This window comes from Gilvibacter sp. (assembly GCF_013214815.1).
Taxonomy (GTDB): Bacteria; Bacteroidota; Bacteroidia; order Flavobacteriales; family Flavobacteriaceae; genus Gilvibacter.
In genome coordinates, this window is sequence record NZ_JABSPU010000007.1 from 1 (window position 1) to 57671 (window position 57671).

A 57671-nucleotide genomic window follows, 5' to 3' on the forward strand; every position below is an offset into this window, starting at 1 on the left:
GGAGTTAGCTCCGTCATTATTTAGGCCTGAACTCGCTCCTAAAAATATAGAGGACCCATCAGTTATTCCGTCTGTGAGTTCGTTGATCTGTTGAGCGCCGCTACCAGAAATACTGTCCCAAGCAGTGGTGCCGTTGTTCCAGAAGTAGAATCCTGGAGGGTTACCACCATCTGTGGTGGTTAAGTAAACAAGCATGCCGTGTTGTGCAGCTGCTGGGTCTGTGGTTGGAAAGGTGTCGATCCGAGGAATCAATAAACCGTCTGTGTTAGCAGGTGTTGCTTGATTACTGGCAGTAATATCTAAACTGGCGCTTGGTGAAAGATTGTTGATCCCAACTTGGGCGTTAAGATTAAGAGCCAACAGGGCAAAAATCACTAGGGGTAAAATTCGTTTCATGCGATTGTGTTTTGAAATTTTTACCGAAGCAAAAGCAGGAGTAGGTAGGGCATAAAAAGGTGGGGGATGACCTTTTCTGACACCTAAAGTAGTGTGGCTTAATGCCTTGCCCAATAATTTTTAGTGAAGGCTACCGAATTTTTAGTGAAGCTAGCTTAGCAAGTTGAATTTGGTGATTTCAAGACTCGCTATAGTACCCTGAGCAGGCGCCGGACTGAAGGTTAGGTTGGCCTTGAGTTTTTTAGAAAGCGCTTTCATCAGCTTAATTCCAAAGGAACTTTCTGCCACCTCATCGGGCATACCTTGACCGTTATCTTCAAGTTCTAAAACCAAGGAATCGCCTTTTTGGTCAAAGCGCAATTGCATCTCACTGGTATCCTTGACCTCTGGAAAAGCGTGCTTGAGCACGTTGGTAATGAGTTCATTGAGGATCAATCCAATGGGAGTGATGGTTTCTATATCAAGCACCATAGGTTTGATGTCTGTAGCATATTTAATCGGCTTACTTTTAAACTGATGGGATTCAAAAATGTCACGAGTAAGATCTTCAAAATACTCCTTGGTATTAATGCCCACTAGTTGATCCTTATTGTAGAGTTTTTGATGGATCAGCACCATTGAACGCACCCGGTTTTGGGCTTCTTTTATAGCGAGTTGGGCTTCTTTGTCTTCAATATTTTCAGATTGCAAATAGAGCAAGGAAGACACAATTTGAAAGCTGTTCTTTACGCGGTGATGAATTTCTTTGAGTAAGACGTTCTTTTCATCTAAAGTGGTTTCCAAAAGAGATTTTTGACGTGCGAGTATTTTATTCTTTTGACGGTTCTTATACAAAAAATAGAGTACGAGTAACAGTACTAAGCCACCCGCCCATAGTAAGGCGGTCAAAAACTTCTTATTGGCCTCGGTGCGCTGCAGTTCAAGTTCCTTTTCTTGGGTTTGATATTTGACCTCGTAGTCGGCAATCTTAGCGAGAACCTCAGAGTTTCTCAGACTGTCCTCCATCGCTTTTTGGTCCAAAAGGATGTTGTAAGCACCTTCATAATTGTTCATCGCTAAATAAACGCGTTGCAACATTTGTCGCTCACTGGTATTCCCGTATAAATAGTTGGCAGCGGTAAGCTTTTCAATAGTGTTGTTTAGATGGGGTAGGGCTCTTTCTGGTTGGCCTGATTTTAAAAATGCTCTGGATATGGCGATGGTACATACAGAAAGTGCATTGTAGTTGGACAGACTGTCGGAGACTCTAATAATATTCTCTAAGTTGGCTATAGCCTCCTCAGAAGAATCATCGAGCAGGACTTGATCTATTGGTAAATGATAATCTGGAGTGTTCAGGGTCTTCTCCTTGTAATAGGCTGAGAGTTGTTCTGTAAAATAGGTCAAACGATCTAATTGATCCACCTGCTTGTAGAAGTCTACTATTAGAAATAACAAAAACCCTCGCCTTCTGTGGTTGGGAATATCAGCAATGGCGCTCCAAGCTTTTTCTAAATACACTCCTTGGGCTTCGTAATTGCCCAAAATATGCTCAATATCCGAACGCATACGGTAAACGATCTCATACAGATCCCTAGGAATATCCTGATACTGCGCCAAGATGTTTTCCGCTTGATTGTTGTAAAGCGAAGCAGAATCGACCTTAGCAACGTTGATATAATGCGCAGTTAAGGAAGATAAACAGTCAAAGGTCAACGTGGGATCCCCATAGGATTCAGACATCGCTAGACTTTGCTTGCGTAACTTTAAAGAGGCTGCTACATCTCCTTTACGCAAATAGAAGGGCGCAAAATTCAAGTTGGTGTTGATCATGACCTCTGGTAGATCTGAGATTGAATCCATGATTTGATGCACGCGTATTGGGTCTTTACTGCGGATGTAGGATCGGGATAAATCATAGGAGGCATCAATGATCTGATCCTTAGGAAGCTCAAGAATACTATCTATTTGTTGTTTTATAGTTTCTGGACTTATTGATTGTGCAATTACTTGCCCGGTAAAAAGCGTTAGAATAATAATCAGGCTTGTGAGTGCCTTGGTGGGGGTTTTCATAAATTTCATTTAACGTCGGCTCATCAAAGTTTCAACTTCAGATCGGTTTTTAGTACTCATAGGTAAATCTTCTTCACCCAAAAACACACTGTCTTTGGTCACGGCAGTGACCTGATCAATATTCACTACATAAGATCGGTGAATGCGTACAAATCGATCATCGGTAAGACCTTGCATTTGTTTTTTTAAAGTGTGCGGTAATAAATAGGTCTGTTTTTCAGTTACGATATAGCAGTAATTGTCGTAGGCTTTTAAGTACTTGATACTTTCTTTGGCGAGTTTATGCGTGCGTCCATTAACCCGAATGATCAAGGGTGATGGTGGGGTTTGTTTTTTAAGCTGATGCCAAGCCAATTCTATATTGCTCCTCAAACCGGACTCCGTAAACGGTTTGGCAATAAATCCTGAGGGATGTACCTCTTTGATTCGATCAATAGTATTCGGATCGGCCTGCGAGGTGAGAAATAAATAGGGAATCCTTTGTCGGTCTAAATGAGCTGCCAGATCGATACCGTCTTTCTCACCGTCCAGTTGAATGTCCAAAAGTACCAGATCAACCGAATTTTGAGCTAATACTTTTTGAGCACTCTCATAACTGTCGGCGTCACCAATGACCCGATAACCCTGTTTTTCAAGTGCGGTTTCAATGGTCACTGCGATCAGTGGTTCGTCCTCTACGATTAGAATTTTAATTGACATTGTTGCTAAAACTCGTGTTAAGCTACTGAATCTAATTCGTTTGGGCCTAATTTTTTAGTTAGCGCGGCTGATTTTTTAGTGAATGAAGAACAAAAGTCAAGGGCAAAAATGCAGAAAATAGAAAAGCTGCCATAAATGACAGCTTTTCGCCCCAAATTTGATCGATTACCCGAAGGCATCAACCTACTTATGTAACTCAAAGATAATAAATTATTACGGCTAAACCGTAATAATGTTTGGACTTCTTATTGAAAAACAGGGTTTTACCTCTGGGAAAAGTAGGAAGACACTGTAGCTGATTTTCTGAGTTTGTATTAAAGTCTGGTCTTAGGCTTCCTTGTTAAAGTAGTCAGACTCAAAGTTTTTATTTTCTGCAGCATTATGCTGAGTAGTCCAAAATCCTTTGTGAATGGCAAAATAGCCCGTTTCCCCTTTTTTATTCATGGCGATATAGCCCACTTGGAAGTCTTTATAGTTGCTTCCAGGTTTTGAAACGATACGCTTAATAGCCTCTTCACAAGCCTCTTGAGGGGATTTGCCTTGTCGCATAAGCTCTACAATAAGAAAACTACCTACTGTTTTGACCACTTCTTCACCTAAACCGGTAGCTACTGCAGCTCCCACCTCATTGTCCACAAAGAGTCCAGAGCCAATAATAGGACTGTCTCCCACACGGCCTTGCATTTTATAGGCTAAGCCACTGGTGGTGCAGCCCCCGGCAAGGGTTCCATCTTTATCCATGACTAACATTCCAATAGTGTCGTGGTTCTCAATATTGATAATGGGTTTGTACTTAGAGGTTTCTTTCCATTTTTCCCAGGCTGCGCGAGATTCTGGGGTAAGCAGATCCTCCGCTTCCAAACCAATAGCTCTGGCGTGCATTTCTGCTCCTTGTCCGGCCAGCATTACGTGCGGGGTGTCTTCCATCACGGAACGTGCTACTGTAATGGCATGAGTTGTGTTTTTAAGATAAACCACAGATCCGCAGTTGCCCGTATGATCCATGATACAGGCGTCTAAGGTCACATTACCATCACGATCTGGCAAGCCCCCTTTACCCACAGAGGAGTTTTTTACATCAGCTTCTTCTATTTTGCAACCGGCTTCAACGGCATCCAATGCGGAGTTACCCGCAGCTAGACTTTCCCAAGCGGCCTTGGTTGCATTGTTAACATTCCAAGTGGCTAAAACTAGTGGTCCTCCAGGACCAGTCTCATCGGTTGGGGCTTCTTGTGAGTTCTCAGCACAGCTCATTGCAGCTGCTGGAATACCGAGAGCCAAACTGCCCAAAGAAGTATTCTTTAAAAAGGTTCTGCGTTTCATGGTTGTGGTTTAATCAATTACTATTTCGTCTACAAAGATCCAAGCCTTGCCGTCGTAAGGCGCCCCGAGGTGCCATGAGGGCAAATCTCCAAGGTTTTTGGCCACGATCTTTACGTATCGCGCGCTATATCCGTTCATACTAAAGGCTGCGGAAGCGATCTCGCTTTCATCGTCTCGAGTTGCTGAATCAAATTTTACGGCCGGAAGGTTTTTATTAAAGCTGTTGGGGTTATCAGAGATATAACATTCCACCTCTGTGGGTAGAAAGATCCAACTGCCTTGGTCTTGTAAAAAGCCTACTTTGATAGAATCTATCGCCTTAACGCTGCCCAAATCGACAATGGCAATAACATCTTGATCTTGATAGCCTTGCCATGCTCCAGTGCGGAAGTCTTCGCTGCCTCTAATTCCGTCAATTAAAGCATCATTACCACCGGCATTGTATTGATTGGCAAATTCAGATTCCAACTTAATGCTTCGGCTAGGATCTACCTTGTAGAAGGGTGTTCTCAACACAGGGCTTTCTTGTCCGTTGAGGTTTGCATAGGTTTCTAAAACGGCATCTTCACTAAGGCTAAAAGGAGCGGTGTACTCGGCGAAATCCGCGTCATTGAGTCGATAGTAAATCACCGCCTCTTGGTTGATGTTCTGCAAGCTTACTTCCGTCTGATTTTTAAAGGCGATCTCTCCTGCGGAGATGAACGGTGGTGTAACCACCAATTGATCGTCAATTCTCGCTGTCGGGAGCTGCTCAGCAGCGGTGCCCCAAGTTCCCGGTTGTGGGCCCATATCAAATTCGATCCAACCGCCGTCAATTAACTCCTCATGCCATAGATAGGATCGATCCAATGGTTTTTCATTCAGACGAACCGCTTGAATGTATGGGTTTTCCATAGAAAAATCGTTGACAATGACCGTAAAGCTTTTGCCACTTTCCAAGTTGATGGTCGCTTTTTCCATAAGAGGAGTCCCAATAATGTACTGATTACTCGCCGGGGTGACGGGATAGAATCCTAAAGCGCTAAATACATACCAAGCGCTCATCTGTCCGCAGTCTTCATTACCCGAAATTCCATCTGGCGTGTTGGTGTAAAGGGTAGTACCTATCTCTTGGACGTACTTCTGAGTCTTCTCTGGTTTGCCCACAAAGTTGTACAGGTAGGCCATATGATGACTCGGTTCATTTCCGTGTGCATATTGACCAATAAGACCTGTAATGTCTGCCTGATCACGCCCTGAAGTTTCCGTTTTGGCCGTGAATAGCTGATCCAAATGCTCTTCAAAAGCCTGCGGGCCACCCATAAGGTCAATCAAGCCATTGATGTCTTGCGGAACATACAAGCTGTACTGCCACGCATTGGCCTCGGTATAATTGAAATTGACCTCATAAGGATCAAAAGGAGTAAACCATTGGTTTCTGAATCGGCCTTGCATAAATCCAGTCTCCGGGTTGAAAACATTTTTGTAATTCTGAGCTCTGCGGATGTAATTATTGTAGTCCTCTCTTTCGCCCATTTCTTGAGCCATTTGTGCAATGGTCCAGTCATCATAAGCGTATTCTAGCGTTTTGGACACAGATTCACTCTCTTGCTCCATAGGGACATAGCCAAACTCTTTGTATCCTTCAAGACCCAAATGATCACGTGTAGCACTGTGTTTCATAGCTTCCAATGCCAGATCAGTATCGTAATCACGCAAACCTTTCATATAGGCGTCTGCAATCACAGGAATGCCGTGATAGCCGATCATACAACCTGTATAATTGGCGCTGAGATCCCAAATTGGAATTATCCCCCCTTCTTGGTATTTGGCGAGCATAGTCTTGACAAAATCGTTGGTGCGCTCTTGTTCAAATATCGTATAAAGTGGATGTGCAGCTCGGTAGGTATCCCACAATGAGAAAACCGTGTAATAATTGAAATCGGCTTGATGAATCTCTAAATCCATTCCGCGATAACGGCCGTCCACATCTTGATACAAATTAGGTGCGAGCATGCTGTGATAAAGGGAAGTGTAAAAGTTGAAAAGCGCTTCTTCATTTTGGTTTTCAACCACGATCTTTTGTAATTGGGCTTCCCATTTTTCCTCGGCACGAGCGCGGAGTTGATCAAAGGTCAGTTCACCTACTTCCGCCTCGGCGTTGGCTTTTGCACCTTCCTCATCAACGGCAGATATTCCCACGGTCACATAAAGCGGTTCTTCATCATTCTTGTCAAACTCTAAGGCCGCTTTGCGCTTTTTCAATCCATTTCTCAAAAAAGTCGATTGCTTGACCGGCTTGGAGAATTTAATGTAGAAGAATAGGCGCTGATCTGTAGCCCAGGCCTCAGAGAATCGATACCCACTGAACTCTGTAGTGGAGATTTGCTCCATATCAAATTCCAAGAGTTTGTCTCGGTGGTCCAGATCAATGACAATAAACTGGCGTACGTCTTTGTCAAACTCATATTTATGCATTCCGGCGCGTTCACTGGTGGTGAGGCTCACAGTGACCTTAGTGTCGTCCAGTCTGACTTGATAAAACCCTGGCGAGGCGATCTCATTCTCATGAGAGAATTTAGAACCATAACCGGCCAAACCGTTAGCACCATTATTGAAGTTCAATGAATTGGTAGGAGACAAAAGGAGGTCTCCATAGTCACTTACCCCGGTCCCACTGAGGTGGGTATGGGAGAAGCCGTAGATATAATCATCAGAATAGTGGTAGCCACTACAACCGTCCCAGCCATCTAAGCGCGTGTCTGGGCTGAGCTGCATCATTCCAAAAGGTAGGGTGGCACCAGGATACGTATGTCCATGGCCGCCTGTTCCAATAAATGGATTGACGTAGGAAATTAATTTTTTCTCTTGTTTAGCAGGGGCTGGACCTTGAGGTGAGCAGCCAATAATAAAGGCTAGCAGGAAGTATCCAAGCAGTGATCGGTACATGCGGTAGTTTTGCACGTGAAGTTACGAAAACCGTTAAAAAAAAGTGAAGCCTTTTAACAAGGGCCTCAAAGCCAGTATCTTTGTTTTTATGAATATAGGATGGATCATCTTTATCGCCATTTATGTGGCGGTTGACGTATATACTTTTCAAGCCATTAAAACCATAACCAGCAACCGCTGGATTCATATTGCTTACTTTGGTGTTTCTCTCATCATCTTAGGACTTTTCATTTATCAGATCTCCGCCATGTCTGGCAATCGGGTTATGACACCGCTAAGAATGTACAGCTTTGGAACCTTCATTGCGGTCTTTATGCCCAAGCTCTTTGTATTGGTGATTGTTTTACTAGGAGAAGACTTGGTGCGGATTGCTGTGGGCTTGTATTCTAAATTCGGAAGTCATGAAGGCAGTTTCTATATGCCTTCTAGGCGGAAGTTTATCAGTACGATTGCTTTAGGTGCAGCTGCTATTCCTTTTGGGGCTTTGCTCTACGGAATGTTTAAAGGGCGCTATAACTATCAGGTACTAAAATATGAAATGACCTTTGAAGACCTGCCTGATGCTTTTGATGGCTATACCATTACTCAGATCAGTGATATTCATTCGGGTAGTTTTAGTAATGCAGAAAAAGTGCAATACGCCGTAGACCTGGTCAATGAACAGAAGAGTGATGTCATTCTATTTACTGGAGATTTGGTCAATGATCTCGCGGCAGAGATGCGTCCATGGAAAAAAGTATTCAGTACACTAACAGCTAAAGATGGTGTCTATTCCGTTTTGGGTAATCACGATTATGGAGATTACTACAACTGGCCCAATGCAGAGGATAAAAAGAAGAACTTGGAAGAGCTCAAAAACATCCAAGCAGAAATGGGCTGGGACCTACTATTGAACGAACACCGTTTCTTGGAGCGCGACGGTCAACGCTTGGCGCTTATTGGTGTGGAGAACTGGGGTAAAGGCGGATTCAAAAAGGCTGGAGATCTACAAAAGGCAGTATCTGCGGTTGGCGCTGACGATTTTAAGATCTTGATGAGTCACGATCCTTCGCATTGGCGCGCAGAGGTTATACCGCATGAGAATCACTTCCACCTAACCCTGAGCGGGCATACCCACGGAATGCAGTTTGGTATTGAGATCCCTGGATGGGTACGCTGGTCTCCGGTCAAGTGGCGTTATGACGAATGGGCGGGCATCTATGAAGAGGCCGGGCAGTTCATCAATGTGAACCGCGGATTTGGATATATTGGCTATCCTGGGCGGGTTGGAATCTGGCCAGAAGTCTCTGTGATAACCCTTAAAAAAGGGCCTAAAACAGCATAGTTGCCCTAAAACACTATATTTGTAGTATTGATCACCAATCTCATACGGGAATCATATGTCAAAATTTGGAGAATTAATAGAAGCCGACATTCCTGTACTCCTCGATTTTTATACCGAATGGAACGAGCCCTCTACGGCTATGCATCCGGTGCTGCGTGATGTTGCAGCTGCTTTAGGCGATAAGGCCAGAGTGATCAAGATCGACGTGGACAAGAACAAGGAATTGGCTGACGCCCTGCGCGTTAAAGGCCTCCCAACCTTGATGATTTACAAGAACGGCGAAATGAAATGGCGTCAAAGCGGTGAGCAAGACGCAAATACCTTGATCGGACTGGTTAAGGAATACATTTAAACGCAAATCCCCGCTCACTAAACTCTTTTAAAACCGCTGGTAGGGCCACTTGGAGCCTCGGTGCCGCTTTTAGGCTGTCGTGAAAGACAACGATACTGCCTTCTTTTGCGTGTTTGATAACATTTTCCGAGCACTTTTCTGGGGAAAGCTGAAGGTCAAAATCCGCAGAGAGAATATCCCACATCACAATTTTGTAACCCTTTTTTTGTAGTGCCTTGGATTGATTGGAACGCAGCTGCCCGTAGGGAGGTCTGAACAGTTTGCTTATTTCAGTACCATCGCTCCCTGCTTCCATGAGATTTTGGCAGCTTTCAGTTTCCCTTAGGTAATCGAGCAATGGTGTTTTCCAACCTTTCACGTGATGCATGGTGTGATTGGCCACTCGGTGTCCTTCTTGAATAAGTTCCCGATAAATCTCGGGATGCTTACGCACATTGTCTCCAATACAAAAGAAGGTTGCTTTGGCGTCAAATCGCTTCAAGGTTTCTAATACCCAAGGAGTGATCTCAGGAATGGGACCGTCATCAAAGGTCAAATAAATGACTTTCTCTGTGCTGTCTAAACGCCAAAGGCGCTTCGGATAAAGCATCTGAAGCACCTTTGGAGATTTGACTGTATATTTCATGTACTTATTCTACGCCGTCTAAGCCTGTGCTGTCCAGACCTGTAGTATCTGCTGGCATCAGCAATGGATCTTCATCATTATTGAAATCAAGATCGTCTGTGTCATCATCAAACAAACCTTGACGCATATAAAGCGCTTTGAATTTCTCCAGATAGGAGTTGAAGGTGATGAATTCCTGTTCGATAAAGTCTTCATCCTCGCCCGGAACATTCAATTGATACACCAAGGCGCGGTAACGTTCTACATCCGTGAGAATTTCAGAAACCAATCGGTCTTGCTCTCTAGGGCTGAATTGATCAAAGAAGATCAGTTTTTCCTGATACTTCTGAGAAACTTCTTTAAAGATCTTACGGGCCTTTTCATTCTCACCAATCGCGTAATAGGCTCTGATATACGGATCCAACATGGTGTAGAATCCAAACTTCTCTACAGGCATTTTTTCCATGGCAAGATCAAGAACGGTCTTGGCCATATCGTTCTTGCCTTCCACAATAAGGCTGTCTGCCAAACGCGAAATGTTTGAACGATACGTCAATGCATTTCTGCGGGTTTCAGGATCGTGATAGATGTCTTCACTTCCGCTGTTACCCCAATCCCACTTGGTGACGATATCATACATCTTATCAGTATCTATACGTCCCATTTCATAAGGATTCTCTGGGTCACGTGGAGTTTTGATAGGAACCAATTTGTAGGTCACCCCATCCAACTGTAGATAGTCTTTCATCCACAGATAATCGTCATCACCAAAACTACCACCGGTAAAGTAAATAGGACGTTCCCAGTTGTTATTGGCAATAATATCTAGCATCAACAAACGGTTTTTATAAAGGACATCGCCGTTGAGTTTAATGTCGATATAAGGAACGATCAGATCGGCATCCTTAGGGTCTACAATACCGTTGCGCAATACCGTTTCTTTATCCACAGGAATACGGATTGTCTTAGATGGGAAGGTGCTTATCTTTTGATTGTTGTCTGGCAGTGTCACCATGGTTCGTGGATCGTCAGAAACAATCCAATTCAACCATTCTTTGATATTGACAGGTTCATCGGTTACTTCTTGCGCAAAGACAAAATCACGAGTTCCTGTGCGGTATTGAGCGTGCGTCATTTGTGAAGGAATCGGCGCACTGGTGTAGGCGGCCTTCTTCATATCGTCTATATACCAATCCGTCTGGAAAAGACTCGTATTTACCGTTCGTATATCCTGCCTGTAACCCTCTATCCCTTGGGCGTACCAAAGGGCAAAGGTGTCATTATCACCGATGGTGAACAGTATGGCATTCTCATCACAGGAATCCAGATACATCTTAGCCATAGAGTTGGCCGTATAACGGTTTGAGCGGTCGTGATCATCCCAGTTTTGAGAGATCAGAAGGGCAGGAGCGGCCAACATTCCAATGACCACCACCAGTGGAGCCACCACGCGTGGTGTGCTGTATTCTTTGATGAGGTCAAATAAGGCATAAACTCCAAATCCAATCCAAATGGCGAACATATAGAAGGAACCAACCAAGGCGTAATCGCGTTCACGAGGTTCAAAAGGTCTTTCGTTTAGATACACTTTAAGGGCGATTCCTGTAAAGAGGAAGAACACCAAAAGCACCCAAAAATACTTCGGATTTTTGCTAGCAATAAAGAAGATTCCTAAGAGTCCAAGCAATAGCGGAAGGAAGAAATACGTGTTTCTGCCTTTGTTGTTCACAGCATCACTGGGTAAATTGTCTTGTGGCCCTAAACGCCATTCGTCCAAGAACTTTATACCGCTGATCCAGTTTCCGTTCAAGACGGTTCCTTGGCCTTGAATGTCGTTTTGTCGGCCGGCAAAATTCCACATGAAATAGCGGCCATACATATAACCGAATTGGTAGGAGAACATGAATTTTATGTTGTCACTAAAACTCGGTTTTTCAATATCTATAACACTAGCAAACTCTTTGAGGAAGCGGTGGTAACCTTCTGCATCTACATAACCCAAACGGTAGGCTTCTTTAAACTGAGCTACTTCTTGACGGATCACCTCTTCACTGAGGTATTCGCGTTTAATGCTAAAATCAAGTCCATCCGTGTAGGCCAAATAGTTGGCGCTATGTTCTATACTCCACATACGCGGGAAGATCGCTTTTTGACGATCATCCGTATTTTGCTTGGCGAGTTTGTAGTTGTTTGCAATCTCGTAGCGGCCCAATTCCTCGTTCTTTTCGTATTTGGGTTTGTCGTCTACATAAGGGGTAATAGGATCTAAGCCCACATAATCTTCAGAGAATTGCGGTCCATAGAACAGGTGTGTTTCCGGGTATTGCTCACGGTTGTAATAAGCGAGTAGCTCGCGGGCGTTGTTCGGATTGTTTTCGTTAATTACCGTCCCAGCATTGGCGCGGATGGGCAGCATTAGCCAGCTGGAGAATCCAACAAAAATAAAGAGCACACAAAGCGCCAAAGTATTGAGCTTGGCATAGCCTTTTTTGCGCGTGAACTTAAGAACGTAGTAAAAGATGCCGATATAAAGTAGGCCTGCAATGATGGTTCCGGAGTTGAATGGCAATCCAATTTGATTGACAAAGAAGATCTCAAAACCACTAAAGAGTTTCATACTCAAAGGCAGGAGCAACTTAAAAATAAATAGTAGAATAGCCACTACCACCACATTGGCCACAATGAAATTCTTAACCGTGATCTTTTTGGTGTTTTTAAAGTAGTATAAGAAACCAATGGCAGGAATCGTCAGTAATCCCATAAAGTGAACTCCAAAGGAAAGCCCCACAATGAGCGATATGAGTATGACCCATCGGTCTCCGCCGGGAGTGTTCATTTCACGTTCCCAACGCAATCCGCAGTAAAACAGCACGGCTAGAATCATATTGGCCATGGCGTAAACCTCGGCTTCCACTGCATTGAACCAAAAGCTATCGGTAAAGGCAAAGGCTAGTGAACCCACTGCAGCACTACCTAAAACAGCGATGGAAGTTGCGCTATCACTTAGTTTTTCTTTCCCAATAACGTTGACCAATAACATGGTCAAAGACCAGAACATAAAACCAATGGTAAAGGCGCTTGCAAAGGCAGACATCAGGTTGATGGTGTAGGCAATATTGGCCGGTTCCATGGCAAACCAAGAAAAGAAGGCCCCTAACATTTGATAAAGCGGTGCCCCAGGAGGGTGTCCGATCTCTAAATTAGAAGCTGTAGTAATGTATTCTCCGGCATCCCAGAAACTGGCAGTGGGTTCTAAGGTCAAGATGTAAACGATAAGCGAAACGCCAAAAACGCCCCAGCCCAACAATAGATTCCATTTTTTAAAAGCTGCCTCTTGCATAAACCTGTGGTTTTAAACTCCCAGCGAAGGTAATAATATTTATACTCTTGGGAATATTTACCCTAAGGTTTCACACCAACTTTAGCGTATCTTTAAGAGGCTAAATTTTCTAGATTTTGTTTGTAGAAGACAAAAGTTGTCTTAAATTTGCGCACTCATTATGGAATTGGCCCATGGTGTAACTGGCAACACGTCTGATTTTGGTTCAGAAGAGTCTAGGTTCGAGCCCTAGTGGGCCAACTTGTTACGAAAGCCTTCAAGTTTTTACTTGAAGGCTTTTTTCATTTTCGGTACTAGGGCTCTCACTCCGGCGCGGCAGTCACGCTGCCTTCTTTTGCATAAAGTGTTCACCATATTTCAATTTAGTTCAAATTACTTCCCGCGCCTCAGCGCCTATCTGTCACTAAATTTGTCCACTGGACAAATTCTTAACGTTCCAGAACCCAGTGGGCCAACTTGATTAACCCGAGCATTCGCTCGGGTTTTTTGTTTTTATATCTAGGGCTCGAACAGCCCGCCCCTCAACGCCCGCCGGTCGCTAAATTTGTCCACTTGACAAATTCTAAACGCTTCAGCGCCTATATGGATGATGAGTCTTATTGAAAATATTTCTTTATTATCTTAATCGTGAAATATAAGTTCGATAACTGTTGCTGTATTTTTTCGCTCAATTTGTTAATAGAGAACTCTCTGTTCTAATCATATTAATGTGCTTTTGTGCTTGCTGGGGACAGAGCGACACTCTTTTTGTTAATTTCAATTATCGCGTTACGGATGATGTTGGTTACTTTTCTCAAACTCGAGAATACGATAAGAACTTCATCTGTCAGGATTCAACCTATACTACAACCTATTTTTACAAATACGATTTCAATCGAATCTTGCCAGATTCCTCAGCTACTGCGGAAGAGCGAATAATGGCGAGAGCAGATTATTTATACAAGCATATTTTCAAGTTTTCTTATCTATCAAGAAATTGCCCAGATAGCAAGTCGGAATTTATGGCCTCTTTGAGACGGATGTCTGAATTGGAGCAGTACGAAAAGTTCAAACTGGATCAAGTTGTATCTGTAGATTTACTAATCAACGGTGATCTTGAAGAACTCTACAACACTGTGGAGAAACTTTTTGAGCAATATGATAGTGAAGAAAAATGGCAAATGGATTACCGTGTTTTGTGGGTAGAAAGCCTAAAATATAAATACAATAAGTACTATAAAGAATTTAAGACCATAGAAAAGGATAGTTCAATTTACGAGGATCCTAGATATATCGATTTAAGCAAGAAAATTGAATCTCGCGCTGACTATTTGGAGTTATTTGACCGCCTTGATCAAGCTAGGACCATTTTTCTCTCAACATCTCCAACAAGTTGTGATACAATTGAATTTCAAGAAGTCTATTTTGACAAGGCTAGAAAGAAATATTGATTAGGTTTTATAGTTAGAATGATCATTCCTTCATATCAAAACACCCGCTTCGCAATCTGCCGAATGTTATCGCTTTTACCCATGGAGTAATAATGAAGCACGGGGACTCCGTGATCGAGTAGCTCTTTACTTTGAGCGCTGCACCATTCAATCCCCAATTGCCGCACGGCGGCGTTGTCTTTGCATTTTATGGCTTCTTTGATCAGTGCTTCAGGCAGGTCCACATGAAAACGGTGCGGGATTAGGTTGAGTTGTTTTTTAGTGGCTAAGGGTTTTAATCCTGGAATGATAGGCACCTCAATTCCCGCTGCACGGCAGCGTTTTACAAAATCAAAATACTTCTCATTGTCAAAAAACATTTGAGTCACTATGTACTGGGCTCCGGCTTCTACCTTTTTCTTTAAAAAGTGCAGGTCGCTTTCCAAATTCGGAGCCTCCATATGCTTTTCCGGATAACCGGCTACTCCGATACAAAAATCAGTACAGGCAGAATTTTGGAGTTCCACGTCCAAATAAGACCCGTGATTGAGCTGATCAATTTGTTTTACCAAATCCACCGCATAGGTATGTCCGTCTTTTTCTGGAGAGAAGTAGGTCTCATTTTTTACAGCATCGCCGCGCAAAGCCACTACATTGTCAATTTCTAAAAAGTCCAGATCTATCAAAAAGTTCTCCGTGTCTTCTTTGGTAAAGCCGCCGCAGAGAATGTGCGGAATAGCATCTACCTGATATTTGTTCTGAATTGCAGCACAAATACCCACGGTTCCAGGGCGCTTCTTCACCACCTGCCGCTTGAGAAGTCCATCTTCCAATGGAATATAAATGTATTCTTCCCTGTGGTAGGTCACGTCAATAAACGGAGGTTTAAACTCCATCAAAGGGTCAATACTCTCAAAGATCGCATCAATACTTTGCCCTTTCAATGGCGGTAAAATTTCAAAGGTAAACTGTGGGTTCCCTTGTGCTTTAGCTATATGGTCAGTTACTTTCATGATCTATTTTTTGTTTTGGCGTTCCCTTGCCGTTGGCAGGTCGCGCTTTTCGCTGCAAGTCCTCGCAAGCTGCGGGCTTTCCGCTGCAATCGCTAACGCGATCCAATGGCGAGGTTAGGATGCAACCATTTTTCTGCTTTTTCTAGAGTTATTCCTTTGCGTTGGGCGTAATTGATCAGTTGATCTTCTGTGATCTTACCCAACCCAAAGTACTTGGACTCTGGATGCGCAAAATAATAGCCAGACACCGAAGCCGCAGGCCACATGGCCAAACTCTCTGTTAAGCTCACCCCTATATTCTCTTCAACTTTTAAAAGCGACCAAAGTGTCTCTTTTTCCAAATGGTCCGGACAGGCTGGATAACCTGGCGCAGGCCTTATACCTCGATACGCCTCCTGGATGAGCCCTTGGTTGTCTAAATCTTCCCCTGCGGCATATCCCCAGTGCTTCATGCGCACTTCTCGGTGCAAATATTCTGAATAGGCTTCTGCAAAACGATCGGCCAAGGCTTGAACCATGATCGCGTTGTAATCGTCATGCTCACTCTTGTAGCGGTCTGCTAAATCCTGTGCACCAAAGATGCTCACGCAGAATGCGCCAATATGATCGGTGATTCCGCAGTCTTGCGGAGCAATAAAATCAGCGAGCGCCAAATTGGGAACACCATCACGTTTTTTGAGTTGCTGTCTCAAGGTTCTGAATCGTGCCAATTCTTGCTTTTGGTCACTCACTATAATGTCGTCGTGATCTATTGAATTGGCCTGAAAAATTCCAAAGATCGCCCGAGCTTTCAAGCTTTGGTCTGCTAGCAATTGAGAGATCATTTCCTGAGCATCTGCATAGAGTTGTTGGGCTTCTTGTCCAACTATATCATCCTCCAAGATCTCTGGAAACTTGCCGTGTAGATCCCAACTTCTAAAAAAGGGACTCCAGTCAATAAATGGAAGCAGATCAGTTAGGGTAGTGGAGGTGGTTTTTTTGATCCCAACAAAGTTTGGAGCCTCAGGCTTAAAAGTGCTCCAATCAATCTCGTATTTTTTGTCGCGTGCCTCGTCCAAGGAAATATAGCTCTTCTGTTTACCGCGGTTTAAAAACTTGGTTCGGAAGCTTTCGTATTCCTCCTTGAGATTGGCCGTATAACTTTCAGCCGATCTTTTATTGAGCAAATCGCCAACAACAGTAACTGCCCTTGAAGCATCATTGACGTGCACAACAGCGTGTTTGTATTGGGTGTCTATTTTAACGGCCGTATGCGCTTTAGAGGTTGTAGCACCTCCAATCAATAGGGGAATTGCCAAATTATGACGCTCCATTTCTTTGGCTAAAAAGACCATTTCATCCAAGGAGGGTGTGATTAAACCAGAAAGGCCAATGGCGTCAACCTGTTGCTCAATAGCGGTTTCAATGATCTTCTCTGGAGGTACCATAACGCCCAGATCAATGATCTCGTAATTATTGCATCCCAAGACCACAGAGACAATGTTTTTACCAATATCGTGCACATCGCCTTTTACCGTAGCCATTAAAATCTTACCAAGCGACTGCTGTTTATCACTTTTCTCTTCTTCTATAAATGGATTCAGATAAGCCACTGCTTTTTTCATGACTCGGGCAGATTTGACCACCTGAGGCAGGAACATCTTTCCAGAACCGAACAGATCGCCAACCACACCCATCCCGGTCATTAATTGTCCTTCTATCACATCTAAAGGGCGCTCACTGAGCAGGCGGGCTTCTTCTACATCTTCCACAATAAAGGCATCAATCCCTTTGACCACAGCATGGGTTATGCGCTCCTGAAGTTCTTGTTTGCGCCACTGCAGATCGACCGTTTTGGCCTTTTTTGTACCCTGAACGGTCTCCGCAAAAGCCAACAATCGCTCTGTGGCATCGTCTCGTCGATCCAGAATGACGTCCTCTACATGTTCCAAAAGATCTTTGGGAATACTGTCATACACCTCTAACAAGGCTGGGTTTACAATTCCCATATTCATTCCCGCTTTGATGGCGTGATACAGAAATACGGAATGCATGGCTTCTCTCACGGTATTGTTCCCTCTAAAAGAGAAAGAGACGTTACTCACTCCACCACTAACACTGGCATGAGGTAAATGCGCTTTTACCCAACGAGTACCTTCAATAAAGTCTACCGCGTTTTTACGATGCTCTTCCATCCCCGTGGCCACCGGGAAGATGTTCAGGTCAAAGATGATGTCTTGGGGAGCAAAGTTTACTTCATCCACAAGAATAGTATAGGAGCGTTCGGCAATTTCTATCCGACGTTGATAGTTGTCTGCCTGTCCAACTTCGTCAAAAGCCATAACCACCACAGCGGCGCCATAGCGTTTGATCTTTTTTGCCTGAGCAATAAACTCTTCTTTGCCTTCCTTGAGACTTATGGAATTTACCACGCCCTTTCCCTGAATCACTTGAAGCCCAGCCTCAATGATCTCCCATTTAGAGCTGTCTATCATGATCGGTACGCGCGCTATGTCGGGCTCTGCAGCAATCAGGTTTAAAAACTTGACCATGGCTTTTTTTCCGTCAATAAGACCATCGTCCATATTGATGTCAATGATCTGAGCTCCTCCTTCAACCTGGTGTCGAGCTACAGCAACAGCTTCTTCAAATTGCTCCTCTTTTATCAGTCTTAAGAATTTTCTGGAACCGGCTACGTTGGTTCGTTCTCCAATATTGATGAAGTTACTCTCGGGAGTGATCACCAAAGGTTCAAGGCCGGATAACTTTAAATATTTTGGGGTATCGCTCATTTATAGTGTAATTGGTCTAGGAGTCACTTGTTCTGCTACCTTGGCAATGGCTTTGATGTGCTCCGGAGTAGTACCACAACAGCCTCCAACTATATTCACAATACCATTGTCCAAATAACTTTTAACCTGTACGGACATTTTATCGGGAGTTTCATCGTATTCTCCAAAAGCGTTGGGTAAGCCTGCGTTGGGATAGGCAGAAATTCCAATGTTGGTTTTGCTCGATATGGCTTCCAAATAGGGTTGCAACTTTGAAGCCCCTAAAGAGCAGTTGAAGCCAACGGTGATCAGATCGGTATGTGATATGGAGATCAGAAAGGCCTCCGCAGTTTGCCCCGATAGTGTTCTCCCAGAAGCATCTGTAATAGTTCCACTAACCATAACGGGGGTGTTGTTATTGCGCTCTTCTTTGACCTCTTCTATAGCAAATAATGCAGCCTTAGCATTTAAGGTGTCAAACACGGTCTCTACCAGCAGAATATCAACGCCGCCATCTAATAAAGCCTCTGCTTGTTGCTTATATGCCACACGCAATTCGTCAAAGGTTATGGCTCTGAACCCCGGGTCATTCACGTCTGGAGACATGCTGGCGGTCTTATTAGTAGGGCCTATAGATCCCGCAACAAAGCGTGGCTTGTTCGGTTGTTTTTTAGAGAATTCTTCTGCCTTTGCCTTAGCGATTTTTGCAGATTCAAAGTTGAGTTCATAAACCAAGTCCTCCATTTGGTAATCGGCCATAGCTACTGTGGTGCCAGAAAAGGTATTGGTCTGTATGATGTCCGCACCGGCATCAAGGAATTTATGGTGGACTTCGGCTATTGCCTCCGGTTGGGTAATGGACAAGAGATCATTGTTGCCCTTAAGGGGAATCGAGTAGTCTTTAAATCGCTCTCCCCGGAAGTCTTCTTCTGAGAAATTGTAGCGTTGCAACATGGTACCCATGGCTCCATCGAGCACAAGTACACGCTTTTGCAGTTCATTATATAAGTTCGGCATTCCTGATGATTAGGTTTTACTATTATCAGGAAAGAGGAAGAGTATTCTCCGTTATCTGTTCTGCTTCTCGCAGTAGAATTTAGCACCTTCTTTGCTTGTCAAAGGGTTGCTAAGGTTTCATAGGGTCTATTCCCTCCACCTTTCGTGATAACACAATTTGTTTTAGAACGTCAGAGCAAATATAGTTAAAAAAGTTTCTGATCAAATCAAAAGCCAACAGATGTCCGCAGCTTAGCAGATCTACTAGCGTTTGTATTTTAAATCCTGAGCTTTTATCTCTCGAGTCCATAAAGGCTGACCGTCCTTGTCTCGAATAGTAATGGTCAACACCCGATCAGTTCTGGGACCGCTAACATTGAGCAGTCCAAAATTGTGTTGGCCTACAAAGGTTTCTTCTATGCCGTTTGTGTTCAGGACTTCTTTGCTGTTGTTTGCGCCTGCGGTAAGCGAGGAGCAAGTTAAATCGTAAAGCGGATAAACACTTTGGTTCTCTTGTTGCTTGCTGAGGATGGTATGATGCCTGTCCCCATCCAAAAAGACTACTCCTTCAATACGGGCATCGCGAATTTTCTTGATCAGATAGTGTCTTTCATCTGCAAAAGTAGCATGGTTCTCAAACCAAGCTTCTGTGCTTAATACTTGTCCACCAATCACTATAAACTTAAATGGAGCGCGGCTCGAAGCTAAGGCATTAATAAGCCAATCGATTTGCTCTTTCCCAAGCATCTGCCGATCCTCGGTATAGTTCCTGTTTGATGTTCTGTGATAGCGGTTGTCCAACAAGAAAAACTCCAGATCTGCCCATTGAAAAGTACCGGTAATTCCACCTTCTCCTGTTACATCGTAGTTTGGGTTTGCCCAAAACAGTTTGAAAACTTCAGTGGCTGTTTCTTTCAGGGAATAGCTTCCGTCTGAATTATTGGGTCCAAAATCGTGATCGTCCCAAGTTGCATAATGGTGAGTGGAAGCCAATAAGGGTTGCATTTCTGCAAGCGAACGAGTATGGGTATAACGGTGCAGAAATCCGGTGCGAGAATTCCAATCAGCTTCTCGTAAATACGTATTGTCTCCCAACCAGATCATAAAATCTGGTTTTTGCTCGTGGATTGCGGTAAATATTTCATACTCGCTGCCGTATGGTTTCCCTGGACGATCAAATCGAGCTTCATTGACATAATTACAACTACCAATGGCAAAATTCACTTCCGGTGGGTCCGTGCGCCACTGCCATAATTCTTGACTTTGGAAAGTCATCGGGTAGTCTCGCTTTACGCGTTTGTTGTTTATGTATAATTCATACGTATACGTGTTACCAGGAAGCACTTGGTCTGCAATTATTTGAGCGACATAAGCAGTGCTTTTTTGGGTTTCAACCTGCTCGGTTTTGAATCTGACTTTAGGATTTCCTTGCTCGTAATATTCAAAATGAACTTCTGCTTCCTCTGTAGTTTGTGCCCAAAGCATCACCTCGCGCATGGTAGAATAGCCAACCATTGGCCCAGATTGCAATAGATCTTGCGCTAGTGGTGCAGGAGAAAAAACAAAAAATACAGTCAGAAATAGTATGAATCGCATAGCGTTGGTTGGTTTTAATGATATCCAAAAGGAGAAACAAAGGTAGTTTATCTGTAGTATTTTGCGTTTGAAAACCTTTAAGGGCTTATTAAATTTTAGGTTGGCGTATTGGTTTATGGGGGATTGTTAAATTTTAGCGGTAACAATTAGTACCTTTAAGCAATTGAAAAACCACAGATAATGAAACGATATCTTCCACTTCTGCTCTTAGCCGCTATGATGACGGCCGTCTCCTGTAAAGAGAACAAACAGACCGACTCAGAAGCGACAACTGCTTCAGAAAATCTGCAACCTAGCATCAAAGGAGAGGCAGTGAGTTACGCCTCAGATTCTACAAACCTAAAAGGCTATATCGCCTATGATGAGAACCTAAAAGGGAAGCGCCCTGGAATTTTGATCATTCATGAGTGGTGGGGTCACAATGACTACGTGCGAGAACGCGCAGATATGTTGGCTAAGCTTGGCTATACGGCCATTGCTGTTGATATGTACGGTGATGGTAAGCAAGCCAGTCATCCCGATGATGCTGGTAAGTTCGCCATGAGTGTGATGAGCAATCTGCCTGAGGCTAAGGCGCGATTCAATGCAGCTGTTGCCTTGCTTCAAGCTCATGAAACAGTGGATGCCGATAAACTTGCTGCCATTGGATATTGTTTTGGAGGAAGTGTAGCCTTAACCATGGCAAATTCTGGTGCTGACCTGGATGCTGTTGCGGCATTTCATTCTGGAGTCACTTTGCCTGTAATGCCTAATGAGCAGCTCAAAGCTCGTGTTTTAGTCTGTAATGGAGGCGCCGATTCCTTTGTGAGTGAAGAATCTGTTGGAGTTTTTAAAAGTGCCATGGATTCTATAGGAGCGACTTATGAATACATCTCATATCCTGGGGTGGTGCATAGTTTTACCTCCAAAGAAGCAGATGCCAACGGAGAGAAATTTGGTCTTCCTTTAGCTTATGACGCAGATGCAGATCAAAAATCATGGAACAGTTTACAAGAAATGCTCAACGAAGTATTTAAATAGAGTCCCAACCGAAAGTCAATGAAATTGAAAATTTATGGAGTGCTTTTGATCCTTTGTATTCAAGGGGTTTTTGCACAAGACAGAATTACAGGAGAAGCCTTTGCCACACGTTCTGTGGTTTTGGGCCAAAACGGGATGGTAGCTACCAGTCATCCTTTAGCTACTCAGATTGGTTTACAAATTTTGAAAGATGGTGGGAACGCCATTGATGCCGCAATAGCTGCCAATGCGGCTTTAGGGCTTATGGAACCCACGGGCTGTGGTGTTGGGGGTGATCTATTCGCCATAGTTTGGGATCCAAAAACACAAAAGTTATACGGCTTGAATGCTAGTGGAAGATCGCCAATGGACCTTTCTCTGGAGTACTTTAAGCAGAATGATATGAGTAAAATCCCGTCTCACGGTCCTTTGCCAGTGAGCGTACCCGGAGCGGTTGATGGCTGGTTTGAACTACACAATAGATTTGGTTCTAAACCTATGACTGATATTTTGGCCCCAGCCATTAGTTATGCAGAAAAAGGTTTTCCACTTACCGAACTGATCGCTTGGTATCTGCAACGTAGCGTTCCGTTTTATGAATCAAAGGGATTCCCCAATATTGCCGATACGTATAAAGTACAGAACGGAGGGCAATTGCCAATGGAAGGTCAGATCTATAAGAATCCGTATTTGGCGGAGACCTACAGAAAGATCGCAGCTGGTGGACGCGATGCCTTCTACAAAGGTGAGATTGCCCAAGTGATTGGTGAATTCATTCAGCAGCAGGGCGGATTTTTATCTGCTGAGGATTTGGCGGCACACAAATCAGAATGGGTTGAACCTGTATCTGTGAATTACCGCGGTTATGATGTATGGGAGTTACCGCCAAACGGTCAAGGTATCGCCGCTTTGCAGATGTTGCAAATTTTAGAAGGCTATGATTTTTCTCAGATTGAGTTTGGGAGTGAAGAGCATTTGCATTTATTCACGGAAGCTAAAAAATTAGCCTTTGAAGACCGGGCGAAGTATTATGCCGATATGGACTTTTTTGATGTTCCAGTGGAACAGTTACTCTCTGACGCCTACGCAGAAGAGCGCCGTGCCCAAATAGGTCAAAGAGCAGGTACCTACAATGCAGGGGAGATCTCTGCGGGTGAGACCATTTATATGACTGTTGCTGACAAAGACGGAACCATGATCTCCCTTATACAAAGTAATTATCGTGGAATGGGCTCTGGAATGGTGCCGCCCAAATTGGGCTTTATGCTCCAGGATCGTGGCGAACTTTTTAGTTTGGTTCCCGGGCAGGCCAATACCTTTGAACCTGGTAAAAGACCTTTCCATACAATTATTCCTGCTTTCATTACCAAAGATGGAAAACCTTATGTGAGTTTTGGTGTTATGGGTGGAGATTTTCAGCCTATGGGGCATACCCAAATTGTGATGAATCTTATTGATTTTGGCATGAATATTCAAGAAGCCGGAGATGCTCCACGATGGGATCACACCGGTGGTGCAAGTCCTATGGGAGCTACCACCACTAATACGGGGACCATTAGAACGGAATCTGGAATTCCGTATTCCACTATCCGTGGTCTGATGGACCGAGGACATCGAATTGGTGCGGCCAGAGGTGTCTACGGAGGATATCAAGCTATTCTTTGGGATGATGAGAACAAGGTGTATCACGGAGCTTCTGAGAGTCGAAAGGACGGCCAAGCGGCTGGCTATTAATTCTGCCGGATAATTATGTCAAAGAATCCCCTGAGCTCCTTGAGCTTGTTTAAACGAGTGCCGCACGCAGTTACCATGCTGTTTATCATTATCGTCCTGGTAACGATTTTGAGTTATGTGCTTCCCGCTGGAACCTATGAAAGAGAAGTGGTCAATGGGAAGAGTTTTGTGGTTCCGAATTCATATAAAATTATTCCTTCAACACCCATTGGCTTGTTGGATATGTTTAAGGCGATTCCTTTGGGCTTTAAAGCAGCCTCAGAGATCATTTTCATCGTCCTTGCAGGTGCTATTATGTTTGGCTTTATGGAGCGGTCCAAAGCCGTAGAGAATGCGGTCGGTACTTTGGTAAAGAAATTAGGTTCTCGAAATAAAAACTTGATCATCGTGATCATGACCTTTGTTTACGGTTTGCTGGGGATAGCCGTGGGTTATGAGAACAATATTGCAATGGTACCCATTGCCGCAGTTTTAAGCCTTGCTTTGGGCGGCGATTTAATTTTAGCTGCGGGAATATCTGTGGGTGCTATGACCATTGGTTTTGGGCTCTCACCAATTAACCCGTATACCGTAGGAACGGGTCATAAAATTGCAGAATTGGCCATGTTCTCGGGCTGGCTCCTTCGTGGGATCTTGTGTTTGGGTGCTTTGAGCGTGATGGCCTACTACAACGTCCGATACTTTAAAAAAATAACCAAAGATCCGCAGAAGAGCCTCTCCAAAGATCTAGATGTTTCTGACATGAAATTATCACAACCGCTTTCCGCCTACAAGGTAAGTGGTCAGAATTGGATTGTAATTGCAATTTTCCTCATTGGACTGCTCGTTATTCTTTATGGAGTGTTCAACTTGAATTGGTACATCAATGAGCTCTCGGCCATATTTTTAATGGTTGCCCTTATCTGCGGATTAGTATCCCGAATGGATGCGACACAAATGAGTAATACCACCCTGAAGGCAGTAGGCGTGGCAGCTCCTGGCGCATTTATGGTCGGGCTTGCCACCTCTATTAAAGTATTGATGGATACGGGAAATATCAGTGATACAATTTCTCATAATTTGGCAGAGCTTTTGGATGGATTGCCGCTTTATGCCTCGGCAGTGAGCATGGCCTTATCTCAATCGGTAATAAACTTTTTTATCCCTTCTGGAAGTGGGCAAGCCTTGGCTACTTTACCAGTAATGCTACCTTTAGGGGAATCCTTAGGACTCAGCAAACAGATCACAATATTGGCTTTTCAGATTGGAGATGGTCTCTCTAATCTTGTGAACCCGACCTTAGGAGGACTCATCGCCATGTTGAGTATGTGTCGTGTTCCAATTGATCGTTGGGTCCGGTTTATTTTTCCAGTTTTAATCACCTTATTATTGATGGCTTTTACAGCCCTAGTCGTGGCGGTTGCCATTAATTACGTATAACTATGAATGTTGAAGAAATTTTAGCAAAATTGGTGAGCTTTCCCGTATTAGGTGGGGAGAGTAACCTCAGTATTATTTATTGGATCAAGTCCTATATAGAATCACATGATATTGAAGCCTACCTCGTCCCCGATGAGACCGGTGAAAAGGCATCATTACACTGTAGAATTGGTCCTGCGGTGGACGGTGGAGTGATCCTCTCAGGGCATACAGATGTGGTCCCAGTAGCAGGTCAAGAGTGGCATACAGACCCTTTTGTCTTGACAGACAAAGGCGATGGAAAACTTTACGGACGTGGTTCGTGCGATATGAAAGGTTTTGTGGCGATCTGTTTGGCAATGTTGCCAAAAATGAAGTCGGCAGCACTTAAAAAGCCCATTTACTTTGCCTTCTCCTATGATGAAGAAGTAGGCTGTTTAGCAGGACCGGAATTGGCAAAGACTTTGAGAACCTTTTATCAGGAAACTCCAAAGTACGCTATCATTGGCGAGCCTTCTATGATGGAAACCATCGCTGGGCAAAAGGGTATTTACATATTAGAGACCTACGTATACGGATCAGAAGGACACAGCAGCAGAATCAAACAAGAGGTGAGCGCTATTCACGAATCCATGCGACTTATTCTGTGGTTGGAACAAAAAATGGATCGTCTCATTGAGGCCAACCGAACAGATGATCGATTCCATCCGTCGCATTCCACCATACATATTGGGAAGGTGGAAGGTGGTATTGCGCCCAATGTCATTGCGAACAAAGCTCATTTTTATTGGGATTTGAGAACCATTCCTAAAGACGACATCTTTGAAATAGTTAAAGAATTTGAAGCCTATTGCGAATCTCGTGAACAAAGCTTGCGGAGCGTTTTTCCGGACTTTAAAATTGAGACGGTTGAAAATCACCCGCCAGTACCTCATTTAGACACTCAAGCAGAGGATGATGTGGTAAGCCTTATCAACAGACTCACCGGAAATTCTAAACTCAATACGGTTTCTTACGCCGCAGAAGCCGGTCAATTTGCCAATGAAGGTTTTCAGACTGCTATATGTGGTCCTGGCTCCATTGCTCAAGCGCATAGGGCCAATGAGTTCATCAGCAAAGAACAGTTGGAATTAGGTGTACAAATGATGGAGAGGCTCATCAAAGAGTTGTCCTCAGAGTCTTTTAAGTAAAAGCCTAATTGGCCGCGACTGATCTCCCAAAACTTGGCTGCAGGTTTGAAAAGGGATATTTGTTGTACATTTATTTGCAACCAATCAAAAATCACATCTCATGGGAAAATTTACCCTTGGCAGTCTGTTGTCGCTTTGTTTAATACTGGCTTTAGTTAGCTGTAAAGAAGAAACTGGACCCTCAGAAGCAGAGCAAGCAGAAGCAGCATTGATCGCCAAGGCGATGGAAATTCACAAACGAGTCCTGACCCTAGATACCCATGCAGATACACCTCTGCGACTCATGGAGCCAGGCTTTGACTTAGCAGAACGGCACGATCCAAATGAAACCGGCTCGAAAGTAGATTACCCCCGCATGATTGAAGGCGATTTGGACGCCATCTTCTTTGCGGCCTTTGTAGCACAAGATATCAGGGATGTTGATGGAAACTCACGAGCAAAAGCTTTGTGTTTGCAAATGATAGATTCCATAGTAGCATCTACAGAGCGCAATGCTGATTTGGTTGGTCTTGCATTGAATCCAGACGATGCCTATGCCTTAGAGAAGGCTGGAAAGCGCGCCATATATATCGGAATTGAGAATGGTTATCCCATTGGGAATGATCCAGAAAACGTTTCCTTGTTTTATGAAAAAGGGGTGCGCTATATCACTTTGGTACACTCTGCCAACAATGATCTAGCAGATTCTGCCACGGACGATCAAGGCGAGGAGCACGGGGGTTTAAGCGACATTGGTGTTGAAGTGGTCAAGCGAATGAATCGTTTGGGGATTATGGTGGATGTGTCTCACGGAAGCGACAGCCTGTTCTACGATGCCTTAAAGTATTCCAAGGCTCCAATAATTGCCTCGCATTCCAATGCCAGAAGCGTTACCAATCACCCGAGAAACATGAGTGATGAAATGCTGACGCTTATGGCCAAAAATGGTGGAGTAGTGCAGCTGACCATGTTGGCCGACTATTTGAGAGAAGCTCCGCCAAATCCGGCTAGAGATTCCGCTATGGCTGCCTTTAGAGCCAGTATGAAACCTATTTCAGAAATGACTGATGAAGAGCGTGAAGCCCTGCGTAAAACCTTTAATGAGATCAATGAAAAGTATCCAGCACTTCCAGCTACAGTGAAACATGTGGTTGATCATATTGACCATATCGTAAAAATTGCAGGGATTGACCATGTAGGTATTGGTTGTGATTTTGATGGTGGTGGCGGTATTGAAGGCGTTTTTGATGCCAGTGAAGTGATGAACATCACCATTGAACTAGTGCGTCGCGGGTATACGGAGGAGCAGATTGCGAAGATCTGGGGTGGAAACTTGATCCGTGTGTTCAAGGAAGTTCAAGCCAAGGCTCAAGAAATCCAAGCTGCAGAGACTAATTCGTAATTTTTGTGTTGTGTTTAGACCGTTATTGGTTGTAATAGGGTTCTTATTTACAACATCGCTCGTAGCGCATCCCTTGCGCTTATCACTATGTGAGATAGAGTATACCCAGTCTAAAGACTTACTCACGGTGAATCTGAAGCTCTTTCTAACTGACGTAAATGAAGCAATAACCTTTGATCCTTACAGCAAAGAATTGGCCTTTTGCCAGTCTAATGAAGCTTCCAATGCGGAGCAGTTACTGATGGAATACTTGAATAAATTCTTCTATGTCAAGGTCAACGGGAAACGGGTCGACCTTAAAATTAAAAGCAAACGCCTCAGTGGAGAAGGTGATAATACCGCGCTTTGGGTTTATTTTGAACAATCGCAATCGGAGCGAATTCAAGATTTGGAAATAAAGAATGCTGTATTCACTGATTTGTTTTTCGACCAAAACAATATCGTTTACATTCATGCAAATGGCGACTCAAAAAGTATTATGCTCAATAAAAAAACCAAAACCCATCAAATAGACTTCTAGTATGCATCCCTTTGAGTTCTATTTAAAACTTGGATTTGAACACATTTCTAATTTAGCTGGATACGATCATATCCTCTTTTTAGTAGTGCTTTGTGCGGTCTATAAAATTCATCAATGGAAGCGGGTTTTAATCTTAGTTACTGCCTTTACCATTGGCCATAGTGTTACGTTGGCGCTGGTTTCTTTTGATGTGATCACTATTCCGTCAAGCATTATAAAATTTCTGATCCCAACAACTATTTTATTAACTGCATTACACAACGTAATTGGCCCAGATCAGTCCACAGAAACTCGAAAAATGGGTCGGAATTACGCTATGGCCTTGTTTTTTGGATTCATTCACGGGATGGATTTCTCCAATTATTTTAGAGCGCTACTTTTAGACAATTCAGAAGTTGTAGTGCCTCTTTTGGCTTTTAATGTTGGTATTGAGCTGGGGCAGATCTTGGTGGTTCTGATCATTGTGGCGATTGCTTATGTGTTCTTGAATCTTATAAATGTGAAGCACAGAGAATGGAATGTTTTCATTTCAGGGGCAGCTGCTGGAATGGCTTTAATTTCAATGTTTGAGAATAAATTTTGGTAGTCGTTTCGCTGATTTTTAAGGGATTAAGAGGATGTGATCCGCCTAGATTTTAAAGAAATAGCGCCCCGCATTTTGCCCATCCGATCAAAATCACGTCAGAAATCAATAAATTTGCAACTCAAAACAAAGCAACCTATGAAAAATCGCAACTCAATTCTCGTATTAGCACTAATAGCCTTATTCGCTTTTACAACCAGCTGCAAGCAAAATGCAGAAGAAAATAAAGATGCCGAAACTGAGGCAAAAACAGAAGATCTGACAGAGACGCCGGCTAAGATATCTATTGCTAAGTTGGAAGGTTCTCCTGCTTACGCCGATGCAGCCTTAATGTTAGAAGATCCAGCAGGGGCAGAAATTAGCAGTGGTGGTGCTATAGATTTTACTTTCAAGATTGAAAACTACGAGTTGGGTGCTCAGACCGATAGCCCAAATGCGGAAAAACTAGCCAATTCCGGTAAGGGGCAACACATACATTTTATTTTGAACAATCAGCCTTATTCGGCGCATTACGAACCGGCGTTCAATAAGGAAATTCCAGATGGAGTGCACCATTTAGTTGCCTTTTTGAGTCGTTCTTATCACGAATCAGTTAAGAATGAAAATTCTGTTGTGGTTAGAAAATTAATGGTTGGAGAAAACCCAACAGACTCTCTAGGTTTAGACATGGAGGCGCCAACGCTAATTTACAGCCGCCCAAAGGGAACCTATGCTGGAGCTGACGCCAAGAGCATTTTACTTGACTTTTTTGTTTTGAATACTACGCTTACAGCCGACGGTAATAAAGTAAAGGCGACGATCAACGGTGAAGAATTTATGATTACTGAATGGGCTCCACATGTAATTAGTGGATTGCCAATGGGAGAGGTAAGCATTCAACTGGAGTTGGTTGATGCAAACGGAGATGTAATTCCAGGACCTTTCAATTCAGTAACTCGAACTGTTACCTTGACTGAATAAGAAAGATTGCGAAACTCAATATTAAAAGATACCGTATGCTGAATGCATTCAACATAAGCGTTAGATCTGATCTCTTTGGGTCTGCTGCTAGTGCCCTCTGCTTGGCACATTGTTTGGCAACCCCATTTTTGTTTGCTGCTCACACCGGACACGTGCACGGTCATGAGGCAAGCCCGTTTTGGTGGGGTACATTGGATTTGGTATTTATAGCCATTTCGTGGTTGGCGGTTTATTGGTCGGCTAAGCATACCTCTAAAAAGTGGATGCGAGTAGGTCTATGGATCAGTTGGGTACTTTTAGCTTTCGTGATCTTAAATGAAAAATTTGAGTTGCTTCACATTCCTGAGGCGGCAATTTATATACCTTCTCTTGCCTTAGTCGGATTACACTTGTACAATCGTAAATATTGCCAATGTCAAGACGAAGCTTGTTGCGCGACAGACAGCTAGACTTTTTGTGAAAATTAACAGAATTTTAGACTGGCTTAAACAATAATGCTTACTTTTACAAGTAGTGAGTTCTCGAACTAAAAATATCATCAGTTTACTATTCTTATCAGCATTCTTGCTGTTAAGAGTGGGGAATGTACATGCGATTACTCATATCGATGATGACCATGATGATCACCAATGTGAGTTGTGTGAACTTATTCAAATCACGGAAGATTCCAAGGATCTGGAAATTCCTGCGACTTTAGAAGTCCCCCTACCAAACACTATAGAGGCCGTCTCAGACGATTTAAACAGCGGTTACAATGCGCCTGTTTATCGTTTTGTCTTACCCGATAGACTCCGCAATAGGCCACCTCCTGTCCTTTAGGGATATTCGCTTTGTTTGCTTGATAATTCAATTGCTTGACGTGGCTCTGTTTTGCGCGCATATTTGTGTATGAGTAGCTCAAACTGCGGAAGATTACAGAGCAACATCCCCCATTCGTACGTATAGACCAGAACTCAGGTTCTCAGGGTCTACATAAAAATTGTTTTACAATTTGATTCCCACGAATGATAACTACAACCAATCTCACTAAAAAATACGCCGATCATTTGGCACTGAATAATTTAAATCTGACCGTTAAACCTGGTGAGATCTATTGTTTGCTTGGTGCTAATGGTGCGGGAAAGACTACCACTATAAATTTGCTTTTGGGATTTATAAGTGCAAGCTCTGGTACGGCTAGCATTGGAGGTATTGATGTGTCAAAGAATGCATTGGCTTCCAAAAAGCTCTTGGCCTACATTCCTGAAAACCTGATGCTTTATCCGAGTCTGACAGCCGTTGAGAATCTCGACTACTTCTCCGGTATCGCGGGAAAAAAGTTCTCTAAACTAGCATTAGAAGAGTTCTTAGAAAATGCCGGTTTACAGGCCGATGCCTTTCACAAGCGCGTGGAAGCCTTTTCTAAAGGGATGCGCCAAAAGGTGGGTATTGCCATTGCTTTGGCTAAAGATGCCAGTGCGCTCCTTTTGGATGAACCTACTTCTGGACTTGATCCAAAGGCGAGCAATGAGTTTGGTTTGCTGCTTCAAAAATTGAAGGCTAAAGGTATTGCAACGCTGATGGCGACCCATGATTTATTCCGAGCTAAGGAAGTCGCTACTCATATCGGAATCATGAAGAACGGAGAATTGATTCATCAATTCGTTTCTGACGAGATATCGCTCGCAGATTTAGAAAAAGTCTATTTAGAGGCGATGACCTATTAAGCGGTTATTATGATTCTAAAAACATTTAAAAAGGAACTTAAAGAGATCACCAGGGACGGGCGAGCACGCATTGCTTTCTCAATCGTGTTGGTTCTTTTAGGATCTTCGGTTTGGATCAGTGCCAAGCGCTATCAAGACACGAACAAGGAATACCAACAAGCCTTGAGCAGTGAAAGGGCAATGTGGGACAATCAAGGGGAGAAGAATCCGCATTCTGCGGCGCATTTTGGCACCTATGCTTTTAAACCAAAATACCCTTTGTCTCTTATTGATCAAGGGGTGGATAAATATGCCGGGACCTCGATCTTCTTAGAAGCTCACAACAGAAACGAAGCGCAGTTCAGCGCTGCGGCTGACCAAACAGGTTTGGCTCGTTTTGGAGAGCTTACCCCAGACTTTGTCTTGTTATTTATGGTTCCCTTATTGATCATATTACTGGCTTATAATGTTTTTACCAAAGAGCGGGAAATGGGCACCTTGACCCTTTTAAAAAGCCAAGGGCTCTCCAGAGTGAAATGGTTTACGGGCAAATGGTTGGCCTTAATGGTCCCCATTTTGTCACTCACCCTGGTGGTGTTCATTCTTGCTGGTTTGGTTTTGAGTAATCTAAAAGGCTTTGGAGAGTTTCAATGGAGTGCATTGGGAGTTTTGTTCTTAGTCTATGCGGCTTACTATGTGGTATTCACTAATGTGGTGATGTTTATTTCCTCTCGTGCACGCAAATCCGGGACGGCACTCGTAATGAGTTTATCGGTGTGGATATTAGCCTGTCTAGCGGCTCCTAAAGCCGCCAGTAATTTTGCTGAAAACGAGCATCCTTACCCTTCCAGACAAGAATTCTTGGCCATGGTCGCTGAAGACAAAAAACAGGGCCTTGATGGGCATAATCCGTGGAGTAAAGAAGCGAAGCTTTTGGAGCAAGAAGTCCTTAAAGAGTACGGAGTAGATAGTCTGCATCAGCTGCCATTTAACTTTGATGCATACCGCATGCAAAAAGGTGAGGAACATGAGGCTGAGGTCTATTTCAAGCATTATAACTACCTCAAAGAGCAATACAAAAATCAATCAAAAACGTACAGAAGTCTTGCGGTAATCTCTCCTTTTTTACCAACTCGATTTATGAGTATGGCCATTGCTCACACCGATTACAATACCCATTGGGATTTTGCAGATGCTGCGGAGGAGTATCGTATCCTAACTCAAAAGTTCCTCAACGATAATTTTGCAGAGAATTCTAAATTGGGAGAATGGGGCTATCAAGCGGATGCCAGTTTGTGGCAAGAACTGCCTGCCTTTGAATACGATCCACCAGAATTGCAACAGATCGTTTCTGACAATCGAGGAAACACTGCTGTCCTATCCTTTTGGCTTGTGGGTTCTTTTGTGCTGAGTTTGCTATCCATAAAGAGAATCTAGTATGCTGAAATACAATTTTACATACGAGCTTAAATTATTACTGCGCAGTCGCTGGATTCAGTTGCTCAGCCTAACCTTGATCATTTTGTTCGGTTTTTCAACTTTCAACGGATTACAGAAACTCGATCAGCGCAAAGCCGTTATTTCTGAGGCTATGGCAGAAGTTGAACAAGCAGATATGGATATGGAGAAGCTCTTGGATTCCGTAGCGCAAGGACTGCCAGTTAGTGCTTCTCGATGGACGATCCCAACCAACCCTATGGCCGTTGGAAACTATTATCCTCGAGTAGCAGCCATGGAACCTCCAGCCTTTGCATTCATAGCTACAGGCCAATCCGATATGTATACTTCTTACGTGAAGCCCAAAGTATCTGGAGATGATTTTGCCCTGAATTTTACGGAAATGACCAGTCCTGTCCAGTTGTTGTTTGGAAGTTTTGATCTCGCCTTTGTTATCGTTTATTTATTGCCACTACTGATCATTGCTTTTTCATACAACATACTGTCAGCAGAAAAGGAACAAGGTACCTTGCGTTTGCTCGGTGCACAACCTATGAGTATTCGTCGTTGGATGCTTCAAAAGTTAGCTTTGCGTTTCTTCTGGCTTTCCTTAATGGTTGTTGTGGTTCTAATCTTGACTTTTACAGTCTTTGGAGCTGGACTGACAACCAACTTAGCTGATTTTTTTGCCCTTACCGGATTGATCTTAGCCTACATGCTATTTTGGTTTGTTTTGGCCTTCTTGGTCAACTTAAGCGCTGGCAGCTCTGCCAAGAATGCAGTATCTATGCTTGGGTTGTGGGTGATTTTGGTATTACTGGTTCCTTCCGCATTGAATCAGGTTGGGAATACCGCTTATCCTATTCCATCGCGTACCCTGATGATCAACGATATGCGTGCTAAAAAGACAGAAGTATCTAAAAAGCAAGATGAGATCTTAGACGCTTATCTTAGAGATCATCCAGAATACGCCATCAATGATACTGCTCAAGCGCGGAATTTTTACCACCGTTATATAGCCTCTCAAGAGCTTATCAAGAAAGAACTAGCTCCTGTAGTGGGAGCCTTTGAAGCTCAGTTGGAAAAACAACAAGAGGTTTTTGAAAAGTTCAAATGGTTGTCTCCAGCCTTGGTAACCCAGCAATCGCTCAATACCATTGCGGGGAGTTCTACTGCGGATTATGAAAGTTATAGAAAGCAAGTTATTGCCTTTGCTGGCCAGTGGCGAGATCATCTTTCGCCTATGCTGTACAACAATCAGCAATTTACAGCATCAGATATAAAAAACTTGCCCCACTTTATATACAAACCTCCATCACAAAATCTTAGCATTACCACTTTGATTTTGGTAGGATTGTCTCTAGTTCTCATCGCTATAGGGTGGGGTTTTTCTCAAAAACGTCAAAAGCAAAACGGTTTAATAGGAGCATAAATGAAGAATCAAACCATAGACAAACTCGCAATCACCACCTCCATCTGTTGCGCCTTGCACTGCGCGGTGGTTCCTCTTTTACTAGGGATAACAGCTTTGGCTGGCTTGCGCTTTTTAGAGAATCCAATGATTGAAATGGGATTCATTGCCGTCGGGATCTTTTTGGCCGTATTCTCTTTGGGCAGAAGCGCCTTGAAGCATAAAAATCACACGCCCATCCGAATGGCGATCATCGGTATTGTTTTGTTGGTGGTCAGCCGATTTGAGATCGGGGAGACCTTAGAAGTGGTTATGACTGTTATGGGCAGCTTGTTCTTAATTGTAAGTCATGCCAGAAATATAAACGCATTTAAAGCATACGAGCGCTGTATAGTTAGTGAAAATTGAGTGTTCGTATTTTTTGATTTAGTGTGTGGAGCAGGTGAATGGGCTCCACTGCGGACCCGGGCGAGAGCCCGGGTTTTTCAATTTACTTGGTCTAATTTACTAAAGGTTACTTACATCATAAATGCCCTTATCTTAAATCAGTCTAAACAGAAATAACACAGAATCAGTTATTTAAATTCAATCTAAAGGGAGCTCTTTGTAAATTTGAGTAAACAAACACTGAAAAAAGATGGCTATATCACTAGGAAACAGTTGCATCAATTGCGCAAATTTGGTGCTTAATGATAACTGTAAAGTACACGGAGTACAAGTAAGACAAAATTATACTTGTGAGCGTTTTGAAATGAAAGCGTCTCTCAATAATGACGCGAGTTGCGATTCCTGCGCAAAGTTTGGAAACTCTGCCTGCGCACACCCGTCACAAGCAAAATCAGGCGTGTTATGCTCTTCTTGGGCGCCAGAACACGTAACCGCTTAGTTTAGTAAAAGCGTATAATCTATATCCAGAACCGTAAGTGAATCTTGCGGTTCTTTGTTTTTTAAACAAACCAGATCCTGTAAGGCGTCAAACTCTTGTTTACTAAAAACCAATCGCAGGTTTTTCTGCATGGTGTATATTGGGATAATTCTCTTGACAGCCGTCTGACGGTTTTGACAATCCCAGTAATCCACATTAATATTCGTGAGGTAAGTCTCAAAGTTCAACAATTCTTCATCGTTGAATTCTAAAAGGAGGTTGTTAAAAGTCAATTGAAACTTTCTGCAGTTTTCGCAGTAAGACAATTCTCCGTTGCAATTTTTTTTAATGACTTTCACCTGATGAGACATGGGCCAATTATTTATGGAATAATTATACTACAAATGTACGCGCTAAAAATCATTATTTAAAATTATTCTAAATAAAAATAGTGTTAATATTTGCCATTAATAACAGTCGGTAAGTATTTGACCGTTACTCAGGTATGCTTCTAATGTTGAATTGGAATTTTCACGTAAAAATTCAGCAATAACCTCCAAGACTCCATCTTGCATTTTTAAAGAACCACAGATCATAATCACACCTCTGTTTTCAAGCAGATCAATTAATTGTTCTGCTTCTTTTCTGATAAGATCTTGGACATAATTGCCCGTAACATCTCTAGAAAAGGCCATATCAAAGCTGTGGAGATTATGCTCTGCTTGTGCCTTTTCTAAAATTTCACTGTAGAGATTAAAAGACGCTGCGGTTCGGCCACCCCAAAAGAGGCGAAGTTGTTGCGAGCTGTCTGTGTTTTGGATCATGCCGAGGAACGGGGCAATTCCGGTTCCATTAGCTATTAGCCAGACCGCTGGAGCATCTTTAGGGTAGCGGAAGCTACTATTCTTTTCAACATAAGCCTTTAGCAAATCTCCCTTCTTGAGATTGCATAAATAAGGAGAACACTTTCCAAACACATGCTTCTTAACACTCAGTAAGACATCTCCATCAACTTTGGCAATGGAATAGGCTCTGGTTTTGGTAGTGTCTGGAGCAAGTACTTGAAGCAGATCCCCAGATTCAAACTTGCCCTTTTGTTGCGGACACACCTGAATAAGGACGTTGTCATCTGAGTTTAAAGGCGTGCGGTTGATCACTTCAAAATTCTGGAACTTTACATCAGCTTTTTTGTTCGGCTTTAAAGAAGTCCTGAGGTTCATATTTTGACTCTTGTTCCAGGCCTTTATCCAAGCTGCGTATTCGGTCTCCGATTGTTCATTGATCTTGTGTAACGGCAGGATCGGACTAAAATCATGGTGTCCATGAAGCAGCGCATCAGCTTTGATTCCAAATTGGCAGAACTTGGGATAATCCTTAGAACCAAAGCCAATCACTGCAAAAATCATCGGGTTTAAAGGACTAACCTCATGAATCAGTCGTTCAAAAAGTCGGGCATTTGATGGGGCTTCACCATCACCGTAGGTAGCGGTAAATACTACGAGCGTTTTAGCCTGACCGTAGGTGGTATATTCGTTTAAATCTGCAATAAAAACACGTTTCCCAGCAGATTCCAGTTCCCTAAAAAATGCATGAGCAAAACGATAGGTATTTCGAGTTTCAGAGCCGACCAGGATTATAATTTCGGCTTCATCCGCAGTAAAATTGGAGACTATTTGCTTGCTTTTCTTTTTGCGTTTAAACGCAATGCTCAATCCGGAGTAGAGAAAGAAAACAATACTAAGGCTAGCCAATAAAAGGATTACTGACCACAGCAGACTCCCTTGACCCGTATGCCATTTTAAACTCCAACGAGAAGCGAGAATCACAAAAGGATAAGAAACTTCACTAATAACAGCTCCCGAGTATTGATGCACTAGGAGTTCCCTATCCTTTAAAGCTAATTCAAAATAGTCTTCTTCATCCGCAGAAAAAGGAAAGCTCAACTTCCGCAACTCAGCCAAGGAAGTAGTTTCAAATATGTTTTCAAGGGAATCTGGTGCCGTTCTATGAGTAGCTATCTCGTCGTAGTTGTGCTTAATTTTAGCATCCGGTAATAGATCAAACTTCTCGGTTGATAAGTATACACCAGTGATTGCTATCAGCGCAATGGGAATGATCATCCAACGGCTTAAGCGAACATGATATCTCTGGTTGAATTCCTTTTCTTTAACGGGACTGAACCATTTTTTAAAACCTCCTTGTCGTTGTGCCGATAAAAAAACCCCTGATACTGCAATCAAAAACAAAAGGAAGGAGACAATTCCAACAAAGGCTCTACCAAGGCCCTTTAAGAATAGGGATCGGTGCAAATTGGTTATAAAACTAAAAAAAGGGGATTGTGGTTTGACAAGACCCAGCTCGTTGCCGGTAAGGGGATCAATAAATATTTGACGACTCTCTCCTTCAAAAGTAAATACATCTGCTACCAGATAATCGTCTGGAGTTACCTCTAATTCAAGTACCTCATCGTACTTTTCTTGTAGTGCGGTAATTGTGGTGCTAAGAGAGACCTGAGCTAGATCTACCGATTTATAATCGGTGTTGATTTGGCTCATGGGTTCAAAAGCCAAAATAGCCCCGGTCACAGAGGCAAATACCAAAAACAGGCCTGACACCAGAGCCAGTAGATAATGACTATTTCTCCAGATCAGACCAGTCATGAACCACTACTGTTGCGGCATTAGACGTACATAGCGAATAAACCCAGAACCTTCTACTTTTGTTTTTAAGTTAGCTGTGGTTAAGTCAATGCGTGCATCTTCTTGGTAATACTCCTGATCTTCTACGGCAGTCTCAAAACGCAGGCTGTAGCCAGCATCAATCTTTTCCGAAGGAATTTTTAAGATACTTAAACTGCGTTCTCCACCAGAAACTGTTTCTCCCACAATGGCATCAATATCTGGACGATATTTACCATAAAAACTCCACCATTCTGGGATGTCGCTGTACCATTCCGGATCATCGCCTTGGACATACAGCGTTTCTGCATAACTACCGTCAGGATTCATAAGCGAAACCACCACATAAGCACCTTCACCGGTATAGTTAACCAATTGAATCATACATTTAACCGCTGTCTTTTCTACGGGTTTAATAAAACCAACAATGGCTAAGAATATCAAAGTGATTAGAGGTAAAGCTAATTTTCTCATGGCTATATTTTGAGGAAATTTAAAGGAATATTTTGCTGGTTGAGTAATTCATTCTCAGCGGCTAAATCAAAAACGGACTCGTCAAAATCTGTTTTTGAGTTTTTGTCTGCGCCTTGTGCAATCAGGAATTTCAATATATCTGCATCTTGGGCTTTCATTGCCGCCAGGTGCAAAGGTGTTAGTCCCTCACTGTTCTTTTGATTGATGGGGATGTTACATTTTGTCAGCTCCTTTAAAAGGTCTAAGTCGTTAGCCTTTACAGCGAGATGCCAAAGTGTGTCACCGGCAGATTGTGTTTCATTCATATCGAGTCCTGCAGCACTGAGGGCTGTGAATTTAGAATTGTATATGTCAGTTTTGTCGCTGTTGTAGCCTCCAATCAAATAGTAGGCTAAACTGTTGCCAGCATTATCTTTTGCAGTTGCATCTGCACCCTGATTCAGAAGGAAAGTAACAACCTCTGCACTGTTGTAGCGCACTGCCCGCATCAACGCGGTCTGGCCTTTTGCGTTTGCGGCATTGATGTCATTCACATAACCCACTAAATGTTTAAGCGTGCTGAAGTTGTTTCTTCCAGCGGCATTTGTAAAGGCCGTGTTGCCGTTCATATCGGGTTGATTAAGATCAACTCCTTGGGCGATGAAATAATCAAAAATGTCTAGATCTTTATTGTTGAAGGCCAGTGCATGAAGCGGAGTGAAGCCGTCATCTGTGGTCACATTTGGTTGAATTCCCAAGCTTTCTAGGTATTTATAGGTTTTTAGGGTATTGCTGTGCCCGCGAGTGCCTTGACTGGCAAAAATGAAGGCATTGCCACCTTCTTTATTGGGCGTTTTGTAATCAACACCAAGTTTGATTAGTTTATCTAACAGATCGATGTTACCACGTCTTGCTGCGTAGTTAAAGATTCCATTGCCCTTATCATCTTTGCTGTTTAAAGAGACTCCTTTGTTTTTAAAGTAGTTGATAAGGCTATCATCTTTCATGAAGGGAGCAACCAGAAGCAGCGCGTTGGCCCCTGCGTTGCTTACTTCAGATTTTGGATCTGCACCGCGTTCGATTAAGAAATCGTACAATTTAGTATTGAGTTGACCCGTGGTTGCAGCAAAATTTAAAACCGAATATCCGTGGCTGTCAATGACATCCAATTTTGCTCCGCGGTCAAAGAGGTACTGCATCATTTCCAGGTTGTCCTTGTAGGCAGCCCAAAAAATGTAGGTGCGTCCGTCATGCGTCAATTTGTTCACCCCATTACCCTCAAGGCTCAGCAAGTATTTAACTACAGCGTTGTCTGTTTTCTCAATGAGGGCCCAAGTAACAGCGTCAAATGCATTGATGTTGAGTTCAGTGGCATCATTACCCTTAGCTATGTCAGCTTTTACTTGTTCTAGTGATGGATTCGCTTTCCAATAGGCGCGGTTGGTAAAAACATTTTCTTGCCCTTTTGCTGAACCACAAAAGACTAGAAAGGCGAATATCCCAATGATGGAGCATTTCATGATTAAGGCTTTTTAACGAAGGATTCAATGATGGTGTCGATGTCATTCTGAGTGAGCTCGTCTTCTGTAAATAAGTGGCTGTACAATCTCTTGTTGTCCACCTTGGTTTCCAGGGACAAGTTCATGTTTCTTGCGTAAACTTCGTCCCATTTAGCGCGAACCGTCGCCCACTTTTCATTATTCTCAACCCACCATTTGGCAGCTGCAGCACAACGGCTGTCGTCTACTTTTTTATAAACGTTATATCCTTTTTCCGCCGCCAAGATAATATCGTCCTCTCCTGGCGTGCGAATCACTTTTTGATTGTCTTGGTCGTGTACCCAGCCAAAGTTTGTGATCTCTTGGCGGTTTCCTCTGATGGTAACATTGTAATCACTTCTTGTGGTGTATTCACGTCTTGGCAGTGGCGCAGGAGTGGTGTTTTCCCAATAGCTTTTTCCATCTACGTGCACCCAAGAGGCAGAACCTTCATATCTAGGACTGTCATCTACTTGGAATACCTTTTGGGTCCATTGTCCTTTAACATCTGCCTTGTCTTTGCGTTGGTAGATCCAATTGTTGTCACCGTCATACATATAAAAGTCTTGGTTTTGGAATGACCAATCTTGTCTCCAGTGTTTTACGATCATAGGTTCGCTAGGGTTTCCAACTTGGAGAATGTGTTGAATGCTGACATTGTTTTTATCCTCAGAAACCAATTGTGCCCATTCCAAACCGTAAGACACCTTGTTTTTAGAAGGCTTGTATAGCGAATCTTCGCTATAAGTAAAGGTCTCTGCAAAATTGAAAGTTACTTCATAGCAACCGCACATGCTTTTTATGGCAGCAATATCTTGTTTTTTCTTGCTCTGAGCAGACAGTGGTAGAGCAATTATTAAGGTGAAGAATAGAATAATATTGGTTTTCATAGTTCTAAGATTTAGGGTCAAAATTACAACACAAATTTTATTATTTAAAATTAATCTAAATAAAAATAAGTTATACATTTGCACTTATTAAGAACGATTCTAAATAAAATGTTCAGATCATTTACTTTAATAGCACTCTTGATTAAGTCCATCACTTCAATGCATGGACAAGAACTGCTTTCCGATTCTATACCCACTGATTTAGAAGAGGTTATTATTTCAGCAACTCGAACAGAGCGTCAGCTTTCATCTTTGCCTTTACCTGCGTCTATTGTCAGTAAGAAAGAGATTCAACAGATTAATTCTGTACGTTTAGCTGAGGTGATCAACGAACAAACAGGTCTGATCACCGTACCTGATTTTGGTGGAGGAGAAGGAGTTCAGCTTCAAGGTTTAGACAGTCAGTATTCCTTGATTTTGGTAGACGGAGTTCCTTTGGTAGGACGATCTGCCGGAACCTTAGATCTCAATCGATTGGCCGTTGGGAATATCAAACAGTTGGAGATTGTCAAAGGTGCTTCTTCCAGCCTTTACGGAAGCGAAGCTCTGGGCGGAGTTATCAATATTATCACCGAACAGCCCAAAGAGGGATTTAGAGGTCAAGTTGGTCATAGAAGTGGTACGTTCAATTCTCAAGACTTCAATGCTTCAGTTAATTATAAAAAGAACCGCTTTGGCATAAATGCTTTTGTCAATCGCTTCAGTAGTGATGGTTATGACCTCACGCCAGATACGGAAACCCGCACGGTAGATGCATTTTCAAATTGCACATTCAATTTACAGACCACTTACGACATTACTGATAAAACCAAGGCGCTTTTGTCTGGGCGTTTCTACACACAAGATCAGGACAGTCGCCCGACTGTGGACCTTTCAGGTGAAAACGTAATCAATGAATGGAATGCTCTTTTAAAAGTAGATCATGAGTTTACTGAAAAATGGAGTGCGTATTTGGAATTTTATACGACTCAGTATGTGGCCGAGCAAACGCTTAATAATCCGGACGGTTCTCAATTCTCCTTTAGCGATTTTGATCAACGCTTCTTGCGCCCAGAAATTCGTTCCACTTATAAAATAAATGATGATCATCAGTTCATTGGCGGGATAGGGCTTACCAACGAAACTCTTGATAGAACTGATTTTTTTGAAAAGCCAGAGTTCAACGCGCCTTACGTCTATGCACAATATGACGGACATCCGCTTGAAAAGTTAAACGTCATTGTTGGTTTTAGGTATGATGACCACAATGTATACGCGTCTCAATTTAGCCCAAAAGCGGCGGTGCGTTATGAACTCTTTAATTGGGTTGCTGTAAAAGGATCTGTGGGCTACGGTTTTAAGGCTCCAGATTTCAGACAACTCTATTTTGATTTCACCAATTCTACAGTAGGATACACGGTGTTGGGATATAACGCTGTTCCTACGCAATTGCAGTTGCTGGCGGATCGCGGTGAACTTACCGATGAAACTGTGAGTAATCTGCCCAACATCATTGCTCAGTTCAATGACGCTTTAAAACCAGAGAGTTCTGTAGCCTATAATTTTGGATTTGATTTTAAACCGATTCGAGGAGTAAAACTCAATGTCAATGTATTTCGAAACAACATTGAGAATCTAATTGACACCCAGGTGATCGCCAGAAAAACCAACGGTCAAAACGTGTTCAGTTATAGAAATCAAGCGGAGGTTTACACCCAAGGGGTTGAGTTTGATGCCCGTTGGAAGATCAACAATAGACTCACAATATCGGGAGGATATCAACTTCTCTATGCCAAAGACAGAGAGGCAGAAGAGGCTTTTGAAAATGGTGAAGTCTTTGCCCGATTGAGCACTACGTCCCCCTCATTTCAATTAGAAGAAGACGACTACTTTGGGCTATTCAACAGATCCAGACACTTGGCGAATTTTAAAGTATTCTACGAGATTCCTAAGTGGAGACTGAACACCAACCTCAGAACCACCTATCGAAGCAAATTTGGCCTATTTGACACCAACGGCAATACCTACCTAGATCAGTTTGATGAATTCGTAGAAGGTTATGCCACTGTGGATTTGGCAATCAACAAAAAGGTGCTCAACAATTTTGAAGTAGGTGTTGGTGCAGACAATATTCTGAATTTCACTGACGAACAAAACATAAGCAATATTGCCGGTAGTCTTTTCTACGGCAGAATCAATTTTAATTTTTAACTCTACTTATTACTAATTATGAAAACGATTAAGTTATTTTTTCTCTCAAGTTTGATGCTTGGTTTTACGGCCTGCAGTAACGATGATGATGGCGACGTGGTGGCTGAGGCGTGTACTGAGGTTGAATTTTTTGCCGATGCTGACAACGACGGTCTAGGTGATGCCAACACCATTGTTATGGCTTGTGAAGCCCCTGATGGATTTGTGGCAAACGCAGATGACAATGACGATACCCAACCGATTGCAGATCTAGTTGTAGGTCTTGTAGCAGATCTTCACGCACCGCAAACTGGTGGCGGCGGAACTCCTCCAGGAGGTCCTTTCACCAAGTTTGACCTAGACACCATGACGCAGACCGATAGTGAAACGGACTGGGATATTGCACTTAGAGGAACCACGATTTTAGTTAATGGAGGTGTTTCTCAGGGAACAGCTGACGAGCCGGACCGTACCGGAAATGCTGCTGCATATATCGCGACAGGAACTATGGATTCTGTAGTTGATATTGACACTGCAGCCTTCGTTCAGGATGCCGCAGATATTCTTGCTATTCCAACAGGTTCAGACAATGGGTGGTACAACTACAATCCAGCAACATTTACCATTACTCCATTGGCAGGTAAAATTTTGGTATTTAGAACCACCGAGGGACAGTACGCAAAAATTGAGATTTTAAGTTATTATGAAGGTGCGCCCGCCAATCCAGACCCAATGACTGATGCTTCTCGTTACTACACCTTCAATCTTGTGTATCAACCAAACAATGGAATTGACAATTTTTAAGACATCTTGTTAATAGTAGTGTCTGATCATAAACGTGTAAAAGTGTCATTTTTTTTGGTAAGAAAATAGTCTGTTTATGGTCAAAAAAACCCCGATGTTTTCACGTCGGGGTTTTATTTTTTTGGAGCAATATTAGATCATCGCAGATTTAGTGAGCCTAGATAAGGATTTTAATTTCGGTCTTGCTGGTCTTCTGCGTCCTACCCGAGCACCGAGGCCGTAAGATTTGTTGTTAGGTAAAGGTTTTTCGTCTGATGGAGGAGTGGCATTGTTTTTCTTAATCATGCTTGTTTATGGTGTCTTAAATTTAATTCGATGGTGTTTTATCCCAGATAACCTTGAAGTACAGCTGTGGTACTGGACTTTTTGCGCAGGTTGCGGATTGCTCGATCCTTGATCTGGCGAACGCGTTCTCGAGTGATTCCAAAATACGCTCCGATCTCACCCATGCTCACTGCTCTGGATTTTCCGAGTCCGTAGTACATTTTTAAGAGGTCGCTTTGACGTCCAGGAAGTTCTTCTAAAACCATTTCCATATCTGTTTGCAAGGCTTCTTGCATCAAGGATTCGTTAGGTTTTAAGCTATCTTCTGATATAGTAAGGGCGTAGCGATCCGTGGTTTCTCCCTCTTTTATGGGTGCGTCCATGGATAGATGTCTCCCTGAGTTTTTCATGCTGAGTTTTACATCATCAACAGACATGTCTACCTCGTTGGCGATTTCAGTTGCAGTTGGCGGTCTTTGATGACTCTGCTCCAAATGCGAATAAGCGCGATAGATCTTCTTAAGAGCTCCAATCTTGTTAGAAGGAAGACGAATCATTCTCCCACGGTTTGAAATAGCACTAATGATGGATTGGCGGATCCACCATACAGCGTAAGAGATGAATTTGAATCCTCGAGTTTCGTCAAATCGTTTGGCAGCTTTTACTAAGCCTAAGTTACCTTCATTGATAAGATCTGTAAGATTCATGCCTTGGCCTTGATACTGTTTGGCAACAGATACTACAAAGCGCAAATTGGCGCGGACCAGTTTGTCCAATGCTTTTTGATCCCCGTCTTTGATGCGAAGCGCAAGCTCGGCTTCTTCATCGGCGGTGATCATAGGAATTTTACTTACTTCATTCAAATAAGCCGTTACGGCTTTAGAGTCCCTTAAGGTGACTTGTTTGGTAATTTTGAGTTGTCTCATTCAATACAATTTTGAATAAAAACATAACAAAAAGCTTCAAAATATCACGAAAATGACTCATTTTGGGTGTATTTTAACGAAAAAACGCTCAAAATCGTGAATTTTGAATTTTGGAATTTTAATCAGTTTCGGGCTATCTGAAGGACGTTAGATTTATTAATTTCGTATAGACCCTTATTAGTCGTGACTGAGAAACTCATTTGGACCGTTATCGTCTTGGTAGCCATATTCATAGCCATAGTTTTAGGGCGCTTGTTTTTGCGCAGGTTTTCTGTGCTGCGGAATTTAGACGGCAATCGCAGAAAAGTGGTCTTGAACCTACATTATATATTGGTCTACAGCTTGGCCGCCATTGTTTTAGCAGTAGTGTGGGGACTGAAGCTGGAAAACTTTACTGTATTTATCAGCTCCATCCTAGCAGTACTCGGTGTCGGTTTTTTTGCCCAATGGTCAATCCTATCTAATTTGACCGCGAGTTTGATCTTGTTTTTTAACCATCCGGTGCGTATCGGACATCGTATAAAAGTGATTGATAAAGATTACAATTGGACCGGCGTTGTGACCGATATAACGGGTTTTTATTTGTACATGACCACAGACACTGGAGAGTACCTAACTTTGCCCAACAATTTAGTCCTTCAAAAGGGGATAGAATTACTGCCTCAACATACTGTGGAAGAATCTGAAAAACAAGAGGATGCGACACTCTTGGAATAGCCCATAAACAAAGGCAATAGTAGGTATAAATTTTAGTTATGTTTAGTTTTTTATCGGAATAGTTAAACAAAAGCTAAAATTCTAGTTTTCAAGCCTAACAATGATTAGTTTTACTTAACTAAAATTTAAAGCTATGAGCCTATTTGAAAAAGCCCAAGAGTTCCTCAGCAGAAAGATGAGCCACATGTCCACTAGTGATCGGGTAAAAGCTTCAAGAGAAGCGAAGGCCTTGGTACTTGGACTCAACGAGATTTACAAACAAAATAAAGATGCCTCCATCATGGAATTGATGAAGACCATCACCGTGAAAAAGAGAAAAATAGAAAAACGTTTATATCACGTACCTACAGTTTAAACTTACTGTGATACAGACACTTTGGAAAAAGGGATAGCCTTAATGGTTATTCCTTTTTTATATTCTAAAGGTGATGACCGGGCGTTGCGCGTGATTTACCAAATCTTCACTGATACTTCCATTAAAAAAGTGAGACAGCCCTTTGCGGCCGTGCGTAGACATACCCACCAATTGCGCGTCCATTTCCTTAGCAAAATTCAAAATACCTTTCTCTACAGAATGATCGTTGTAAATGTTCAGGCTGTAATTCTCTAGGTTCATGCCTTTAGTAAAGTTCCTCATAAGGGTTAGTGCTTCGTCAGAAGTCTTAAAATCACTCACCGTATTGACAAAGAGCAAATGGAGCTTCGCATTCATGCTTTGTGCAAACTTGTATGCCTTGTCTAAAGGAGTTCTGCATTCTTCAGAAAAATCCGTTGCGAACACAAAATCGTTGATGTCAAAATCATCGTGATTGTTTTTGATGACCAATACAGGTTTATCCGAAGTACGAACTACTTTCTCTGTATTGCTACCAATAAACATCTCTTTAAATCCGCTGGCACCATGCGAGCCCATAACAATAAGATCAATTTCATTGACCTTGATCGCGTCTTGGATTCCTGCGTAGATCTCGTTGTAAGCTACCTCCTGATGTACAGTCAATCCTTCTAAATAGGGTTTGCGCTCCATTTCCTTGAAATTCTTTTCAGCGAGCTTTATGAAAAACAAGGATTCTGGAAGTTGTTCGTTGTTTCCAGAATTGGCCAAATGGATCGGTAATTCTAAAATATGGAGTAGGTGAATTTCTCCATTGTGTTTTCTGGCAAGGTCCGCAGCTACTTTTAATGCGTACTCAGCTTGTTCAGAAAAGTCGGTTGGCACTAATATTCGTTGCATGTTTGTGGTTTTTAGTATGTAGGAAATTACGAAATAAACCCATGCGTCAAAGGCTTTTAAGTCTCAAATATTATTGCTATATTTGCAGCGCATTTATAGGGAATAACGAACTATGAGGGGACACAAAGTCCCCTCTTTTTATAGACCATGTTCAAAGAAATAGTAACCGATCTTGTCTCCGCAGCGCTAGAAGAGCGCCCGGATCTTTTTTTGATAGACCTGCACATTGGTGAGGCCAATCAGATCAAGATTGTCATTGATGGAGACCAAGGAGTGCGCGTTGAAGACTGCATTTCCATGAGCCGCGCAGTAGAGCACAACTTAGATCGTGAGGAAACGGACTTTTCCTTGGAGGTGACCTCTGCAGGAGCTACAGCGCCTTTGGAATTGCCGAGACAGTACGTAAAGAACATTGGTCGGAAACTTGCTATTAAGACCGCCGAAGGAGAAAAACTGGAAGGCGATTTAACGGCTGCAGACGATTCAGGTTGTACCCTGAGTTGGAAGACCCGAGAGCCTAAGCCTGTTGGAAAGGGCAAGGTGACTGTGCAGAAAGAGGCGACTTTGGCTTATGCCGATATTGCCGAAGCTAAAGTGATGATCAAATTTTAATTAAGAATAAGCAGATGGAAAATCTCGCATTAATCGAATCATTTTCAGAGTTTAAGGACGACAAGCTGATCGATCGTGTAACCCTGATGGCGATTTTGGAAGATGTATTCAGAAGTGCTTTAAAGAAAAAGTACGGAGATGACGATAACTTCGATATTATCATTAACCCTGACAAAGGGGATTTAGAGATCTGGCGCAACCGAATCGTTGTGGCCGATGGCGAAGTTGAAGACGAGAACCAGGAAATTTCATTGACAGAAGCTCGTAAGATTGAGCCTGACTTTGAGGTTGGCGAGGATGTATCCGAAGAAGTAAAGCTCATTGATCTTGGACGTAGAAGTATTTTGGCCTTGCGTCAGAACTTGATCTCTAAGATCCACGAGCATGACAATACCAACATCTACAAGCAATTTAAAGAGCTTGAAGGTGAGATTTATACGGCAGAGGTGCACCACATTCGTCACCGCGCGGTAATTTTGTTGGACGATGAAGGCAATGAGATCATTTTGCCAAAGGATCGTCAGATTCCATCGGACTTCTTCCGCAAAGGAGAGAACGTTCGCGGTATCATTGAGAGCGTGGAGCTCAAAGGCAACAAGCCTGCGATCATCATGTCTCGTGCAAACCCATTGTTTTTGGAAAAACTCTTCGAACAAGAAATTCCGGAAGTATTTGACGGTTTGATTACAGTAAAGAAAGTTGTGCGTATTCCAGGAGAAAAGGCCAAAGTGGCTGTAGACTCTTATGACGACCGTATTGATCCTGTTGGTGCCTGTGTGGGTATGAAAGGATCGCGTATTCACGGAATCGTGCGCGAGTTGGGTAATGAGAACATTGACGTGATCAACTACACCAACAACCTGCAATTGTTCATCTCCCGTGCCTTGAGCCCAGCCAAGATCACTTCTATGAAATTGGATGAGGAGAACAAGCGTGCTGAGGTTATCTTGCGTCCTGAGGAGGTTTCTAAAGCCATCGGACGCGGAGGACATAACATTCGTTTGGCGGGTCAATTGACTGGCTACGAGATCGATGTGTTCCGTGAAGGTGCAGAAGAAGACGTAGAATTAAGAGAATTCTCTGATGAGATCGAAGATTGGATCATCGCAGAATTCAGCAAAATAGGTTTAGATACCGCCAAGAGTATCTTGGAAAAAGAAGTTGGCGATTTGGTGAAAATGACCGATTTGGAAGAAGAAACCATCGTCGAAGTAATGAATATTTTAAAAGAAGAATTCGAGGAGTAAATTGTAACTTGCGGATTCTTATTAGCTAAGAGAGAAGCATTTTTATGGCTGAAGTAAAAACAATGAGGCTTAGTAAAGTTTTGCGAGAGTTTAATATTTCGCTTGATCGTGCCGTTGACTTTTTAAAGGAAAACGGATTCGAGGTGGAGGCACGCCCTACTACCAAGATCACGGGAGAGGAATATCAAATTCTGTTTGACGAGTTTCAAACGGACAAGAGCAAGAAGGTAGCCTCAAAAGAAGTTGGTGAAGAAAAGCGAAAGGAGAAAGAAGAACTCCGTTTGGCTCGTGAACGCGAACTGGAAGAAAAGCAGCAACGCGAAACTTCCAAAGTGATCAAAGCCAAAGCGCAGCTCGATGGGCCAAAGGCAGTAGGTAAGATTGACCTAGAGCCTAAGAAGGAAACCCCTGCCCCAGAGCCTGAGCCACAGCCAGAACCGGTTAAAGAGCAGGAAGCTCCTAAAGTTGAAAAGGAAGCTCTTAAAGCTCCAAAAGCTCCTGAGAAGAAAGAGGAGAAGAAGGAAGCTGCTCCAGTAGAAGCCAAGAAAGAAGAGGCTCCAGCGGAGCCAGGCAAACCGGACAAGGTAAAAACCCAGTACAAAAAGCTGGACGGTCCTAACTTCACAGGACAAAAAATCGATCTGGATAAGTTCAAAAAGCCAGAGCGTAAAAAGAAAGATACCGAAAACAAGGACGACAAGAAAGGTGGCGGACCTAACCGAGAGAAACGCGGCAAGCGCAGACGTATCAGTAAGGAGCCATCCGGAGGTCGTGATAACAGACGCGGCGGAAACAGACGTTCTCCAATTGTAAAGGAGGAGCCGTCTGAGGAAGAAGTGCAAAGACAAGTACGCGAAACTCTTGAAAAGCTTCAAGGGAAGAGCAGTAAAGGAAAAGGTGCTAAGTACCGTCGTGAGAAGCGTGATTCTCACCGTGAAAAGACGGAGAAAGAACTGGCAGCAGCAGAAGCAGAAAGCAAAACACTACGCGTAACAGAATTTGTTACGGTAAGTGAGGTTGCAACCATGATGGATGTGTCAGTGACACAGATCATCTCTGCTTGTATGTCTTTGGGAATGATGGTGACCATGAACCAGCGTCTAGATGCAGAAACCCTTTCTATTGTTGCCGATGAATTCGGGTTTGAGGTAGAATTTGTCACTGCAGATATTGAAGAAGCAATTCAAGAGGTTGAAGACAAACCAGAAGATCTGGAGTCTCGTGCACCGATCGTAACGGTTATGGGTCACGTTGACCACGGTAAGACCTCTTTACTGGATTATATTCGTGATGCGAATGTGATTGCCGGAGAATCCGGAGGAATCACCCAGCACATTGGAGCCTACGGAGTAACCTTAGAAAGCGGTCAAAAGATCACTTTCCTTGATACTCCTGGTCACGAGGCCTTTACCGCGATGCGTGCTAGAGGTACTCAAGTAACTGACTTAGTGATCATTGTGGTTGCTGCGGATGATGATATCATGCCTCAGACCAAGGAAGCGATCTCTCACGCCCAAGCGGCTGGAGTGCCAATCGTTTTCGCGATTAACAAGGTAGATAAGCCAACGGCGAATCCAGATAAGATTAAAGAAGGACTTGCGGCCATGAACCTCTTGGTAGAGGATTGGGGTGGTAAGATCCAATCGCATGACATCTCGGCCAAAACCGGTCAAGGAGTGAATGAACTCCTAGAAAAGGTGTTATTAGAGGCAGAGCTTCTAGAACTTAAAGCCAACCCGCACAAGGCGGCTGTAGGTAGTGTGATTGAAGCCTTCTTGGATAAGGGTAGAGGTTATGTGTCTACTATATTGGTACAAGCCGGTACTCTTGAAATTGGAGATTATGTACTTGCCGGACAACACTCTGGTAAGGTAAAAGCCATGCAGGATGAGCGCGGTAAATCCATTAAAAAGGCAGGACCGGCTACTCCGGTTTCTATCTTAGGATTGGACGGAGCGCCTCAGGCAGGTGATAAATTTAACGTCTTTGAAGACGAACGTGAAGCAAAAGCTATAGCAGCTAAGCGTACGCAATTACAACGTGAGCAGTCTGTAAGAACCCAGCGTCACATTACTCTTGATGAGATTGGACGTCGAATCGCCCTTGGAGACTTTAAAGAGCTTAACATTATCCTTAAAGGAGATGTGGATGGTTCTGTGGAAGCTTTGACCGATTCGTTCCAGAAACTCTCTACAGAGGAGATTCAAGTGAACATCCTGCATAAAGGTGTGGGTGCGATCACGGAAAGTGATGTGCTATTAGCGTCTGCTTCTGATGCGATCATTATTGGATTTAATGTACGTCCGATGGGTAATGCCCGTCAGGTAGCTGATAAGGAAGAAATCGACATCAGAACGTATTCGATCATCTATGATGCGATCAACGATCTTAAAGATGCGATGGAAGGTATGCTTTCTCCAGAAATGAAGGAAGAGGTTACTGGAACCGCAGAGATCCGCGAGACCTTCAAGATTTCCAAGATCGGAACCATTGCAGGTTGTATGGTAACCAACGGAAAGATCTTCCGCAATTCAGGTGTACGTCTGATCCGCGAAGGGGTGGTTATCTTCACGGGCGAATTGGCTTCCTTGAAGCGATTTAAAGACGATGTAAAAGAAGTGTCTAAAGGCTACGACTGTGGTATGCAAGTCAAGAACTATAATGACGTTAAAGAAGGTGATATTATAGAGGCATTCCAAGAAGTGGCCGTTAAGAAGAAGCTGTAATTGACAGTTTAATAGAAATAAAAAAAAAGCGACCATTTGGTCGCTTTTTTTATGCTTTATTCATCCTTTTTCTTTGCCCGACTCCGCTTTATTGGGAAAGCGGTGGGGAACTTCTCTTGTATCTTCACCAAAGCCTGATCAGCCTCGAGACGTGTGCTAAAATTACCGACCCAGACCTTGTAATTTGGTGTTTCATATTCAATGTTCGCGGGCCATTCGGCAAAACTATTCTTGTAATCGCGTAGGGTCTTGTTGGCGGTATTGAGCTCTCCATAATAGAGTTGAATGGTATATCCATCGGCGAGTTTGTTGTTCTTTTCCATGGATTTTTTTAGGTCCAAGAGTTCGGCAATCTGCGGATCCTCATTCACGGTGACCTGCCCCTGTTGAGCAGTCGTATTCTGGACCGAAAACAGGGCTATTAGACCCAAAATCAACAATTTAATTTTTGTGCTCTTCATCTTCGTAAATTACTGTGTTGGCAAAGGTATAGCTTTATAACTCACTACTTTTATTTTTTATTATTTAGAATCGTTATAAATTGTAGATTAACAATCCGTTCACACTTTTTAAAATCGACTTTATGTCGTAGTTTTGCCGTGTTATTTATGGCTCCTAAAATAGCTTTTTTAACTAACTAAAAAGGCCGATTTAGAGCCGCTTAAAAGACGATAATTAACCTGAAGTATGAAAAAGGTGACACACCGTTCGTTAACTACCAGATTATCACTCACTTTACTAGCATTACTGCTATCGTTTTCAACCTTAACTTTTGGTCAAGAGCCAGCTGCCGCTGATGCTGTTGCCGATGCTGCTCCCGCTGCTGATCTCGGAGGAGATCCCGCTGCCGGAAAAACATTGTTCAACGCCAACTGTGCATCCTGTCACAAGCTCTATGCCAAAGCTACGGGTCCTGCTCTTTTTGGAGTCGGAGACAAATACGAGAAAGAGTGGCTTTACAAATGGATCCGCAATTCACAAGAGCTGATCAAATCTGGTGATGCCAGAGCTGTTGCAATCTCTACGGAGTATAACGGAGCTGTGATGAATTCCTTCCCGGCACTCTCCAACGAGGACATTGACAACATCATTGCTTACACCTACACGCCAAAGCCACCACCAGCTCCTCCAACAGGTGCAGGTCCAGCGACTGCAGGTGCAGGCGGAGGAGGTATCTCCAGCGACATCATTCTAGCAGTTCTAGCTCTAGTATTCTTGATGTTAGCCATCATGCTTTACTTGGTTAACAAGACATTGAAAAGAATTGCCGTTGCTAACGGTGTTGAATATGAAGACAAAGCCCGTGCAGAGCGTTTGCCTATTTGGAAGGCGTTTGCACAAAATCAGTTCTTAGTTCTAGTGAGCGCTATCTTCTTACTATTAGCAAGTGGATACTTCGCTTACGGATGGATGATGCAAGTAGGGGTAGATCAGGGTTATGCTCCAGTACAACCAATTCACTACTCACACAGAATCCACGCAGGTACAAACCAAATCGATTGTAAGTACTGTCACAGTTCTGCTCGTAAGAGTAAGCATTCTGGAATTCCATCTTTGAATGTGTGTATGAACTGCCACAAGAACATCGCTCAAGTTGGAGATAAGACTTACCAAGAAGGTATTTCTGAGTATCAGATCGATTACAACAAAGAAATTCAAAAATTATACGACGCTGTAGGTTGGGATAGAGACAACCAGCGTTACACAGGAGAGACCAAGCCGGTGAAGTGGGTGAGAATCCACAACCTTCCGGATTTCGCATACTTCAACCACTCCCAACACGTAACTGTTGCGGGTGTTGAGTGTCAGACCTGTCACGGTCCTGTGGAGGAGATGGAGATTATGTATCAATATTCTCCGCTAACTATGGGATGGTGTATCAACTGTCACCGCGAAACCAATGTTAAACTAGAGAGCAACGAGTACTACGCGAAAATTCACGAGACGCTTTCTAAAGAGTATGACTTCCCTACACTTACTGCTGCACAGAACGGTGGTTTGGAATGTGGAAAATGTCACTACTAATTCATTAAAGGCAAATTTCGATTATATATGGCATCGAACAAGAAATACTGGAAAAGTGTTGAGGAGCTGAAAGATCACAGCCCTATTCTTGAGACGCTACGACAAAACGAATTCGTTGAACAGATTCCAACTGATGAGTTCCTTGGGGACGAGCAGACCATGGAGAATTCTTCGACTTCTAGACGTGACTTCTTAAAGTTTGTTGGATTCTCTACAGCTGCAGCTACCTTGGCTGCCTGTGAAGGTCCAGTAATCAAATCTATTCCTTACGTAAACGCTCCTGATGAGATTGTCCCTGGAGTAGCGAACTACTATGCGACCACCATTGCAGACGGTTTTGATTTTGCAAACGTATTGATCAAGACTCGTGAAGGGCGTCCTATTAAAGTAGAATCTAACGATATGGCCATGCACAACGGGAGCGTAAACGCCCGTGTACATGCTTCTGTGTTGTCTATGTATGACACACAGCGTTTGGCTGGGCCAATGATCGGGGGAGAAGCAGCTTCTTGGGCCGACTTTGACAGCCAAATGGCCGCTAAGCTAAACGGAATGGCTGGAAAGGAAGTTGTTCTTTTGACACAGACCTTTGCAAGCCCTTCTACTTCCAAACTGATCGCTGAGTTCACTGCAAAGTATCCTAACGTAAAGCACGTTGTTTATGATTCAGTATCGAGCTCAGAGGCTTTGGATGCCTTCCAAAACAAATTCGGGGTTCGCGCCTTAGCAGATTACGATTTCTCTAAAGCAGAGGTGATCGTTTCTGTTGGAGCTGATATTCTAGGTGACTGGCAAGGTGGCGGATACGATTCTGGATATTCTGCCGGACGTGTTCCAAAGAACGGGAAAATGTCTCGTCACATTCAGTTTGAATCAAACATGACCTTATCTGGTGCTAACGCCGACAAGCGTGTTGCTGTTAAGCCATCAGAACTTAAAAAGATAATGAACGCATTGAACGGCGGATCTACTTCTGGTCTTTCAGACAAAGTAGCAGAAGCTGTGAAAAATGCAAAAGCACAATTAAACGCTGCCGGTGCAAACGGAGTAGTGGTTTGTGGTGCTGAGGATGTAGCTTGCCAAGCTATGGTGTTGGAAATGAATGCCAACTCTGTAGTAATGGATGCTGCTAAGCCTCGAATGGTACGTCAGGGAAATAAAGCTGAGGTGCTTAAAGTAATGAACGGCGTGATGAGCGGTTCTGTAAAAGGACTTATCGCCGTAGGTGTGGATCCGGTTTATGCTTTCCCAGGGAAAGGATTTGTTGAGGCCTTCGCCAACCTTGAATTGAGTGCAACCTTTGCCATGAAAGCTAACGCTACTGCTGCGGCTTCTCAGTTCGTAGGTGCTACTCCACATTATTTAGAGTCTTGGGGTGATGCGCAAATCAAGAAGGGATACTTCAGTTTGCAGCAGCCAACCATCAGACCATTATTTGACACGCGTTCTTTCCAAGATACCCTATTGGCTTGGATGGAGAGTGATCAAACCTATTACGATTATATTAAGGACACTTGGGCGTCTATCCTTGGAGGATCTTCTTGGAACCAAGCGCTTCAAGATGGTGTCTTTATGAGCGATGCTGAAGTAGCTATGGACGTAGCTGGTTCAGAGAACGTAGATACAACTTTAGAAGATGCTACTTCTAACGGAGCTCAAGATGGAGCTTCCAGCGGAATGGAACTTCTTTTATATACCAACACTGCAATTGGTGATGGACGTCAGGCAAACAACCCTTGGTTGCAAGAAATGCCAGATCCGATCACTCGTGCATCTTGGGATAACTACTTAACCATGTCTGCAGCCGATGCTGCGGCCAAAGGGATCATCAACGAGAATGTTGCTAACGGTGCTTTGAACGGTTCTTACGCCAAAGTAACTGTAGGTGATGTTACTCTTGAAAAGGTACCTGTGTACATCCAGCCAGGACAAGCAAAAGGTACTGTTGGACTTGCTTTAGGTTACGGGCAAACCAACGCCATTCAAAAAGAAATGCAAACCGGTGTAAATGCTTATGCACTTTACAACGGATTCAACTTGATGCAAGCAGGTGTTCAGGTGGAGAAAACCTCTGGAGATCACGAATTTGCTTGTGTACAGTTGCACAATACTATGATGGGTCGCGATATTATTCGCGAGACCACCTTAGATGTATATAAGGACAAAGACGTTCACTATTGGAACCCAATTCCAGAAGTATCTAAGGATCACCAGGAAATTCCTGTGACTTCTCCAGATGCTGACCTTTGGGATCCGTTTGATCGTTCTGTCGGTCACCACTTCAATATGTCTATTGACCTGAACGCTTGTACAGGTTGTGGGGCTTGTGTGATCGCTTGTCATGCAGAAAATAACGTACCAGTAGTAGGTAAATCAGAAGTACGTCGCAGCCGCGATATGCACTGGTTGAGAATTGACCGTTACTACTCGTCAGAAGAAAACTTTGCAGCAGATACTCAGAAGAAAGACGATATGTCTGGACTCTTTGGAGACAATGGTTCTCTTGGAGGATTCCTAGAAATGGAAGATCCATCAGAGAATCCGCAAGTGGCCTTTATGCCAGTTATGTGTCAGCACTGTAACCACGCTCCTTGTGAGACGGTGTGTCCAGTAGCTGCATCTTCTCACGGTCGTCAAGGTCAAAACCACATGGCTTATAACCGTTGTGTGGGTACGCGTTACTGTGCAAACAACTGTCCTTATAAAGTACGTCGCTTCAACTGGTTCTTGTACAACGAGAATGACGAGTTCAACTACCACATGAACAACGACCTTGGTCGTATGGTATTGAACCCAGACGTTGTAGTGCGTTCTCGCGGGGTTATGGAGAAATGTTCTATGTGTATCCAAATGACACAGAAGACTATTCTTGATGCTAAGCGCGACGGACGTCCTGTTAAAGACGGTGAATTCCAAACTGCTTGTTCTAACGCATGTTCTGCAGGAGCAATCACCTTTGGAGATATCAACGATCACGACAGTGAGATCTACAAGAAGAAAAAAGACAGTCGTATGTATCACCTACTAGAAGCTGTAGGTACAGAGCCAAACGTGATGTACCAGACTAAGGTGAGAAATACTAAAGAATCGTAACTACTAAATAATTTTAGCAAAGGATATGGCATCGCATTACGAAGCACCCATTAGAAGACCTTTAGTAACAGGTAACAAAACATACAGTGACGTCACTCGTGACGTAGCTGCGCCTGTTGAAGGTACTGCCAATAAGCAATGGTGGATAGTTTTTTCCATTGCACTGGTTGCATTTTTATGGGGAATAGGATGTATCGTTTACACCGTCTCAACAGGGGTTGGAACTTGGGGTCTTAACAAGACCGTAGGTTGGGCCTGGGATATCACCAACTTCGTTTGGTGGGTAGGTATTGGTCACGCGGGAACACTGATCTCTGCGGTACTACTCTTATTCCGTCAGAAATGGAGAATGGCAATTAACCGATCTGCAGAGGCGATGACGATCTTCTCGGTAATTCAGGCTGGTTTATTCCCAATTATTCACATGGGACGTCCTTGGTTGGCTTACTGGGTATTGCCGATCCCGAACCAATTTGGTTCGCTGTGGGTAAACTTTAACTCACCGCTACTTTGGGACGTATTCGCGATCTCTACCTATTTATCGGTTTCCTTGGTATTCTGGTGGACTGGACTTTTACCTGACTTCGCGATGATCCGCGATAGAGCGATCACTCCTTTTACTAAAAGAATTTACAGCATCCTTTCCTTTGGATGGTCTGGACGCGCTAAAGACTGGCAGCGATTTGAAGAAGTATCTTTGGTATTGGCCGGTTTGGCAACACCACTTGTACTTTCTGTACACACCATTGTATCCTTTGACTTTGCTACTTCGGTAATTCCTGGATGGCACACCACGATCTTCCCACCGTACTTCGTTGCTGGGGCGATCTTCTCTGGATTCGCGATGGTAAACACCCTACTGATCATTATGCGTAAGGTGTCTAATTTGGAGAACTACATTACTATTCAGCACATCGAGCTTATGAACATTGTGATCATGATCACCGGTTCTATCGTAGGTGTAGCTTACATCACTGAGCTTTTCATTGCTTGGTACTCTGGAGTTGAATACGAACAGTACGCATTCCTCAACCGTGCAACCGGACCTTACTGGTGGGCATATTGGGCAATGATGACCTGTAACGTGTTCTCACCACAGTTCATGTGGTTCCCAAAACTTAGAAGAAGCATTATGTTCTCTTTCTTCATCTCGATCGTGGTAAACATCGGAATGTGGTTTGAGCGTTTCGTGATCATCGTAACTTCATTGCACCGTGACTACTTGCCATCATCATGGACCATGTTCTCACCAACCTTTGTAGATATCGGGATCTTCATCGGAACCATTGGATTCTTCTTTGTATTGTTCTTACTATACGCAAGAACCTTCCCAGTAATTGCACAAGCAGA

45 protein-coding genes, 1 tRNA gene, 1 pseudogene and 1 riboswitch (1 of these 48 running past the window's edge) are annotated in these 57671 nt (G+C 43.2%); of the genes and pseudogenes, 28 read left to right on the forward strand and 19 right to left on the reverse strand.

Going from position 1 to position 57671, the window contains the following annotated elements:
- From HRT75_RS02625 to HRT75_RS02645, 5 genes and pseudogenes are all read right to left on the reverse strand, one after another.
- A pseudogene (locus tag HRT75_RS02625) lies at positions 1–396 on the reverse strand (hypothetical protein); the annotation flags it as partial.
- A gap of 150 nt (positions 397–546) precedes the next feature.
- Positions 547–2448 carry a sensor histidine kinase gene (locus HRT75_RS02630; protein ID WP_291182454.1) on the reverse strand — a complete coding sequence of 634 codons (1902 nt, stop codon included), beginning with the start codon at positions 2446–2448 and terminating at the stop codon, positions 547–549.
- Positions 2449–2457: 9 nt separating this feature from the next.
- Entirely contained in the window at positions 2458–3147 is a 690-nt protein-coding gene (locus HRT75_RS02635) for a response regulator (RefSeq protein WP_291182455.1), read from the reverse strand.
- A 327-nt stretch (positions 3148–3474) separates the two neighbouring features.
- Positions 3475–4470 (reverse strand): isoaspartyl peptidase/L-asparaginase family protein, encoded by a 996-nt coding sequence (locus HRT75_RS02640; RefSeq protein ID WP_291182456.1) that lies wholly within the window; start codon positions 4468–4470, stop codon positions 3475–3477.
- Positions 4471–4479: 9 nt separating this feature from the next.
- Positions 4480–7398, reverse strand: a complete 2919-nt coding sequence (locus HRT75_RS02645; protein ID WP_291182457.1) for a GH92 family glycosyl hydrolase — start codon at positions 7396–7398, stop codon at positions 4480–4482.
- A gap of 88 nt (positions 7399–7486) precedes the next feature.
- On the opposite strand from HRT75_RS02645, the gene HRT75_RS02650 reads away from it, so the two are divergent.
- The gene (locus tag HRT75_RS02650) at positions 7487–8722 is read left to right on the forward strand and encodes a metallophosphoesterase (RefSeq protein WP_291182512.1); all 1236 of its coding nucleotides are present in this window, start codon (positions 7487–7489) and stop codon (positions 8720–8722) included.
- 55 nt (positions 8723–8777) lie between these two features.
- Positions 8778–9074, forward strand: a complete 297-nt coding sequence (locus tag HRT75_RS02655) for a thioredoxin family protein (protein WP_087523466.1) — start codon at positions 8778–8780, stop codon at positions 9072–9074.
- Here HRT75_RS02655 and HRT75_RS02660 read toward each other — a convergent pair.
- Both HRT75_RS02660 and HRT75_RS02665 read right to left on the reverse strand, forming a co-directional pair.
- On the reverse strand, positions 9058–9699 hold the full coding sequence (locus tag HRT75_RS02660) for a polysaccharide deacetylase family protein (protein ID WP_291182458.1): 642 nt from the start codon (positions 9697–9699) through the stop codon (positions 9058–9060). The two genes, HRT75_RS02655 and HRT75_RS02660, sit on opposite strands and share 17 nt — an antisense overlap.
- A 4-nt stretch (positions 9700–9703) precedes the next feature.
- Entirely contained in the window at positions 9704–13018 is a 3315-nt protein-coding gene (locus tag HRT75_RS02665) for a DUF2723 domain-containing protein (protein ID WP_291182459.1), read from the reverse strand.
- 167 nt (positions 13019–13185) lie between these two features.
- On the opposite strand from HRT75_RS02665, the gene HRT75_RS02670 reads away from it, so the two are divergent.
- Positions 13186–13258: transfer RNA gene (locus tag HRT75_RS02670), tRNA-Gln, on the forward strand.
- Between the two features lie 467 nt (positions 13259–13725).
- On the forward strand, positions 13726–14448 hold the full coding sequence (locus HRT75_RS02675; RefSeq protein ID WP_291182460.1) for a hypothetical protein: 723 nt from the start codon (positions 13726–13728) through the stop codon (positions 14446–14448).
- 35 nt (positions 14449–14483) lie between these two features.
- On the opposite strand, the gene metF is transcribed toward HRT75_RS02675, so the two are convergent.
- From metF to HRT75_RS02695, 4 genes are all read right to left on the reverse strand, one after another.
- Entirely contained in the window at positions 14484–15440 is a 957-nt protein-coding gene (metF, locus tag HRT75_RS02680) for a methylenetetrahydrofolate reductase [NAD(P)H] (protein ID WP_291182461.1), read from the reverse strand.
- A 92-nt stretch (positions 15441–15532) separates the two neighbouring features.
- A complete protein-coding gene (gene metH, locus HRT75_RS02685) occupies positions 15533–18211 on the reverse strand; it encodes a methionine synthase (RefSeq protein ID WP_291182462.1) in 2679 nt (892 codons plus the stop codon).
- Positions 18212–19207 (reverse strand): homocysteine S-methyltransferase family protein, encoded by a 996-nt coding sequence (locus HRT75_RS02690; protein ID WP_291182463.1) that lies wholly within the window; start codon positions 19205–19207, stop codon positions 18212–18214.
- A gap of 48 nt (positions 19208–19255) precedes the next feature.
- Positions 19256–19361, reverse strand: a riboswitch (SAM riboswitch).
- 89 nt (positions 19362–19450) lie between these two features.
- A complete protein-coding gene (locus HRT75_RS02695) occupies positions 19451–20782 on the reverse strand; it encodes an alkaline phosphatase D family protein (protein ID WP_291182464.1) in 1332 nt (443 codons plus the stop codon).
- A gap of 180 nt (positions 20783–20962) precedes the next feature.
- Between HRT75_RS02695 and HRT75_RS02700 the strand changes: the two genes are divergently transcribed.
- The 14 genes from HRT75_RS02700 (at position 20963) to HRT75_RS02765 (ending at position 34488) form a co-directional block, all read left to right on the forward strand.
- Positions 20963–21802, forward strand: a complete 840-nt coding sequence (locus HRT75_RS02700; protein WP_291182465.1) for a dienelactone hydrolase family protein — start codon at positions 20963–20965, stop codon at positions 21800–21802.
- Positions 21803–21820: 18 nt separating this feature from the next.
- Entirely contained in the window at positions 21821–23515 is a 1695-nt protein-coding gene (gene ggt / locus HRT75_RS02705; protein WP_291182466.1) for a gamma-glutamyltransferase, read from the forward strand.
- Between the two features lie 15 nt (positions 23516–23530).
- Positions 23531–24934 carry a TIGR00366 family protein gene (locus HRT75_RS02710; RefSeq protein WP_291182467.1) on the forward strand — a complete coding sequence of 468 codons (1404 nt, stop codon included), beginning with the start codon at positions 23531–23533 and terminating at the stop codon, positions 24932–24934.
- 2 nt (positions 24935–24936) lie between these two features.
- Positions 24937–26103 carry an acetylornithine deacetylase gene (gene argE / locus HRT75_RS02715; RefSeq protein WP_291182468.1) on the forward strand — a complete coding sequence of 389 codons (1167 nt, stop codon included), beginning with the start codon at positions 24937–24939 and terminating at the stop codon, positions 26101–26103.
- A 100-nt stretch (positions 26104–26203) separates the two neighbouring features.
- Positions 26204–27484 (forward strand): dipeptidase, encoded by a 1281-nt coding sequence (locus HRT75_RS02720; protein ID WP_291182469.1) that lies wholly within the window; start codon positions 26204–26206, stop codon positions 27482–27484.
- Between the two features lie 10 nt (positions 27485–27494).
- On the forward strand, positions 27495–28004 hold the full coding sequence (locus HRT75_RS02725; protein WP_366665012.1) for a DUF6702 family protein: 510 nt from the start codon (positions 27495–27497) through the stop codon (positions 28002–28004).
- Between the two features lies 1 nt (position 28005).
- On the forward strand, positions 28006–28590 hold the full coding sequence (locus HRT75_RS02730; RefSeq protein WP_291182471.1) for a HupE/UreJ family protein: 585 nt from the start codon (positions 28006–28008) through the stop codon (positions 28588–28590).
- 135 nt (positions 28591–28725) lie between these two features.
- A complete protein-coding gene (locus HRT75_RS02735) occupies positions 28726–29547 on the forward strand; it encodes a hypothetical protein (RefSeq protein ID WP_291182472.1) in 822 nt (273 codons plus the stop codon).
- Positions 29548–29582: 35 nt separating this feature from the next.
- Positions 29583–29996, forward strand: coding sequence for a MerC domain-containing protein (locus tag HRT75_RS02740; protein WP_291182473.1), 414 nt, complete (start codon positions 29583–29585; stop codon positions 29994–29996).
- Between the two features lie 64 nt (positions 29997–30060).
- Positions 30061–30366, forward strand: coding sequence for a hypothetical protein (locus HRT75_RS02745; protein WP_291182474.1), 306 nt, complete (start codon positions 30061–30063; stop codon positions 30364–30366).
- A gap of 185 nt (positions 30367–30551) precedes the next feature.
- Positions 30552–31253: an ABC transporter ATP-binding protein gene (locus HRT75_RS02750; protein ID WP_291182475.1), complete on the forward strand. Its 702-nt coding sequence runs from the start codon at positions 30552–30554 to the stop codon at positions 31251–31253.
- Positions 31254–31262: 9 nt separating this feature from the next.
- The gene (locus HRT75_RS02755; protein ID WP_291182476.1) at positions 31263–32669 is read left to right on the forward strand and encodes a DUF3526 domain-containing protein; all 1407 of its coding nucleotides are present in this window, start codon (positions 31263–31265) and stop codon (positions 32667–32669) included.
- 1 nt (position 32670) lies between these two features.
- Entirely contained in the window at positions 32671–34101 is a 1431-nt protein-coding gene (locus HRT75_RS02760) for a DUF3526 domain-containing protein (RefSeq protein ID WP_291182477.1), read from the forward strand.
- The gene (locus HRT75_RS02765) at positions 34102–34488 is read left to right on the forward strand and encodes a MerC domain-containing protein (RefSeq protein ID WP_291182478.1); all 387 of its coding nucleotides are present in this window, start codon (positions 34102–34104) and stop codon (positions 34486–34488) included.
- Between the two features lie 474 nt (positions 34489–34962).
- Here the strand turns inward: HRT75_RS02765 and HRT75_RS02775 are convergent, their stop codons facing one another.
- From HRT75_RS02775 to HRT75_RS02795, 5 genes are all read right to left on the reverse strand, one after another.
- A complete protein-coding gene (locus tag HRT75_RS02775; RefSeq protein WP_291182480.1) occupies positions 34963–35316 on the reverse strand; it encodes a DUF6686 family protein in 354 nt (117 codons plus the stop codon).
- A 96-nt stretch (positions 35317–35412) separates the two neighbouring features.
- Positions 35413–37605 carry a PepSY domain-containing protein gene (locus HRT75_RS02780; protein ID WP_291182481.1) on the reverse strand — a complete coding sequence of 731 codons (2193 nt, stop codon included), beginning with the start codon at positions 37603–37605 and terminating at the stop codon, positions 35413–35415.
- Between the two features lie 6 nt (positions 37606–37611).
- Complete coding sequence (locus HRT75_RS02785) at positions 37612–38097, reverse strand: DUF2271 domain-containing protein (RefSeq protein ID WP_291182482.1); 486 nt, start codon at positions 38095–38097, stop codon at positions 37612–37614.
- 2 nt (positions 38098–38099) lie between these two features.
- Positions 38100–39596: an ankyrin repeat domain-containing protein gene (locus tag HRT75_RS02790; protein ID WP_291182483.1), complete on the reverse strand. Its 1497-nt coding sequence runs from the start codon at positions 39594–39596 to the stop codon at positions 38100–38102.
- A 2-nt stretch (positions 39597–39598) separates the two neighbouring features.
- Positions 39599–40504, reverse strand: coding sequence for a DUF6607 family protein (locus HRT75_RS02795; RefSeq protein ID WP_291182484.1), 906 nt, complete (start codon positions 40502–40504; stop codon positions 39599–39601).
- Between the two features lie 159 nt (positions 40505–40663).
- Between HRT75_RS02795 and HRT75_RS02800 the strand changes: the two genes are divergently transcribed.
- Complete coding sequence (locus tag HRT75_RS02800; protein WP_291182485.1) at positions 40664–42694, forward strand: TonB-dependent receptor; 2031 nt, start codon at positions 40664–40666, stop codon at positions 42692–42694.
- 18 nt (positions 42695–42712) lie between these two features.
- Positions 42713–43477, forward strand: a complete 765-nt coding sequence (locus HRT75_RS02805; RefSeq protein WP_291182486.1) for an HmuY family protein — start codon at positions 42713–42715, stop codon at positions 43475–43477.
- Positions 43478–43800: 323 nt separating this feature from the next.
- On the opposite strand, the gene HRT75_RS02810 is transcribed toward HRT75_RS02805, so the two are convergent.
- Complete coding sequence (locus HRT75_RS02810; protein WP_291182487.1) at positions 43801–44667, reverse strand: RNA polymerase sigma factor RpoD/SigA; 867 nt, start codon at positions 44665–44667, stop codon at positions 43801–43803.
- Positions 44668–44850: 183 nt separating this feature from the next.
- On the opposite strand from HRT75_RS02810, the gene HRT75_RS02815 reads away from it, so the two are divergent.
- Both HRT75_RS02815 and HRT75_RS02820 read left to right on the forward strand, forming a co-directional pair.
- Positions 44851–45384 carry a mechanosensitive ion channel family protein gene (locus tag HRT75_RS02815; protein ID WP_291182488.1) on the forward strand — a complete coding sequence of 178 codons (534 nt, stop codon included), beginning with the start codon at positions 44851–44853 and terminating at the stop codon, positions 45382–45384.
- Between the two features lie 133 nt (positions 45385–45517).
- On the forward strand, positions 45518–45739 hold the full coding sequence (locus HRT75_RS02820) for a hypothetical protein (RefSeq protein WP_291182489.1): 222 nt from the start codon (positions 45518–45520) through the stop codon (positions 45737–45739).
- 57 nt (positions 45740–45796) lie between these two features.
- Here HRT75_RS02820 and HRT75_RS02825 read toward each other — a convergent pair whose 3' ends face one another.
- A complete protein-coding gene (locus HRT75_RS02825; protein ID WP_291182490.1) occupies positions 45797–46618 on the reverse strand; it encodes a universal stress protein in 822 nt (273 codons plus the stop codon).
- Between the two features lie 147 nt (positions 46619–46765).
- Here HRT75_RS02825 and rimP point away from each other — a divergent pair, with 147 nt between their 5' ends.
- From rimP to infB, 3 genes are read left to right on the forward strand one after another with little or no spacing between them, the layout of a single operon-like run.
- Positions 46766–47230 carry a ribosome assembly cofactor RimP gene (gene rimP, locus HRT75_RS02830; RefSeq protein WP_291182491.1) on the forward strand — a complete coding sequence of 155 codons (465 nt, stop codon included), beginning with the start codon at positions 46766–46768 and terminating at the stop codon, positions 47228–47230.
- A 14-nt stretch (positions 47231–47244) separates the two neighbouring features.
- Positions 47245–48477, forward strand: coding sequence for a transcription termination factor NusA (gene nusA / locus HRT75_RS02835; protein ID WP_272830344.1), 1233 nt, complete (start codon positions 47245–47247; stop codon positions 48475–48477).
- 44 nt (positions 48478–48521) lie between these two features.
- Positions 48522–51203 carry a translation initiation factor IF-2 gene (gene infB, locus HRT75_RS02840; RefSeq protein ID WP_291182492.1) on the forward strand — a complete coding sequence of 894 codons (2682 nt, stop codon included), beginning with the start codon at positions 48522–48524 and terminating at the stop codon, positions 51201–51203.
- 56 nt (positions 51204–51259) lie between these two features.
- Here infB and HRT75_RS02845 read toward each other — a convergent pair whose 3' ends face one another.
- The gene (locus HRT75_RS02845) at positions 51260–51664 is read right to left on the reverse strand and encodes an SPOR domain-containing protein (protein WP_291182493.1); all 405 of its coding nucleotides are present in this window, start codon (positions 51662–51664) and stop codon (positions 51260–51262) included.
- 226 nt (positions 51665–51890) lie between these two features.
- Here HRT75_RS02845 and HRT75_RS02850 point away from each other — a divergent pair, with 226 nt between their 5' ends.
- The 3 genes in view from HRT75_RS02850 to nrfD are tightly spaced (at most 27 nt apart) and all read left to right on the forward strand, a layout consistent with a single transcriptional unit that may run on beyond the window.
- Positions 51891–53228, forward strand: coding sequence for a c-type cytochrome (locus HRT75_RS02850; protein ID WP_291182494.1), 1338 nt, complete (start codon positions 51891–51893; stop codon positions 53226–53228).
- 27 nt (positions 53229–53255) lie between these two features.
- Complete coding sequence (locus tag HRT75_RS02855; protein ID WP_291182495.1) at positions 53256–56321, forward strand: TAT-variant-translocated molybdopterin oxidoreductase; 3066 nt, start codon at positions 53256–53258, stop codon at positions 56319–56321.
- A 25-nt stretch (positions 56322–56346) separates the two neighbouring features.
- A protein-coding gene (gene nrfD / locus HRT75_RS02860; RefSeq protein WP_291182496.1) for an NrfD/PsrC family molybdoenzyme membrane anchor subunit crosses the window boundary here: on the forward strand, positions 56347–57671 show its 5' portion. 409 nt of this gene lie beyond the right edge of the window; only the first 1325 of its 1734 coding nucleotides appear in the window; its start codon is at positions 56347–56349; its stop codon lies off the right edge, out of view.

Coding starts and splice junctions, on each gene's coding strand:
- HRT75_RS02630 (WP_291182454.1), bottom strand. CDS start 2,448: ATGAAAACCCCCACCAAGGCACTCACAAGCCTGATTATTATTCTAACG.
- HRT75_RS02635 (WP_291182455.1), bottom strand. CDS start 3,147: ATGTCAATTAAAATTCTAATCGTAGAGGACGAACCACTGATCGCAGTG.
- HRT75_RS02640 (WP_291182456.1), bottom strand. CDS start 4,470: ATGAAACGCAGAACCTTTTTAAAGAATACTTCTTTGGGCAGTTTGGCT.
- HRT75_RS02645 (WP_291182457.1), bottom strand. CDS start 7,398: ATGTACCGATCACTGCTTGGATACTTCCTGCTAGCCTTTATTATTGGC.
- HRT75_RS02650 (WP_291182512.1), top strand. CDS start 7,487: ATGAATATAGGATGGATCATCTTTATCGCCATTTATGTGGCGGTTGAC.
- HRT75_RS02655 (WP_087523466.1), top strand. CDS start 8,778: ATGTCAAAATTTGGAGAATTAATAGAAGCCGACATTCCTGTACTCCTC.
- HRT75_RS02660 (WP_291182458.1), bottom strand. CDS start 9,699: ATGAAATATACAGTCAAATCTCCAAAGGTGCTTCAGATGCTTTATCCG.
- HRT75_RS02665 (WP_291182459.1), bottom strand. CDS start 13,018: ATGCAAGAGGCAGCTTTTAAAAAATGGAATCTATTGTTGGGCTGGGGC.
- HRT75_RS02675 (WP_291182460.1), top strand. CDS start 13,726: ATGTGCTTTTGTGCTTGCTGGGGACAGAGCGACACTCTTTTTGTTAAT.
- metF (WP_291182461.1), bottom strand. CDS start 15,440: ATGAAAGTAACTGACCATATAGCTAAAGCACAAGGGAACCCACAGTTT.
- metH (WP_291182462.1), bottom strand. CDS start 18,211: ATGAGCGATACCCCAAAATATTTAAAGTTATCCGGCCTTGAACCTTTG.
- HRT75_RS02690 (WP_291182463.1), bottom strand. CDS start 19,207: ATGCCGAACTTATATAATGAACTGCAAAAGCGTGTACTTGTGCTCGAT.
- HRT75_RS02695 (WP_291182464.1), bottom strand. CDS start 20,782: ATGCGATTCATACTATTTCTGACTGTATTTTTTGTTTTTTCTCCTGCA.
- HRT75_RS02700 (WP_291182465.1), top strand. CDS start 20,963: ATGAAACGATATCTTCCACTTCTGCTCTTAGCCGCTATGATGACGGCC.
- ggt (WP_291182466.1), top strand. CDS start 21,821: ATGAAATTGAAAATTTATGGAGTGCTTTTGATCCTTTGTATTCAAGGG.
- HRT75_RS02710 (WP_291182467.1), top strand. CDS start 23,531: ATGTCAAAGAATCCCCTGAGCTCCTTGAGCTTGTTTAAACGAGTGCCG.
- argE (WP_291182468.1), top strand. CDS start 24,937: ATGAATGTTGAAGAAATTTTAGCAAAATTGGTGAGCTTTCCCGTATTA.
- HRT75_RS02720 (WP_291182469.1), top strand. CDS start 26,204: ATGGGAAAATTTACCCTTGGCAGTCTGTTGTCGCTTTGTTTAATACTG.
- HRT75_RS02730 (WP_291182471.1), top strand. CDS start 28,006: ATGCATCCCTTTGAGTTCTATTTAAAACTTGGATTTGAACACATTTCT.
- HRT75_RS02735 (WP_291182472.1), top strand. CDS start 28,726: ATGAAAAATCGCAACTCAATTCTCGTATTAGCACTAATAGCCTTATTC.
- HRT75_RS02740 (WP_291182473.1), top strand. CDS start 29,583: ATGCTGAATGCATTCAACATAAGCGTTAGATCTGATCTCTTTGGGTCT.
- HRT75_RS02750 (WP_291182475.1), top strand. CDS start 30,552: ATGATAACTACAACCAATCTCACTAAAAAATACGCCGATCATTTGGCA.
- HRT75_RS02755 (WP_291182476.1), top strand. CDS start 31,263: ATGATTCTAAAAACATTTAAAAAGGAACTTAAAGAGATCACCAGGGAC.
- HRT75_RS02760 (WP_291182477.1), top strand. CDS start 32,671: ATGCTGAAATACAATTTTACATACGAGCTTAAATTATTACTGCGCAGT.
- HRT75_RS02765 (WP_291182478.1), top strand. CDS start 34,102: ATGAAGAATCAAACCATAGACAAACTCGCAATCACCACCTCCATCTGT.
- HRT75_RS02775 (WP_291182480.1), bottom strand. CDS start 35,316: ATGTCTCATCAGGTGAAAGTCATTAAAAAAAATTGCAACGGAGAATTG.
- HRT75_RS02780 (WP_291182481.1), bottom strand. CDS start 37,605: ATGACTGGTCTGATCTGGAGAAATAGTCATTATCTACTGGCTCTGGTG.
- HRT75_RS02785 (WP_291182482.1), bottom strand. CDS start 38,097: ATGAGAAAATTAGCTTTACCTCTAATCACTTTGATATTCTTAGCCATT.
- HRT75_RS02790 (WP_291182483.1), bottom strand. CDS start 39,596: ATGAAATGCTCCATCATTGGGATATTCGCCTTTCTAGTCTTTTGTGGT.
- HRT75_RS02795 (WP_291182484.1), bottom strand. CDS start 40,504: ATGAAAACCAATATTATTCTATTCTTCACCTTAATAATTGCTCTACCA.
- HRT75_RS02800 (WP_291182485.1), top strand. CDS start 40,664: ATGCATGGACAAGAACTGCTTTCCGATTCTATACCCACTGATTTAGAA.
- HRT75_RS02805 (WP_291182486.1), top strand. CDS start 42,713: ATGAAAACGATTAAGTTATTTTTTCTCTCAAGTTTGATGCTTGGTTTT.
- HRT75_RS02810 (WP_291182487.1), bottom strand. CDS start 44,667: ATGAGACAACTCAAAATTACCAAACAAGTCACCTTAAGGGACTCTAAA.
- HRT75_RS02820 (WP_291182489.1), top strand. CDS start 45,518: ATGAGCCTATTTGAAAAAGCCCAAGAGTTCCTCAGCAGAAAGATGAGC.
- HRT75_RS02825 (WP_291182490.1), bottom strand. CDS start 46,618: ATGCAACGAATATTAGTGCCAACCGACTTTTCTGAACAAGCTGAGTAC.
- rimP (WP_291182491.1), top strand. CDS start 46,766: ATGTTCAAAGAAATAGTAACCGATCTTGTCTCCGCAGCGCTAGAAGAG.
- nusA (WP_272830344.1), top strand. CDS start 47,245: ATGGAAAATCTCGCATTAATCGAATCATTTTCAGAGTTTAAGGACGAC.
- infB (WP_291182492.1), top strand. CDS start 48,522: ATGGCTGAAGTAAAAACAATGAGGCTTAGTAAAGTTTTGCGAGAGTTT.
- HRT75_RS02845 (WP_291182493.1), bottom strand. CDS start 51,664: ATGAAGAGCACAAAAATTAAATTGTTGATTTTGGGTCTAATAGCCCTG.
- HRT75_RS02850 (WP_291182494.1), top strand. CDS start 51,891: ATGAAAAAGGTGACACACCGTTCGTTAACTACCAGATTATCACTCACT.
- HRT75_RS02855 (WP_291182495.1), top strand. CDS start 53,256: ATGGCATCGAACAAGAAATACTGGAAAAGTGTTGAGGAGCTGAAAGAT.